Genomic DNA, 56,858 nt, shown 5'->3' on the forward strand with positions numbered 1-56,858 from the left:
CTGCGTGCGCGCGACGGCTTCCGCCGCCGCGCGCGCCGCGGCATCGCTCATTCCCGGGGTGGCGGCGGCAGGACCGGGCGGAGCTCGACCGCGCCCCCCGGGAAGACCGGGCAGCGCGACGCCCAGTCGAGCGCGGTGTCGAGGTCCGGCACCTCCAACACGAAGTACCCGCCGAGCTGTTCGCGCGTGTCGGCATAGGGCCCGTCCTGCACCTGGCGGCCATCGGCGCCGATGCGCAGCGTCGTGGCGGCCGAGGGCAGTTCGAGCCCGTTGCCGCCGACCATCAGGCCCGACTGCGCGACGGCGGCGGCATAGGCGGTCCAGGCGCCCCAGTAGGCGGGGGCCTCGGCGGGATCGTTGCGGCGCGCGGCGGCGGCGGGCGGCTCGTAGATCAGCACGCAGACCTGCATGGGTCGGCTCCTTGGTGCCGGGCGGACCCATCTCCGCCCTGTCACCCTGAGCCCCGAGCCTGCCCGATTCCGACAGGCGCGCCGGAAAAATCGCGTCAGCCGAAGCGCAGCGGCTGCGTGGCGCCGGCCGGCGCGAAATAGCGGTACCGGTACGCCTCGGTCATGCCGAGCCCGGCATTCAGCGCGAGTGAGGCCGCATTGGCCGCCGCCACCTGGCAGAACAGCCAGTCCGCCCCCTGCCCGGCTGCCCAGTGCGCGGCGGCGCGGACGGTACGGGCGGCGAGGCCCCGGCGCCGGTGCTCCGGCCGCACGGCGAGGTCGAAGAAGCCGGCGATCGGGCCCGCCGCGACGACCGAGACGACCGCGGCAGGAACGCCTGCGTCATGCAGCGTGATCCAGGCGCCAGGGACCATGAGCAGGTCGGGCGTCGCCTCCTTCTCGCGTCGCCGGGCGGGGGTCTGGTGCTCGGCGGTCGCGGTCACGGCCATCCAGTCCGCATCCGGCGCGGGCAGCGCGCGGGCGGCCGCGTCGGGCACAGCGAGGGCGCCGAGGGGGGCGATCAGGATGACCGTCTCGTCCTTCTCGACATGGCCGCGCGCGGCGAGGTGCTCCGCCAGGCCCGGCGGGTCGAGCGGCGTGGCGCGGAAGCGCGGCGGCAGGCCGAGCGCGGCATAGAACGCCTCGATCCGCAGGACGCGCTCCGCGAGGCCCGCATCCGGCGCGGGGTCGAGGCAGGAGGCCGCGTTGGCGCGCCCCGTGCCGCCGGCATGGGCACGCACCACGAAGGCGCCATCGAAGGCGACGCGCGGCGCCGGCACCGCGGTGAGCGTCGCGCGCTCGAGCGCGAGGACGTCCGGCGGCGTCACGGCTGCAGGCCGAGCCGCCCGATCAGCATCTCCTCCGCGCGCGCCTGTTGCGCGAGGAAGGCGCCATAGGCGGCGCCGTCGCGGTAGTCCTCGGTCATGTCGTGCTCCGCCAGCACGGCGCGGAAGGCCTCGGTCGCCATGGCGGCGCGGAAGGCGTCGTGCAGGGCGGCGCCCGTGGCGGCCGGCAGGCCGGGGGGGGCGACGATGCCGAAGGGCGCCGTCACGGTCAGCCGGTATCCAAGCTCGCGCAGCGTGGGCGCCGCGGGCCAGCGCGCCAGCCGCGTCGCGGTCCAGACATGAAGCCATTCCGCCTGGCCGGCCTCGACCAGCGCGCCGATCCGGATGGGGCCGGCCGTCACCTCGACGTCGCCGGCGGCCAGCGCCTGGACGGCGAGCGCGGCGCCCCGGAACGGCACGTGCACGGCCCGAACCCCCTCGCGCAGCAGCAGGCGCGCCATGGTCAGGTGCCCGGTCGAGTTCAACCCGGCGCTGCCGTAGGAGAGCGTGCCCGGCTTCTCCCGCGCTTCCGCCAGGAACCCGGCCCAGCCGCCGGGAAAGCGCCCGGCCGCCGCGATCGCGCCGAAGGCGCCGCCCGCCACGCCGAGGATGGGCGTGACGTCCCGCGGCACCTCGAAGGGCAGTTGCGCCAGCAGCGCCATGCGCAGCGCCGCGACCGGCAGCTGCGCGATCAGCCGCCCGTCCGGTGGCGCGGAGGCGAGGCCGGCGATGGCGCGGACGCCGTGGCGCCCGGGCAGGTTCTCGACCTCGATCGGCCGCCCGAGGTGCCGAGAGGCCGCCTCGGCCAGCACGCGCATCACCTCGTCGTTCGTGCCGCCGGCGGCGAAGGGGACGACGAGGCGGACCTTGTCCTGCGTCGCGGTGGCGAGCGCGGGCAAGGGCAGCGCCAGCGCGCCGAGCAGGGCGGCGCGGCGCGTGGCCACGGTCGTTTCGCGGGCAGGGCCCGCCGGATTCCTCACCTCGAGGACCTCGTGTGCTCGGCGGCCGGCGGCCGCCCGGTCGATTGACGGCAACCCCATGCCACGGTGGCGGGCGATGCCGCCATCGTGATCGCACGGCCACCGCCCCGGCGGAAGATGCCGCTTGCGGCTACCAGGGCCGCGCGTGCCGGCGTTCATCGTGCCGGCGCCAGCCGCCGTCGCGGCGTTCGTCGTGCCAGCCATGGCCGCGATGGCGCCAGTCCCGCCGGTCGTAGCGCGGCGGCGCGAAGCGGTACGGGTGGTGCCAGGCCGGCGCGGGCTGCCAGCCCTGCCCGTAGCCGTATCCGGGGGCAGGCCGGTGCCAGTCGCCGGCCGCGGCGGGCGCGGCGGCAAGGGCCGTGAGCAGCAGCAGGGCGGTGGCGGTCCAGCGGCGCATGGCGGTGTCTCCTCTCCAGCCCGCACAGGACAGCGCGCGCGCAAGGCGGCGCGACGGCGCAAGCATGGCGGCGCGGCGGCGCGGCGTGACGCGACGTGACGGGCGCCGCGCCGTGCTGCACCGCGGTGAATTCTTGCGCTCGCGCAAGGTCCCGCCGTGCCGCGGCGCCTAATCAACCCGGAGCAGTCCCACCAGGCCGGATGCATCCCGTGATGTCCTTCCGCATCTCCGTCCGGGCCGTGCTTCTCGTGGCGCTGGCCCTTGCCGCCGCCGCGGTGGCCTATCTCGCCTGGCAGGCAACGCGGCCGGCGCCGCTGCCGGCCGGCATCGCGCGCGGCAACGGCCGCATCGAGGCGGTCGAGATCGACATCGCCGCCAAGGTCCCCGGCCGGATCGCGGCGGTGCTGGTGGAGGAGGGCGAGTTGGTGGCCGAGGGGCAGGTGCTCGCCCGGATGGACACCGCCGTGCTCGAGGCGCAGCTGCGCGAGGCCGAGGCGCAGCTCCGTCGCGCGCTGATCGGCATCGACACCGCGCGCAGCCAGGTCGTGCAGCGCGAAGCCGAGAAGACGGCGGCGGAGGCCGTCGTTGCGCAGCGCGAGGCGCAGCGCGACGCGGCGCGCCGGCGCCTCGCGCGGACCGAGGAACTGGCCGCCCGCGGCAATGCGCCGCTGCAGACCCTGGACGACGACCGCGCCGGCTTCGAGGGCATGCGCGCCGCGCACAGCGCCGCCCTGGCGCAGGTCGCGGCGGCCGAGGCGGCGGCCGGCGCGGCGCGCGGGCAGGTCGTGGCGGCCGAGGCGGCGGCCGAGGCGGCGCGCGCGACGATCCAGCGCATCCAGGCGGACATCGACGACAGCGCGCTGCGCGCGCCGCGCGCCGGGCGCGTGCAGTACCGTGTGGCGCAGCCGGGGGAGGTCGTGGCGGCCGGCGGGCGCGTGCTCAACCTCGTCGACCTCGCCGACGTCTACATGACCTTCTTCCTGCCCACGGCGGATGCCGGGCGGCTGGCGCTCGGCGCCGAGGCGCGGCTCGTGCTCGACGCCGCGCCGGACTTCGTCATCCCGGCACGCATCTCCTTCGTCGCCGACGTCGCGCAGTTCACGCCACGCACGGTCGAGACCGCGGAGGAACGGCTCAAGCTGATGTTCCGCATCCGCGCACGGGTCAGCCCCGAGCTGCTCCGGGACTACGTCCACCGCGTCAAGACCGGCCTGCCGGGCGTCGCCTATGTTCGGGTGGACGCCGCGGTGCCCTGGCCCCCGCATCTCGCGGTGCGGCTGCCGCCATGACGGCGCCGGTCGCGCGGCTCGCGGGCGTCGGCCTCCGCTACGGGCGCACCGTCGCGCTCGATGCGGTCGACCTCGACCTGCCGGCCGGCTGCATGGCGGGGCTGATCGGGCCGGACGGGGTCGGCAAGTCGAGCCTGCTGGCGCTGGTCGCCGGCGCGCGGGCGGTGCAGGCGGGGCGGGTCGAGGTGCTGGGCGGCGACATGGCCGATGCCCGCCACCGCACCGCCATCGGCCCGCGCATCGCCTACATGCCGCAGGGGCTCGGGCGGAATCTCTACCCGACGCTCTCGGTGTTCGAGAACATCGACTTCTTCGGCCGCCTCTTTGGCCATGCCCGTGCGGAGCGCGAGCGCCGCATCGGCCAGCTGGTCGAGAGCACCGGCCTCGCGCCCTTCGCGGACCGGCCCGCGGCGAAGCTGTCGGGCGGCATGCGGCAGAAGCTCAGCCTCTGCTGCGCGCTGATCCACGACCCGGACCTGCTTGTCCTCGACGAGCCGACGACCGGCGTCGATCCGCTGTCGCGCCGCCAGTTCTGGGACCTGGTCGGCCGCATCCGCGCCGGTAGGCCGGGCATGAGCGTCCTGGTCGCCACCGCCTACATGGAGGAGGCGGCGCGCTTCGACTGGCTCGCTGCCATGGATGCGGGCCGCGTGCTGGCCGCAGGCACGCCGGCCGAGTTGCTGGCGCGGAGCGGCACGGCCTCGCTCGAGGCCGCCTTCATCGCGCTGCTGCCGGCGGCGCGACGGGCCGGCCACCGTGCGGTCGAGATCCCGCCCCGTGCGCCCGATGCGGATGGCGAGGCGGCGATCGAGGCGCGCGGCCTGACCATGCGCTTCGGCGACTTCACCGCCGTGGACCGGGTCAGCTTCCGCATCGGCCGCGGCGAGATCTTCGGCTTCCTCGGCTCTAACGGCTGCGGCAAGACGACGACGATGAAGATGCTGACCGGCCTGCTGCCCGCCAGCGAGGGGCAGGCCTGGCTGTTCGGCCGCGCGGTCGATGCGCGCGACATCGAGACCCGGCGGCGCGTCGGCTACATGTCGCAGGGCTTCTCGCTCTATGGCGAGCTGACGGTGCGGCAGAACCTCGCGCTGCATGCGCGGCTCTTTGGCCTGCCGCGGGACGAGATCCCGGCGCGGATCGCCATGATGGCGGATCGCTTCGACCTCGCGGGCATCATGGACGCCCTGCCGGGCGCACTGCCGCTCGGGCAGCGCCAGCGGCTCTCACTCGCGGTCGCGATGATCCACGGGCCCGAGATGCTGATCCTCGACGAGCCGACCTCGGGCGTCGACCCGGTGGCGCGCGACGCCTTCTGGCGCATCCTGATCGAACTCGCGCGCCGCGACCGCGTGACGATCTTCATCTCCACCCACCTGATGCACGAGGCGGAGCGCTGCGACCGCGTCTCCCTCATGCATGCCGGGCGCGTGCTGGTGAGCGGCGCGCCGGCAGCGCTGGCGGCCGAGCGCGGCGTCGCGACGCTCGAGGAAGCCTTCATCGGCTGGCTCGAGGACGCCACCGGCGCCGGCCCGGGCGCAGGCGCGGCGCAGGCGACGCCGTCCGTACCATCCGCCGCCACACCGCGCCGCCGCCGCTTCGACCCGCGGCGCATGGCGACCTATTCGTGGCGGGAGGCGCTGGAACTGCGCCGCGACCCGATCCGCGCGACGCTCGCCTTCGTCGGCACGGTGCTGCTGATGGTGATCATGGGCTACGGCATCACGATGGACGTGGAGGACATGACCTTCGCGGTGCTCGACCGCGACCGCACCTCCGCAAGCCGCGACTATGCGCTCGACATCGCGGGCTCGCGCTACTTCATCGAACGCCCGCCGATCGCCGATCATGACGAACTCGACCGGCGGATGCGGTCGGGGGAGGTGACGCTCGCGATCGAGATTCCGCCGGGCTTCGGGCGCGACCTGGCGCGCGGCCGGCCGGTGGAGGTGGGCGCCTGGATCGACGGCGCCATGCCGTCCCGCGCGCAGACCATCCGCGGCTACGTGCAGGGGATGCACGCGCATTGGCTGGAGCGCCGCGCCGCGCGGGGCCCTGGCGCACCGGCCCCCGCGTTCACGATCGAGACGCGCTTCCGCTACAACCCGGACCTGCGCAGCCTGGTGGCGATGGTGCCTGCCGTCATCCCGATCCTGCTGATGATGATCCCGGCCATGCTGACCGCGGTCAGCGTCGTGCGGGAGAAGGAGCTGGGCTCGATCGTCAACCTCTACGTCACGCCGGTGACGCGGCTGGAGTTCCTGCTCGGCAAGCAGCTGCCCTACGTCGCGATCGGGATGCTGAACTTCCTCCTGATGGCGGCGATCGCCGTTACGCTGTTCCGGGTTCCGCTGAAGGGGAGCTTCCCGACGCTGGCGGCGGCGACGCTGCTCTATCTCGGCGCCGCGACGGCGCTCGGGCTGCTCGCCTCGACCTTCCTGCGCAGCCAGGTCGCGGCGATCTTCGCGACCGCGGTGATGACCATCCTGCCCGCCGTGCAGTTCTCGGGTGTCATCGATCCGGTGGACACGCTGGAGGGCGTCGGCGCCTGGATCGGCCGTGTCTATCCCACGACCTACTACGTCATGGTCTCGCGCGGCACCTTCTCGAAGGCGCTCGGCTTCGCCGACCTCGGCTGGACGCTGCTGCCGCTGCTGCTGGCGGGGCCGGTCCTGATCGGCCTCAGCGCGGCATTGCTCCGCAAGCAGGAGCGCTGAGGATGCGCGCGACGAACATCCTGCACCTCGGCGTGAAGGAACTGCGCAGCCTCCTGCGCGACCCGATCATGCTGGTGCTGATCGTCTATTCCTTCACGATCGCCATCCACGCCGCCGCGACGGCGATGCCCGAGACGCTGAGCCGCGCCGCCATCGCGATCGTGGACGAGGACAGCTCGCCGGTTTCCTCGCGCATCGCCGGCGCCTTCTACCCGCCCTGGTTCCTGCCGCCGGCGTACATCACGCAGCAGGAGATGGACGCCCGGATGGATGCCGGGCGCGACACCTTCGCGCTCGACATCCCGCCGGATTTCCAGCGCGACCTGCTGGCCGGGCGCCGGCCCGCCATCCAGTTGAACGTTGATGCGACGCGGATGAGCCAGGCCTTCACCGGCAGCGGCTACATCCAGGCGATCGTGGCCGGCGAGGTCGCCGCCTTCCTGGGCGGCGGCCGAGCCGCGGAGGCGCCCCCGGCGGAGCTCGTCCTGCGCGCGCGCTACAACCCGCAGCTGGACACGGCCTGGCTCGGCGCGGTCATGGAGGTGGTCAACCACGTCACGCTGCTCTCGATCCTGCTTTCGGGCGCGGCGCTGATCCGCGAGCGCGAGCACGGCACGGTCGAGCACCTTCTCGCGATGCCCGTCACCCCCTTCGAGATCATGACTGCCAAGATCTGGTCCACCGGCCTCGTGGTGCTGGCGGCGACCGCGCTGGCCATGACGGTGGTGGTCCAGGGGGTGCTGCGGGTGCCGATCCAGGGGTCGCTCGGGCTGTTCCTGGCGGGCGCGGCGCTGCATGTCTTCGCGACCGCGTCGATGGGCATCTTCCTCGGCACCGTCGCGCGGACGATGCCGCAATTCGCGCTGCTGGTGATCCTGGTGCTGCTGCCGCTCGAGATGCTCTCGGGCGGCACCTCTCCGCGGGAGAGCATGCCCCATGCGGTGCAGGTGGTCATGCTGGCGGCGCCCACGACGCACTTCGTCATGCTGTCGCAGGGCGTGCTGTTCCGCGGCGCGGGGCTTGCCGTGGTGTGGCCGCAGCTGGTCGCCCTCGGCGCGATCGGCGCCGCGCTGTTCGGCTATGCCCTGGCGCGGTTCCGGTCCAGCATCGGCGCGATGGCCTAGCGGCGGCTGTGAGACGCCGCGGCGGCCGGGAACCCGGAGGACGGACATGACGGACACCCTCGGCTGGCGCAGGACCTTCGGCGTCATCGCGCCATCGACCAACACCTCCGTCCAGCCGGAATTCGACGCCATGCGGCCGCCGGGGGTGACCAACCACTTCTCCCGCATCCGCATCCCCAACATGGACATCCGAAGCGACGCCGACTTCGAGGCGCTGATGGACGCGATCCGCGGCACCATCATGGAGGCGGTCGACAGCGTGATGTCCGCCGACTGCGACTACCTCGTCATGGGCATGTCGGCCGAGACCTTCTGGGACGGGCTCGAAGGCAGCCTCGAACTGCAGCAGCGGATCGAGGCGCGCGCCGGGGTGGGGGTCGCGATGGGCTCGGACGCCTGCCAGGCGGCGCTGCGCGCGCTGGACCCGGGCATCCGGCGCATCGCCGTCATCACGCCGTACCAGCCGGTCGGCGACCGCCAGGTCGTGCGCTTCTTCACCGATTGCGGCTTCGAGGTTGCGGCGCTGAAGGGCCTGCGCTGCGAGAGCCCGGTCGCGATCGCGCGCGTGTCCGAGGAGACGCTGCGCGACACGATCAAGGAACTGGACGGGGAGGGCGTGCAGGCCATCGTTCAGGTCGGCACGAACCTCGCCATGGCGCGCGTCGCGGCGGTCGCCGAATTCTGGCTCGGCAAGCCGGTGCTCGCGATCAACACCGCGACCTATTGGTGGGCGCTGCGGCAGAACGGCATCCAGGACCGCGTGCAGGGCTTCGGGCGGCTGCCGGCCGAGCATTGACGCGGCCGCGAAAGCGCGGCCTCATGTCCGTACAAGCGGCCTTGGGGGGCGGATGGCGGGCTTCGAGTGGCCGGGCGGTGCGCGCCTGGCGCTGTCCATTGTCGTGAATGTCGAGGAAGGCGCCGAGATGTCGGTGCGCGACGGCGACAAGGGCCCCGAGCCCGTGGACGAGCTCGGCGTCGCGTTGAAGGCGCCGATCCGCAACTTCGGCAACGAGAGCAACTACGATTACGGCATCCGCGCCGGCGCGCCGCGCATCCTCGGCCTGCTGGACCGCCACGGCGTCCGCGCCACCTTCACCGCCGCCGCCGTCGCGCTGGAGCGCGCACCCGCCATCGCCGCGGCGATCCGCGAAGGCGGCCACGAGGCCTGCAGCCACGGCTGGCGCTGGATCCACCAGTTCCGCCTGGACGAGGCCGGCGAGCGCGACTTCGTCCGCAAGGCCGTGGACAGCATCCGCGCCACGACCGGCCAGCGCCCGGTCGGCTGGCTGTCGCGCTACCTGCATTCGCCGCGGCTGCGCACGACGCTCGCCGAGGAAGGCTTTCTCTACCACATGGACGACTACTCTGACGACGTGCCGCGCTGGGACGTGGTGGAGACCGCCGCCGGCCCGCGCGCCATCGTCGTCCTGCCCTACGCGATCGACAGCAACGACATGAAGATGTGGGTGGCCCCGTCCTACACGCCGCAGCACTGGCTCGACTACGCGGTCGCGACCTTCGACTGCCTGCACGCGGAAGGGGCGGAGGCGCCGCGGATGATGTCGCTCGGCCTGCATCTGCGCATCATCGGGCGTCCCGGTCGGATCTGGGCCTTCGAACGCTTCCTGCAGCATGCCGCCACGCGCGCAGGCGTCTGGACCGCGACTCGGGCGGAGATCGCGCGCGCCTTTGCCGCGCAGGTCGCGCCGCCCACGGAACCGGCGGCGGCGTGATCGCGCTGCTCGCCAGCGTGTCGCGCCTGCTGGCCCGGGTGGGCGGCGCGCTGATGGCGCTGGCGGCGCTGCTGATCGGGCTCGACGTCGTGCTTCGCAACGCCGCCAACGTTGCGCCGTTCCATTCCTTCGAGCTGTCGCGCTATGCCTTCGGGGCCTCGCTCGCGCTCGGCCTCGCCTTCGCGGTGACGGAACGCGCGCATATCCGGCTCGACATCCTCCACCGCCTGCTGCCGGGACGCGCGCATGGCGTGCTGGACGTGCTGGCGCTGGCCGCGCTGACGCCGGTCGCCGCCGCCTTCGCCTGGTATGCTTGGGACGTGACGCGGGAAAGCCTGCGCCTCGGCGCGGTCTCCAACACGCCGCTCGCGCTGCCGATGGTGGTGCCACAGTCGGTCTTCGCGCTCGGGCTCACGTGGTTCGGCTTCGTCGCGGGGATGAGCACGCTGGCCGCGCTCGTGGCGCTGCTGCGCGGCGACGCGGCGCAGGTGGACCGGATCGGTGGCATTCCCGGTCTTTCGGCCGAGGCCGGGGATCTCGGCCGATGACCGGGGTCGCCACCGCGCTTCTGCTGCTGCTGGTCGGCATCGGCATACCCATCGCCGCGGCGCTGTTCTACCTCGGGCTTGCGCTCGGGGAGCTCTATGCCTTCCTGCCGCCGCTGCCCTCGCTCGGCGACATCGCCTGGTCCACCTCGACCGAGTTCCTGTTCGTCTCCATCCCGCTCTTCATCCTGATGGGGGAGGTGCTGCTGCGCGCGGGCCTGGCCGAGGAGATGTACCGCGCGCTGGCGCCGCGCCTCGCGCGCGTGCCGGGCGGGCTGATGCACACCAACATCGCGTCCTGCGCGCTGTTCGCCGCGACCTCGGGCTCCTCGGTCGCGACGGCGGCGACGATCGGCACCATCGCCATGCCGAACATGGACCGCTTCGGCTATTCGCGGCCGCTGTTCCTGGGCTCGCTGGCGGCCGGGGGCACGCTCGGCATCCTGATCCCGCCGTCCATCAACATGATCATCTACGGCGTGCTGGCCGACGTATCCGTGGGGGACCTCTACCTCGCGGGCATCATCCCCGGGCTGATGATGGCGGGGCTGTTCATGGTGGCGGTCTGGGCCATCTGCCTCGTGCGGCCCGCCGCTGGCGGGCACGGCACCGAGGTGGAGCGGGCGCCCGGCGCCTGGCGCGGCCTCGTGATGGTCGCCGGGCTGTTCTTCCTGGTGGTCGGCTCGATCTATGCCGGCTTCGCGACGCCGACCGAGGCCGCGGCGCTCGGCGTGCTCGGCGCCTTCGCCCTTGCCGCGGCGCGCAGGCGGCTGAACGCCGGCGTCCTGATGGAAGCCTTCGAGGGCACGATGCGCACCACCTGCATGGTGATGCTGATCGTGCTGGCGGCGTATTTCCTGAACTTCGTGCTGACGAACATCGGGCTGACGCGCACGGTCGTCGCCTGGGTGCAGGGGCTCGACGTCCCGCCGGTCGTGGTCCTGGCGGCGGTGGTGGCGCTCTATTTCCTGCTCGGCTGCTTCATGGACACCCTGTCGCTGATGATCGCGACCACGCCCGTCGTCGTGCCGATCATGGTCGCGGTGGGCTACGACCCGCTGTGGTTCGGCATAGTCTTCATCATCCTCATCGAGGCCGCGCTGATCACGCCGCCCGTGGGCATGAACCTGTTCGTGGTGCAGGCGGCGCGCGGCGGCGGGCCGTTCCGGGACGTGGTGGTGGGCGCGCTGCCCTTCCTCGTCATCATGGTGGCGATGATCGTGCTGCTGGCCCTGGTGCCGGGACTGGCGCTCATGCTGCCGCAGGCCTTCAAGGGCGGCGGTGGATGAGGGGGGCCTTGCCCCGCTCACGCTCCCCCCGCCAAAGGCCGAAGGGCCTTTGGAAACCGGTTTCTGGCGCCCATCCTGCGCTGCCTCCGGCGCTTCCGCCTGTCCCGCAACCCCCAAGGGAGTCCCCCGCATGAAAACCTGGATCGCCGCCGCGGCCATCGGCGTCATGGCCACCTCCGCCGCCGCGCAGACACTGCCCGAGACGCGCGTGACCGTGCTCGGCAACATCGGCATCACGACCCAGAGCCGCACCATCGAGGCGCCGTTCTGGAACACCCAGGTGCGCGAGCTCTCGGGCGGGCGCATCACCTCCAACTTCCGCCCCTGGAGCGAGGCCGGCCTGCGCGGGCCCGAGGTGTTCCGCATACTGGCCCGCGGCCAGGCGAACATCGCGACGGCGCAGCTCGGCCACCATGCCGGCGATGCCGCGATCAACGATGGCAACGACCTCGCGGGCCTCACCGGATCGATGGCCGAGTTCCGGCGCGTGACGGATGCCTTCCGTCCGGCGTTGAACGCCTTCTACGAACGCCAGCTCGGCCTCGTGCCGCTGACCTACCAGTCCTACCAGAGCCAGATCCTGTATTGCCGCACGGCGCTGAGTGGCCTCGCGGACCTGCGCGGCCGGCGCGTGCGGACCTCGGGCACCAGCCAGGGTGACTTCGTGGCCTTCTTCGGCGGCACGCCGGTCGATGTCGCCTTCGGCGAAACGCAGCAGGCCCTGGCGCAAGGCACCATCGACTGCGCCATCACCGGCACGCTCTCGGGCTATGTCGCCAAGTGGTACGAGGCGACGCGCTTCCTCTACACGCTGCCGATCAACTACGGCGCGGGCGCCACGGTCGCGAACGGCGCCTGGTGGCGCGCGCAGCCCCAGCCGGTGCGCGATTTCCTGACCACCGAGCTGAAGAAGCTCGAGGACCGCATGTGGGCGCTGAACGCCGAGGAGGATTCGATCGGGATCGCCTGCAACACCACCGGGCCCTGCCCGCTGGGTGCGGTGGGCGGCATGACGCGCGTCGATCCCTCGCCGGCCGACGTGCAGGCGCGCCGCCAGGCGATGCTGGAGCGCGTGCTGCCGAACTGGGCGCGCCGCTGCGGGGCGGAGTGCGTGGCCGAATGGAACCGCACGGTCGGCCCGGTCGTGAACCTCGAGGCGCGCATCCCGCAGTGACGGGCCGCCCGGGGGCCGGGGACTTCGCCGTGGCGCTCGCCGCCGCGGCGCGGTCCGCCACGGCGGCGACGGATGTCGAGGCTGCGCTGCGCGGCTTCGCCGATGCCGCGCGGGACGCGATCGGCGACCATGGCGCGGCCGCGCGCCCCGGGGCGCTGCAGGAAGGGGAGCTCGACTACCGCGTCGCCGGCGTCTTCCTGGTCACGCCGGACGGCGCCTACAACATGCTGGCGGGCAGCGTCGGCTTCCCGCCGGAGCAGCGGCGGCTGATGATCCCGCTCGCCTGGAACCATCCGGGCCGCGTGGTCGCGGCCGGCCGCTCCATCCTGATCGGCAATACCGACGAGGAGGCCGGGCGCTTCCGGCAGTTCCTGAAGTCGAGCCGCATGGGATCCTCGCTCTACGCGCCGTTCTTCGCCGAAGGGCGCGTCGCGGGGCAGCTGGTCGCCGCGGCGCAGGCGCGCGGCACCTATGATGCGGAGGACCTCGCGCGTATCGAGGCGCTGGCCGCGACGCTCGGCCTCGCCTGGCGCGCGCTGGACGGCGCCGCCTGGCTGGCGCGCGACTACCCGGCGCCCGATGCCTGGCGCGCCGAGGATCATGTGACGGGGGAGAGCATCTCGTGAGCGACTCGGAGCTGGAGGCCGCCTTCGCGGCGCATGCCGCCGCGACACGGTTCGACGACCTGCCGCAGGCCGCGCGGGACAAGGCGCGCACCTTCCTGCTCGACACGCTCGGCGTGGCGGCCGCCGGCACCTCGGGCGCGCGTGTCGCCGAGGTCGCGCGGCTCGCGGCCGCCTGGGGGCCGGCGCCGGAGGCGACCTCCTGGCTCGACGGCGCGCGCATGGGCGCGGGCTCGGCCGCCATCGTCAACGCCTACCTGATCCACTGCCTGGAATTCGACTGCGTGCACGAGGGCGCGGTGGTGCACCCGATGGCCACCATCCTGTCCGCCGTGCTCGCCTGGTCGGAACGGGAGGCGGCGCGCGGCCGTCCGGTGGATGGCGCGCGGCTGGTGGCGGCGCTGTGCGTCGGCGTGGACGTGGCCGGGCTGATCGGCGTTGCGACCGACGCGCCGGTGCGCTTCTTCCGCCCTGCGACCGCCGGCGGCTTCGGTGCTGTCGCCGCGATCGGCAACCTCGCGGGGCTCGAGGCCGAGCAGATCCGCCAGGCCTTCGGCCACATGTACGGCCAGACCTGCGGCACGCTGCAGCCGCACACCGAAGGATCGCCGCTGCTCGGCCTGCAGATCGGCTTCAACGCGCGCGGCGCGATCGCCGCGATCGACCTCGTGCAGGCGGGCTTCCCCGGGCCGCGTCACGCCTTCACGGGCGTCTATGGCTATTTCGCGCTGATGGAACAGGGCAACCTGCACGCCGCCCGCGTGACCGGGGCGCTCGGCCGCGACTGGCAGATCACGCAGCTGGCGCACAAGCCCTTCCCGTCCGGCCGGCTGACGCATGGCGTCGTCCACGGCCTGCGCGACCTGATGCAGGCGCATGGCTTCGCCGCCGACGACGTGGCGGAGGTGGTCGCGCGCGTGCCGCCGCTGGTGCGCAGGCTGGTGGGCCGGCCGCTGGTGACCGACCCGGCCTCGAACTATGCGAAGCTCTGCCTGCCCTTCGTCGCCGGCGTGTTCATGGCGAAGGGGCGCTGCGACGTGCCGGATTTCCTGGGCGATGCGCTGCGCGACCCGGCCGTGCACCGCCACGCGGCCAAGGTGCGGATCGAGCCCGACGACAACACCGACGAGAACGCGCTCGACCCGCAGGAGATCCGCGTGCGGCTCGTGGACGGCACGGAGCACGTGGCGGCACTGGCGCATGTCTACGGCCACCCCGCGGTGCCACTGACGGCGGCGGAGAACATGGAGAAGTTCACGCGTTGCTGGGGCCATGCCGTGCCCGCCCGCCCCGCCGCCGGTGCCGCGCGCCTGGCGGCGCTGGTCGAGCGGATCGAGCACGTCCCGGACGTCGCCGTCCTGGCCGGGGCCGTGGCCGGGCGCGATTGACCCGGCCACGGCCCGGCGCCACCATGTACGGACATACCGGCCGAGGACCCCCGACCATGGACGCCCTGCCGCAGACCGCGCCCGACGAGGATGCCGAGCTGCTCGCCAGCATCGAGAAGTGGCTGGCGCGCGATGTCCGACCGCATGTGCTGCGTCTCGACCACGCGGACGAATACCCGCACGAGATGGTCGAGCAGATGAAGGCGATGGGCCTGTTCGGCGCGACCGTGCCGGTGGACTACGGCGGCCTCGGGCTGTCCGCGACGACCTACGCGCGCATCATCGAGAAGATCGCCGAGACCTGGATGTCGCTGACCGGCATCCTCAACAGCCACCTCATCATGTCGGCGATCGTGACGCGGCTGGGCACCGAGGAGCAGAAGCGCACCTGGCTGCCGCGCTTCGCCTCGGGCGAGGTGCGCGGCGGGCTCGCGCTCACCGAGCCCGATTGCGGCACCGACCTGCAGGCGATCCGGACCCGCGCGCGGCGCGGCAATGACGGCTACGTCGTGAACGGGACCAAGACCTGGATCAGCAACGGCATCCAGGGGTCCTGCTTCGCGCTGCTGGTCAAGACCGACCCCGAGGCCAGCCCGCGCCACGCCGGCATGTCGATGCTGCTCGCGCCCAAGGGCGAGGGCTTCCGCGTGTCCCGAAAGCTCGAGAAGCTCGGCTACAAGGGCATCGATTCCGCCGAGCTGATCTTCGAGGACTACCGCGTGCCGGCCGAGAACCTGATCGGCGGCGAGGAAGGCAGGGGCCTGCAGGCGGCGCTGTCGGGGCTCGAGCTCGGGCGCATCAACATCGCCGCGCGCGGCTGCGGGCTCGCTTCCGCCGCGCTGATGGATTCCGTCCGCTACAGCCAGATCCGCCGCACCATGGGCAAGCCGATCTGCGAGCACCAGGCGATCCAGCTCAAGCTCGGCGAGATGGCGACGCGCCTGCAGGCGGCGCGGCTGCTGACCTACGACGCGGCGCGCGCATACGACCGCGGGGAACGCTGCGACATGGAGGCCGGCATGGCGAAGTACTTCGCCTCCGAGGCCGCGGTGGACAACGCGCTGGAGGCGATGCGCATCCATGGCGGCTACGGCTATTCCAAGGAATACCACGTGGAGCGCTACTTCCGCGACGCGCCGCTGATGTGCATCGGGGAAGGCACCAACGAGATCCAGCGCATGATCATCGCCAAGCAGCTGATCGCGCGGAACCCGGCGTGACCCTGCCGCTGGCCGGGCTCAGGATCGTCTCGGTCGAGCAGTTCGGCGCCGCGCCCTTCGGGACCATGTACCTCGCCGACCTCGGCGCCGATGTCGTGCGGATCGAGGCGCCGGAGGACGGCTCCGGCATGCCAGGCGACCTCGCGCGCCATACCGGCGAATTCCGCCTGGGCGAGAACGACAGCCATTTCTACCAGACCTTCAACCGCAACAAGCGCGCCATCACGCTGGACCTGACGCACGACCAGGGTCGCGAGGTGCTGCACCGGCTGGCCGCCCGCGCCGATGCGGTGGCGAACAACCTGCGCGGCGACCTGCCGGCGCGCCTCGGCCTCGATCACGCGGCGCTGTCGGCCGTGAAGCCCGGCATCGTCTGCGTGCACATCTCGGGCTACGGGCGGGTGGGCGAGCGCGCGACCTGGCCGGCCTACGACTACCTCGCCCAGGCCGAGGCCGGGATGATGGCGCTGACCGGCGAGCCCGGCGGGCCGCCGACGCGCCTCGGCGTCTCGCTCATCGACATGCTGAGCGGCCTGACGGCCGCGGTTGGGCTGCTCGCGGCCGTGATGGGCGCGCGCGCGACGGGACAGGGGCGCGACGTCGATGTCTCGCTCTACGACGTCGCGCTGCACAACCTGAACTACCCCGCGACCTGGTACCTCAACGAAGGCCACGAGGTGCAGCGCCGCCCGCGCGGCGGCCATCCCTTCGCCGTACTCTGCGAGATGCTGCCGACGGCCGACGGCCACGTCTTCGTCATGTGCATGAAGCCCGCCTTCTGGCGCCGCTTCTGCGAGGCGATTGGCCGGCCCGACCTGCCCGTGGACGCGCGTTTCCTCGGCTACGAGGACCGACTTGCGCAGCGTGACGCGCTGATGGCCGAGATCGACCCGGCGATGCGCGCGCACCCCAACGCGCACTGGGTCGCGGCGCTCGGCGGCAAGGTGCCGGTCGCACCCGTGCTCACGCTCGCCGAGGCGCTGGACAACCCGTATTTCCGCGGCCGCGGCGGCGCGCAGGCGACGCCCCACCCTGCGCGCCAGGACTTCGCGCTGGTGGCGAACCCGATCCGTCTGGACGGCGCCGTGCTGCCCGCGCGCGCCGCGCCGGGCTACGGCGCCGACACCGAGGGCGTGCTGGCCGAGGCCGGCTACGACGCCGCCGCGGTCGCGGCGCTGCGCGCGGCCGGGGTGGTGTGATGAAGCTCGACGGCCTGCGCGTGTTGGACCTCTCGCTGTTCCTGCCGGGGCCGTACCTGACCACGATGATGGCCGACCACGGCGCGGAGGTGATCAAGCTCGAACCCCCGGGCGGCGAGCCGGTGCGCCACATCGGCGCGCGCCAGGGCGGCGAGAGCGTCTGGTTCCGCAATACGCACCGCGGCAAGAAGTCGATCCGACTCGACCTCAAGAAGCCCGAGGACCTTGCGGCTTTCCTCGATCTCGCCGCGACCTGCGACGTGCTGCTGGAGGCCTTCCGCCCCGGCGTCGTCGACCGCCTCGGCATCGGCTACGCCGCGATCGCGGCGCGCAATCCGGGGATCGTCTATTGCTCGATCTCCGCCTTCGGCCAGGACGGGCCGGACCGCGACCGCCCGGCGCACGACCTGGCGGTGGAGGCGCTGGCCGGGACGCTCTCGCTCAACCTCGGGCGCGACGGGCAGCCGACGCACCCGCATGTGCCGATCGCCGACGCGACGGCCTCGCTGCTGGCACTCTCCGGCATCCTGATGGCGCTGCTCCGGCGGGCGACGACGGGACGCGGCGACCACCTCGACGTCGCGATGCTCGATGCCACGCTTTCCTGGCTGCCGAATGCGACCGGCACGCTGTTCGGGGAGGGCGCGGCACCGCGCGTCAAGCAGGAACGCCAATGGGGCGGCGGCGCCTTCTACGAGATCTATGCCACGCGCGACGGCCGCCACGTCGTGCTCGGCGGGTCGGAGCACAAATTCGTCGAGACGCTGCTGCACGCCCTCGGCCGGCCCGACCTGGTGGAGGCCGCCTCTGGCCCGCCCGGCCCCGGCCACGAGCCCGCCAAGGCCTTCCTGCGCGAGGTCTTCGCGACGCGCAGCCGCGACGAATGGGAAGCCTGGTTCGCCGGACGCGACGTCTGCTTCGCGCCGCTGCTCGACCTGCGCGAAGCCGTGGCCCGGCCGCAGGTCGCGGCCCGCGGCATGGTCTGGCGCGACGCGGAGGGCAACCTCCATCTCGGCAACCCGATCCGCTTCGCCGAGGAGCCCGCGCGGCCCGACCCCCGCCTGCCGCGCCTCGGCGAGCACACCGCCGAGGTCATCGCCGCCGCGAGGCGCCGTTGACGCTGACCGAGGGCCTCGTCGCGCTGCTCGCGCGCCCCGTCGCGGCGGCGGACCGCGCGCGCGCGGCGCTGCACGTGCTCGACTGGATCGGCTGCGCCGCGGCCGGCGCGGCGGAGGAGGCCGGCCCGGTCTTCCGCGCCCATGCCGCGACGGAGCCCGGCCCCGCGCGCATCCTGCTCGGCGGTGGCGCCACCGCACGCATGGCGGCGCTGGCGAACGGCGCCCTCGGCAACGTGCTGGAGATGGACGACGTGCACCGGGAGGCGATCCTGCACGCCGGCCCGGTCGTCGTGCCCGCGGCGCTCGCGCTGGCCGCCGCGCACGACGCGCCGGGAGAGGCGCTGCTCGATGCCGTGCTGCGCGGCTACGAGGCCGAGATCCGGCTCGGCCGCGCGCTCGGCCCGGCGCACTACGCCCGCTTCCACCCCAGTGCGACCTGCGGGCCGTTCGGCGCCGCGGCCGCCTGCGCCTCGCTGCTCGGCCTCGATGCCGCGCGCATGGCCGATGCACTCGGCAATGCCGCGTCCGTCGCGGGCGGGCTCTGGCGCTGCCGGCACGAGCCGGGCCTCACGAAGCAGTGGCACACGGCCCATGCCGCGGCGGCCGGCCTGGAGGCGGCGCTGCTCGCTGCCCAGGGCATGACGGGCCCGCGCGCGATCCTGGAGGGCGCGCAGGGCCTATTCGAGGGCTTCTCCCCCGACGCGCGGCCCGGGCGCGTGCTCGACGGCGCCGATGCGCCGTGGCTGATCCACGAGACCTCCTTCAAGCCCTGGCCCGCCTGCCGCCACGCCCATCCCGCGATCGACGCCGCGCTCCTGCTGCGCGACGGCCTGGCAGGGCAGATGCCGGAGCGGGTCGAAGTCGCCGCCTATGCCGACGCCATCACCTTTTGCGATCGCGCCGAGCCGCGCAGCACCATCGAGGCCAAGTTCTCGCTGCAGCACGCCGTGGCGGTCGCGCTGCTCGACGGCCCGCCGCCGCTTGCGGCCTTCGCGCCGCAGGGGATCGCGCGCGCCGACATCGCGGCGCTGCGCGCGCGCATCTCGGTGCGGGCCGACGCGGCGCTGAGCGCCGCCTATCCGGCGCATTTCGGCGCTGGCGTCGCGATCCTGCTGCCCGATGGCCAGCGACTCGAGGCGCGTGTCGCCGATGCGCTCGGCGACCCCGAGAATCCGCTCGCGCCCGAGGCGGTCATCGGCAAGGCGCGCGCGCTGATGGCCCATGCCGGCGTCGCGCCCGCGCGGTCCGAGGCCGCCATCGCCGCGGCGCTCGCCCTTGCCGAAGGCGGCGCCGCGCGCGCCTGCAACGACGCCCTGCCCTGACCGGGAGCCCCTCGATGGCCTACGACTACTTCCAGGCGATGGACCATCCGGGCCTGGTGCGCGACCACCCGATCGGCCCCGACTTCCCGCGCGCCTTCGCGCAACTGAGCCGCGACGAGCTCCGCGCGCGGCAGGAAGCGGCGCTGCGGCGTGTCCTCGGCTTCGCCTGGCAGGTGCCGTTCTACCGGCGGCTCTGGTCGGCCGCCGGCGCGAAGCCGGGCGACATCGGCGGCCTCGACGACCTCGCGTGCCTGCCGGCCTACGACAAGGCGGACCTGATGCGCTCGGTCGCCGAGCACCCGCCGATCGGCGACTTCCACGGCCGCGACGTCCATCCGCCCGGACAGCGCCCCCCCATCATCATGCATACGACAAGCGGCACGACCGGCACGCCGCAGCCGCTGCTCTTCGGCCCGCGCTCGCGGGAGGCGCAGAACCGGCTGCTCGCGCGAATGTACCTGCTGGCCGGCATGACGGAGGAGGACGTCGTCCACTCCGTCTACGGCCACGGCATGGTCAATGGCGGGCATTATGTGCGCGAGGCCGTGCTGCATTTCGTCGGCGCGCGCTTCATGTCGGCCGGCACGGGCGTGGAGACGCGCACGGCGCAGCAGGTTTTCCTGATGCGGGAATTCGGCGCCACCTGCATCGTCGGCTTCGCCGACTACATCCGCCGCCTGGCGGATGCGGCGCGGGAGGCGGGGCTCGAGCCCGGCCGCGACCTGCCGATCCGCCTGATCTGCGCGCATCTCGGCAGCGAGTCGCAGGCGAGCCTTGGCGCCGCCTGGGGCGGGGCGCAGGTGTTCGACTGGTACGGCGTCGGCGACACCGGGATCATCGCGGGCGAGGGCCCCGACCGCACCGGCATGCATGTGTACGAGGACGCGCACATCCTCGAGATCGTCGACCCCGACACCGGCGCGGCGGTTCCGGAAGGCCGCCTCGGCGACATGGTCTGCACCTGCCTCTTCAAGGACGACATCTTCCCGATCATCCGCTTCAACACCCATGACGTGACCGAGGAGGTGGCGGGGCCGAACCCGCTCGGCATCCCGTTCCGGCGCATCCGCGGCTTCCTGGGGCGGTCGGACAACATGGTGAAGCTGCGCGGCATCAACCTGTTCCCGACCGGCATCGGCGCGCTGCTGGTCGAGGCGGCGCCCGGCGCGACCGGCGAATTCCTCTGCCGCGTCACGCGCACCGACGGCCGCGACGCCATGCGCGTTCACCTGGAGGTCCAGGGCATGCCGCAGGACACGCTGCGCGCGCGGCTCGAGGACCTGCTCCGCACGCGGCTCGGCGTCGAGGTCGCGGTCGCGCTGGAGGCGCCGGGCGCGCTCGCGGCGCTGACGCAGGTCGAAGCCCGGCAGAAGGCGATCCGCTTGCTGGACGAGCGGGCGTGACGCGCGACGAATGCCTCGCCGCCATCGCGGCGCGCGACGGCGCGGTGCACGCGGTCTGGCACCTCGACCCGGTGGCGACCGGCGGCGCCGGCCCGCTTGCCGGCGTGCCGGTGCTGGTGAAGGACAACATCGCCGTCGCCGGCATGCCCTGGACGGCCGGCCTTGCCGCCCATCGCGACCGGATCGCGGGGCAGGACGCGCCCTGCGTCGCCGCGCTGCGCACCGCCGGCGCGATCATCCTCGGCAAGGTCGCGTTGCACGAGGGCGCGCTCGGCGCCACGACATCGGCGCCTCGGCGCTGCGACAACCCGCTGGCGCCGGGCTTCACGCCGGGCGGTTCGTCGGGCGGCTCGGGGGCGGCGGTCGCCGCGGGCTTCGCGCCGCTCGCCATCGGCACGGACACCATGGGCTCGGTCCGCATCCCGGCGGCCTATTGCGGCGTCGTCGGCTTCAAGCCCACGGCCGGGCTGGTCGGCCGCAGCCTCGTCACGCCGCTCTCGTCCACGCTCGACACGGTGGGCATGGTCGCGCGCACGCTCCGCGAGGCGGCGCTCGGCCTCGCGGCCATGGTGACGCCGGACGCGGCGGATCCCGGCTGGATCCCGGCGCCGGCCGGCTGGACCGCGCGGCCCGGGGCCGCGGCCGACCTCCGCATGCTGCGCCTCGGCCTGCCGGCCCCGGCCTGGGATGCGCCGATGGAGGTGGGCCTGCGCGATTCGGTCGAGGCGGTCCTCGACCGCCTGCGCGCGTCCGGCGCGACGCTCGAACGCATCGCGATGCCGGGCTGGCTGCCGCGCGCCGCACGTCGCGCCGGGCTTCTCGTGACCGAGGCCGAGGCCGCGCTCGACCACGCCGCGATAATCGACGATCCGGCAGCGGCAAGCGAGGGCTTCCGCGCCGCGCTCCGCTACGGCCGCGATGCCGGCGCGATCCGCCTGGCACGCGCCTTCCGCGTGCTGGCGGAGGCGCGCTCCGCCGCGCTGCGCGCGCTGGCGACATGCGACGTGCTGCTGATGCCGACGGCGCCGCAGCGCGCCTTCGCGCATGGCGCGCCGGTGCCCGACGACCAGGCGGACTTCACCGCGCTGGCCAATATCGCGGGCCTGCCGGCGATCTCGTTTCCCTGCGCGGCGCCGGATGGCGGGCTGCCGGGGTCGCTGCAACTGGTCGGGCCGGCCTGGTCGGAGGCGCGCCTCGTCGCGATCGCCGAGGCGATCAGCGCGCCCTGAAGCGCGGCGGGCGCTTCTCCAGGAACGCTGCGTAGCCCTCGCGGAAATCCTCGCCGGCGAAGCCGTCGGCAAAGAGCGCGGCGAGGTCCGGCGTCTCCTGCAGCGCGCCGTCGGCGATCGCGCCCACCATGCGCTTGATGTCGCGCAGCGCAGGGCGCGACAGCGCGGCCAGGCCGGCGGCGGTGTCCGAGACCGTGGCCTCCAGCGCCTCCGGCGGGACCACGCGCTGCACGAGCCCGATCCGCTCCGCTTCCTCCGCGCCCACCATGCGGGCGGAGAACAGCATGTCCTTGGCCCGCGCCGCGCCCACGGCGCGCACCAGGCGCAGCGTGTCGCCATGGCTGTAGATGAGGCCGAGCCGCGCCGGCGTGACGGCGAAGCGCGCATCGGAGGCCGCGACGCGGAGGTCGCAGGCCAACGCCAGCGCGACGCCGCCGCCGACGCAGGCGCCGCGGATCGCGGCGATCGCGGGCTTGGGGAAGGCGGCCAGCGCCTCGACCGCGTCGCGGATCGCGGCATTGGTCGCGGCGACGGCGGCGGCGTCGCGATAGGCGTCCTCGAACTCCGCGATGTCGGCGCCGGCGCAGAAATGCCCGCCCGTGCCGGTCACGACAAGCAATGCGACCGCGTCGTCCGCGGCGACGCGCGCCAGCAGCGCCGGCATCGCCGTCCACATCGCGCGGCTCATGGCGTTGCGCCGGTCGGCGCGATCGAGCAGCAGCGTCGCCACAGGACCCTCGCGCAGCAGGCGGATGGGGGCGTCCCCGATGCTCATGTCCGTACAAAGCCCTTGCCGGTCTGGGGGACCCATGCTGCACTCCCGCGCAACGAACCCTGGGGGATGACCATGAAGCGTCGCGATGTGCTCACCGCCGCGGGGGCGCTCGGCGCCGGGATCGCGGCCCGCCCGGCCTCGGCGCAGCAGCTGCGCTGGGATGTCTCGCTGCCCTGGGGGCCGAACGAGTTCCACACCCTGAACGCCCAGCGCTTCGGGCGCGAGGTGGCGCAGCTCACGAACAACGCGCTGCAGCTCACGGTCCATCCCGGCGGTTCGCTCGGCGTGCGCGCCAACGAGACGGTGCGCGCCGTCGGCGACGGCGTCGTGCCCATGGCCGAATTCGCGGCCTTCCAGAACGTGGGCGACCTGCCGCTGCTCGGCATCGAGAGCATCCCCTTCCTCATCGCCGACTACGACCAGCTCAAGATCATGCACGAGCTGGTGCGGCCGGCCTGGGAGCGCGAGCTCGAGCGGCGCAACCAGATCGTCCTGTATATCGTGCCCTGGCCGACGCAGAACTTCTACTTCAAGCGCCCGATCCAGGCGGCGGCCGATCTGCGCGGCATCCGGATGCGCACCTACGACCGCGTGACGGCCGAGATGGTAAGCCGCCTTGGCATGGTGCCGCAGCAGCTGACCAGCCCGGACGTGGTGCCGGCGCTGGCCTCGGGGCGCGTCGATGCCGTGATGACGTCCGGCACTACGGCGGTCGCGCAACGCTACTGGGAATTCCTCAAGCACGCCTACACGACCAACCACCTCTGGGCGAGCAACCTCATGGTGGTCGGCACAGACTCCTGGCGCCGCCTGCCGGAGGCGCAGCGCAACGCCGTGCGCGACCTCGCGAAGCGGCTCGAGCCCGAGTTCTGGACCGTCTCCAAGGGCGAGCACGAGGCCCGCATGGCCGACCTGCGCGGCCATGGCATGACGGTCGAGGCACCCTCGGCCGGGCTGGTGCGCGCCATGCGCGAGGCGACGGCCGGCATGACCGACGACTTCGTCCGCGCCAACCCTGCCGCCGGGCCTATCATCGCCGAGTTCCGCCGCCGCGTCGGCTCGTGATCCGCGCGGCGCTGCGCGCCACCGACGCGGCCTGCTTTGCCGGCGCTGCCGTGGCCGCCGTCGCGGCCGCGGCGCTGGCGGCGATGCTGATCGCCGAGGTGGTGCTGACCTATTTCTTCGCGACCTCCCAGCCCTGGGTGATCGAATACGCGATCTACCTGCAGGCCATGATCCTGTTCTGCGGCTCCGGCTGGGCGCTGCGCCAGGGCGGACATATCCGCGTGGCCGTGCTGCTGCATGCCCTGCCGCCGCGGCTCGCGCGCGCGCTCGACATGCTCGGCACCGCCTTCGCCATCGGCACGCTCGGCTTCCTGACGCGGGTGATGTGGCTGCAATGGTGGCGCAGCGTGGAGCTCGGCTCGATCTCCTTCTATCCCATGGGCACACCGGTCTGGGTGCCGCAGGGGCTGCTGACGCTCGGCATCACGCTGCTGCTGCTGGCCTTCGTCGCGCGGCTGGTCCGGCTGCTGGCGCATGAGGCGCCGGACCTCGGCGCCGGCCTTGCCGGGGGCGGCCACGAATGACCGGGCCGGTCGCGCTCGTGCTCGGCATGCTGGTCGCGACGCTGGCCGGCGGCGTCTGGGTCGGGCCGGCGCTGATGTCGATCGGCATCGTCGCGCTCGAGGTCTATCGCGACATGCGCGTGGACCGCTTCCTGGCCGGCGACGTCTGGTCCAGCGCCACCTCGGTCGAGCTGATCACCCTGCCGCTGTTCATCCTGATGGGCGAGATCCTGTTCCACACCCGCCTGTCGGAGAACCTGTTCCGCGGCCTGTCGCCCTGGACGCGGCGGCTCCCCGGGCGGCTCGTGCATGTGAACGTGATGGGCTGCACGCTGTTCGCCGCCGTGTCTGGCTCCTCGGCCGCGACGACCGCGACGGTCGGGCGCATCACGCTGGCTGAATTGCTTTCGCGCGGCTACGACCGGCGCCTGGCCGTCGGCTCGCTGGCCGGCGCGGGGACGCTGGGCTTCCTGATCCCGCCCTCCATCCCGATGATCGTCTACGGCGTGGTGGCCGATGTCCCGATCCTGCAGCTCTTCATCGCGGGCATCGTGCCGGGGCTCGGCCTCGCGCTGATGTTCATGGGCTATATCGGCTGGCGTGCCTGGCGGGACCCGTCCCTCGTGCCGCAGAAGGAGGCACCCGTCCCGCTGCGCCAAGGGCTGGCCGCGCTCGGGCAGCTTGTGCCGGTCGTCTTCCTCATCGCCTTCGTCATGGGCAGCCTCTATTTCGGGCTGGCCAGCATCACGGAGGCGGCGGCGATGGGCGTGCTCGGCGCGCTGGTCGTGGCGATCGTGCAGCGCACGCTCACGCTCGCGGGGCTGTGGCAGGCGCTGCTCGGCACGGTGCGCACCTGCTCCATGATCGGGCTGATCCTGGTCGGCGCGCTGTTCCTGTCGAAGGCCATGGCGCGGCTCGGCCTGCCGGCCGAGGTGGCCGGCGCGATCGATGCCTGGGGCCTGCATCCCTTCGCGCTGATCGGCGTGCTGATGCTGTTCTACCTTGTGCTGGGCTGCGTGCTGGACGGGCTTTCGGCCATCGTCATGACGCTGCCGGTGACCTTGCCTCTGGCCGTCGGCGCCGGCTTCGACCCGATCTGGTTCGGCGTCTTCCTGATCGTGACGATCGAGATGGCGCAGATCACGCCGCCGGTCGGCTTCAACCTGTTCGTCATCCAGGGCCTGACGCAGGAAGGCATCTTCCGCATCGCGCGCTACGCCTGGCCCTTCTGCGTCATCATGATGGCGTTCACCGTGATGATGACGCTGTTCCCCGAGATCGTGATGGCATTGCCGCGATCCGTGCGGGGATGAGCCTTGCGGCGGCGATCCGGCGCCGTGGCAACCTGCTGATCGCGGGCGGCGCGCTGGTCGGGATCGCGCTGCCGCCATTGGCGGAGGCGACGCGCCCGCTGCTGCTGCCGCTGTCGGCCGCGACCATGCTGCTCGCGCTGCTGCGGGTGGAGCCCGCGGCGCTCGGCGGCGTGCTGCGCCGGCCCCTGCTGGCGCTGCTGGTGCTCGGCTGGGTGACGGCGGCGGTGCCGCTGCTGGTCTACGTGGTGCTCTCGGCCGCGCTGCCGCCGGACCACGCCTGGCTGCGCGGCGGCGTGCTGATCGCGGCCGCGCCATCCGTCATGTCGGCCGCGGCCTTCGCGTTGCTGCTCGGCGCCGATGCGGCGCTGCTGACGGTCGTCGCGCTCCCCTCCAATGCGCTGGCGCCGCTCGTGCTGCCGGCGGCGGCCGCGCTGCTCGGAATCGGCGCCAGCCTTGATCCGGCGGCGATGGCGCTGCGGCTCGCGCTGCTGGTGGGCACGGCCTTCGGCGGCGCGGCGCTGGTTGCCGCCGCGGTCGGGCGGCCGCGGCTGCGCGCGGCGGGGCCCGGGCTCGACACGACCCTGGTGGTGTTCGTCGCCGTCTCGGCGCTGCCCTGCATGGCCGATGTCGGGCCGGCGCTGGCCGAAGCGCCGGGGGAGTTCGCGGCGGCGCTCGGCTTTGCGCTCGGGCTGAACCTCGCCCTCCAGGCGATCGGTGCCGTGGTGTTCTGGCGCGCGCCCGTGCGGGCGGCGCTGTCTGCAGGGCTTGTCACCGGCTCGCGCAACAACGTGCTGCTGCTGGCCGCCATCGCGGGCGGCGCGGATGCCGGGCTCGGCCTCGTGGTTGCATGCGCACAGCTCACGCTCTTCATCGCGCCGGCCATCGTGGCGCCGGTCTACCGCTGCCTGCTGGCGCGGCGCGGGCAGGCTTGACGGCCCGTGCGCATGTACGGACAAGCATGGGGCAAATGCCCCGGGAGGACATGGTGACGGACACGGCATCGGGCGCGGCGGCGGGCCGCATCATCCGCGCGCGGGACCTCTCGCGCTACCTCGACGACTTCGAGGTCGGCGACCGCTACGAGCACTGGCCCGGGCGCACCATCACCGACGCCGACAACATCCAGTTCTCGCTGCTGACCATGAACCGCCACCCGGCGCATTGCGACGCGCACTACGCGGCCGGCACCGAGTTCGGCAAGCCGCTGGTCAACAGCGCGCTCACCCTCGCGATCGTGGTGGGCATGACGGTGGACGACGTCTCGGCCAACGCCATCGCGAACCTGGGGTGGGAGGAGATCAAGCTGACCGCGCCGGTCTTCCCGGGCGACACCGTCTATGCGCGATCCGAGGTGCTGGCGGTGCGCGAGAGCCGGTCCCGCCCCGGCCAGGGCATCGTCACGACGCGCACCGAGGGCTTCAAGGCCGACGGCACCGTCTTCCTCACTTTCGTGCGGCACAGCCTGGTGCCGCGCCGGCCGGCGTGATGCGCGGGTGAACGCCCTGACCCCCGGCCTGCCGCGCTGGGCGGCCCTCGCGGCCGCGCTGCGTGGCGCGATCCAGCGCGGCGAATACGACGTCGGCGCGCTGCTGCCGACCGAAATGGCTCTGGCCGCTGCCTTCGGTGTCAGCCGCCAGACGGTGCGCCAGGCGATCGGCGCGCTGCGCCGGGAAGGGCTGGTCTCGGCGCGCAAGGGCGTCGGCACGCGCGTCGAGGCGACGAGCGCCGAGGCCGGCTTCACGCATACGCTGAACGACCTCGCCGACGTGTTCCAGTTTGCCGCGCGATCCGTGTTCCGCGTGCTCTCCACAGAACGCCGGGTGCCGCGCGGGCGGATGGCGCAGCGCCTCGGCACGCGCGCGGGCGATGCGTGGCTGCACCTGCGCGGACTCAGGGAGACGGCCGACGGCGCGCGCGTGCTCGGCCTGACCGAGGTCTGGGTGGACGGCGCCTATGCCGCGGCCGCCGAAGCCGCCCCGGCCCGGCGGGAAGCGATCTTCGCTGCCATCGAGGCGGCGCATGGCCTGACCATCGGCACCGTGCGGCAGGAGATCGAGGCGACCGTGCTCGGCGCGGCGGATGCGGCCGTACTCGGCATGCGGCGCGGCGCGCCGGCGCTCAGGATCACGCGCAACTACCTGACGACCGACGGCCGGCTCGTGGAACTCACCAGCACGCTTCACCCCGAACCCGGCTTCCGCTACGCCATCACGCTCAGGCGGGCGGCCGGCTGACGCGCGCCGAAGGGGACGCTTCATGGGCGAATGGACCGCGCGGCGCATCGGCCTGATCATCCGGCCCGGCATGGACGCGCGGATGGGGGCCAACGTGCAGGGCCCCTCCATGATCCGCGTGCCGGACTGGGTCGAGGGCGCGCTCGGGCGCTACTACCTCTATTTCGCCGACCACAAGGGGTCCTACATCCGCCTCGCCTACGCGGATGCGCCGGAAGGGCCGTGGCGCATGCATGAGGCAGGCAGCCTCGACCTGCGCGACAGCCTGTTCCCGACCACGCCCGCGCGGCGTCCCGCGACGGAGCGGGGCGGCGAAGCCTTCGACCGGCTGCCCGGCGGGGCGATGGAAGCGGCCCCCGGGCTGCTCTCCGCCGAGGCGGAAGCCTCCCATCCGCACATCGCATCGCCTGACGTTCACGTCGACCACGCCAACCGGCGCATCGTGATGTACGTGCACGGCCTCGTGGCCTGGAAAACGCAGCGCACGCGGGCGGCGATCTCGGTGGACGGCATCGCCTTCGCGGCGCGGCCCGAGCTGTTCGGGCCGTCCTACTTTCGCGTCTTCCGCCACGGCGGCGCGCACTACGCGCTGGCGATGCCGGGCATCCTGTTCCGCTCGGCCGACGGGCTTTCGGGTTTCGAGCGCGGCCCCGACCTGTTCAACCCGATGCAGCGCCACACCGCGGTGCTGGTGCGCGACAACGTGCTGCACGTGTTCTGGACGCAGGTCGGCGACGTGCCGGAGCGCATCCTGCATTCGCGCATCCCGCTCCTCGGCGATTGGCGCGCCTGGCGCGTCGAGGGCGAGCCGAACGAGGTGCTCCGCCCCGAGGAAGCCTGGGAGGGCGCCGGCCTGCCGCTGGCACCGTCCGTCCGCGGCGCGGTGAACCTGCCGGTGAACCAGCTCCGCGATCCGGCGGTGTTCGAGGAGGGCGGCAGGCTCTACTTGCTCTACGCCGTGCAGGGGGAAGCCGGCATCGCCATCGCGGAGCTGCGCGCGGCGCGTGGCTGACCGCGGCGCGCGTTCAGCGCCCGCGCAGCACGGCAAGCCGCGCCCGCCGGACCGCCAGCAGGTGCCGGCGCATCGCCGCGCGCGCGGCGGCGGCATCGGCGGCGACGATCGCCTCGGCAATGGCGCGATGCTCGCCGAGGTTCTCGCGCCGCCGCGCGGGGGTGACGGCCAGGTCCTCGAGCCGGTCGGACACCGGGCTCGCCTGGTCCTGCCACAGCCCGGCGACGATGCGCGCCAGCACGGCATTTCCCGAGGCTTCCGCGATCGCGACGTGGAAGGCGCGGTCGGCCTCGTGGTCGGCGCGGCGGGCGGCGCGGTCGGCGCGCAGCCGGGCCAGTGCGCCGGACACGGCCGCCCGCCCCGCGGGGCCGGCATGGCGCGCGGCGAGGGCCGCGCATTCGGGCTCGACCGCCAGCCGCGCGGCAAGGATGTCGAAGGGGCCGGGCGCGTCCTGCGGCGCGGGCGCGGTGCGCGCGCGGCGCCCGCGGACATAGATGCCGGATCCGCCGCGCACCTCGACCAGGCCCTCGATCTCGAGCGCGATCAGCGCCTCGCGCAGGGAAGGACGGCTGACCTGCAGGCGGTGGGCGAGGTCGCGCTCGGCCGGCAGGCGGCTTCCGGGCGGCAGTTCGCCGGCTGCGATCATGGCGGCGATCTGTTCGGCGATGCGGCGGAACAGGCGGCGGGGCGGAATGGGCTCGAAGGGCATGGCGGTCGTTGACTCGCCATAACGGTCGTCGCTAGCGTTGGTCAACTGGTCAGGCCAATTCCAGGACCAGGCATGGGAGGAAGGCGATGTCGCAGGAACCCGGAACGGGTCTGGCGCGTCCTCTGTCGCGCCGCGCGATCCTGGGCGGCGCCGTCGCCCTTGCCGCGCCCGGCATCGCGTCGGCGCAGGGAGACTGGCCGAGCAAGCCCATCCGCATCGTCGTGCCCTTCGCCCCGGGCGGCACCACGGACATCAGCGCGAGGCTGCTCGCCGCGCATCTCGGGGCGCGCCTCGGCGGCACGGTGGTCGTCGAGAACAAGGCCGGCGCAACGACGACGATCGGCGCGGCCGAGGTTGCGCGCGCCGCACCGGACGGCCACACCTTCCTGATGGCGCCGCCGCCCTTCGTGATCGTGCAGTTCGCCTTCCCGAACCTTCCCTACGACCCGGAGAAGGACTTCCGCCCGGTCGCGATGGTGCTCCGCTCCCCGTTCATCCTGGCGGTGCGGGCGGACCTGCCCGTGAGGTCCGTAGCCGAACTCGTCGCACTGGCGAAGTCGCGGCCCGGCGCCCTGACCTACGGCTCGCCCGGCCCCGGGTCGCTGCCGCATGTCGCAACCGAGTTGTTCAGGCTGCGCACCGGCATCGACATCCTGCACGTGCCCTATCGCGGCGGCGGGCCGGCGTTGCTCGACCTCGCGGGCGGGCGGCTCGACCTCTATTTCTCGACGCCGCCGGAGACCGCGCCGCATGTGCAGTCCGGCCGCGTCCGGGTGCTGGCGGTCGCGACGCCGCAGCCGAGCCCGCTCGCGCCCGGCCTGCCGACCATCGCGAGCACGGTGCCCGGCCTGCATGTCGAATACTGGTCGGGGCTCATGGCGCCGGCCGCGACGCCGGACGCCATCGTCGCGCGCGTCAACCGCGAGACCCAGGCCGTGCTGGCCATGCCGGAGGTGGGCGAGCGCCTCGCGGCCCTCGGCAGCGCGCCGGCGCCGGGCAGTGTCGAGGATTTCGCGCGGATGCTGGCGGCCGAGCGCGTGCAGTTCCGCGAGGCCGTCGCGGCCGCCGGTATCCGGGTGCAGTGAGGATGGCGCCGCGCCGCCCCAACATCCTCTGGTTCTGTTCCGACCAGCAGCGCTGGGACACGGTCGGCGCGCTGGGCAATCCGCATATCCGGACGCCGGCGATGGACGTCCTGGCGGGTCAGGGCACCGCCTTCCGCCGCGCCTACACGCAGTCCCCGATCTGCACGCCGTCGCGCGCATCCTTCCTCACGGGGCGCTATCCCGCCACGCACCAGGTCTATCGGAACGGCAACGCCGTCTTTCCCGCGCATGAGAAGCTGGTGACGCGGATCTTCGCCGATGCCGGCTACGATTGCGGGCTGATCGGCAAGCTGCACCTGTCGGCCGCCAAGCATCACGAGAAGCGCGCCGACGACGGCTACCGATACTTCCAGTACAACCATCACCCGACGCCCGACGCGCGCCACGCCGACGCCTACGAGCACTGGCTGCGCCACGAGAAGAAGGTGGACCCGCAGGCACTGTTTCGCGGCCTCGGTGCCTTCTGCGGGCCGGGCGTGCCGGCGGAGTTCCACCAGAGCACCTGGTGCGCCGAGATGGCGGTCCGCTTCATCACCGACCGCCGCGACGGGCCATGGCTGCTGAGCGTCAATCCCTTCGACCCGCACGCGCCCTTCGACGCGCCGCCCGAGGCGCTGGCGCAGGTCGACCCGGACAGCCTGCCGCTCCCGCTCTGGCGACCCTCGGACGCGGAGCGGTGGCGCGACTTCGCGCGCGTCGACCAGCAGCAGGTCGCGGCGCTGGATCCCACCATCCGCCGCCCGCCGACCCCGGCGCCCACGGTGCGCGACCACGACAAGGTCGCCTCCCACGTGCCGGGCGACTACGACGCGCTGCTGGTCAAGGCGAACTATTACGCCATGATCCAGCACCTGGACGCGCAGTTCGCGCGCATCATGGAGGCGCTGCGCGCAAGCGGCCAGGCGGAGGACACCATCGTCGTCTACATGAGCGACCATGGCGAGCAGCTTGGCGACCATGGCCTGGTGCTGAAGGGATGCCGCTTCTTCGACGGGCTGGTGCGCGTGCCGCTGGTGCTGTCCTGGCCGGGGCGGTTCACGGCCGGGCAGGTCAGCGAGGCGCTCGTCGAGCTGGTCGACGTGGCGCCGACGCTGCTCGACGCGGCGGGCCTCGAGGTGCCGGACTCGATGCAGGGCCGGTCCCTGCTGCCGATCCTGGAAGGGCGGGCGGATCCGCACCGGCACAAGGACGTGGTGGTGACGGAATACAAGGATTCCGTGGGCGGCCACGACGATTCCACGCATGGCTCGATGGTCTTCGACGGCCGCTGGAAGTCGGTCGTCTACCACGACCATCCGAAGGGCGAGATCTTCGACCACGCGACCGACCCGGGCGAGTTCGACAACCTCTGGGACGACGTCGCGCTGCGGGCGGACCGCCTGAAGGTGCATCTCGACGCGCTGGCGGCGACCGTCAGCGCCGGCCCGCCGCGCGCGGCGCTGTACTGATGGAACGGCAGCCGCTGAAGGGGCGCGTCGCCGTCGTCACGGGGGCCGGGCGGGGAATCGGCGCGGCCATCGCGCGCGCCTTCGGGGCGGCGGGCGCCACCGTCTGCTGCAGCGCCCGCAGCGCCGCCGAGGTGGAGGCGACGGCAGCCGTCATCCGCGCCGCGGGCGGCGCGGCCTTCGCCGCGACGGCCGACGTGGCGGAGGCCGACGACATCGCGCGCCTCTATGCATCCGTCGTCGCGGAGGCCGGCGGCCTCGACCTGCTCGTCGTCAATGCGGGCGTCAGCCTCGACCAGAAGCCGGTGGCCGAGAGCGACCCCGCGGCCTTCGCGCGGACCATCGCGGTGAACCTCACCGGCGCCTACCATTGCGCGCGGCTCGCCATTCCTCACATGCGCGCGCGCGGCGGCGGGCGGATGATCATGCTGGGCTCGGGGATGGGGCACAGCAGCCTGCACGGGCATGCCGCCTATTCCTGCTCGAAGGCCGGGCTCTGGATGCTGGTGCGCATCCTGGCCGACGAGTTGCGCGCCGACGGCATCGCGGTGAACGAACTGGTGCCGGGGCCGGTGGACACCTCGATGACGCAGGTGCCGCAGCGCGACGGCTCGGTCGTGCGCAACCCGGTCGAGTGGCTGAAGTCGCCGGAGGATGTCGTGCCGCTCGCGATGTTCCTCGCGGCCCATGCGCCGCCGGGCCCGACCGGCCAGAGCTTCAGCCTGATGCGGCGGACCTTCTGATGGCGGCCGCGCATCTCCTTGACGCATCGAAACGGTGGCGCCTAGCGTTGCCGCGACATCGGGGCGGCGCCCATCGAGGCGGCCGCCATGGGAGGACGCCATGACGCATGCGCGCTTCGATCGCCGGACCCTGCTGGGCGCCGCCGGCGCCCTCGCCGCGACCCCCGCACTCGGGCAGGCGAAGCCCTTCGCCGGGCAGACGCTGAACGGCGCGGCCTTCCAGAGCACCTTCTTCGAATACCTGAAGGCCTTCTTCCCCGAATTCGAGGAGGCGACGGGCGCGCGGGTGAACTTCAACACCCAGGCCTTCCCTGTCTACAACCAGCGCACGGACCTCGAATTGTCCACGCGGGGCAGCGCGCTCGACGTCGTGAACGTGACCTTCATCTACTCGGGCCGCTGGATCGGCGCGGGGTGGCTCACGAACCTCAGCGAGTTCGTCAACGACAGGAACAAGACGGATCCCGCCTGGGACGCGGCGGATTTCGTCTCCGGCGCGCAGTCGGCGATGAGCGACGCGCGGGGCAACGTCTTCGGCTTCGCCTGGGAAGCGGGTGCGATGCTGATGGCGGCGAGCCGCTACGACCTGCTCGAGAAGAACGGCCGGTCCATGCCGACCACCTTCGACGAGTTGCTGGCGACCTGCGACGCGATCCACGGCAAGGAGAACGTCACCGCCTTCGTCGCCGACCGGCTGCACCACTGGAACTGGATCCCGTACCTGATGGGCCTCGGCGGCCAGGTCTTCAAGGATCCGCCGGGCAACCTGACGCCGCGCCTGGCCACGCCCGAGGCGATCCGCGCCGCGCAGTGGTACGGCGACCTGCTGCAGAAATTCGCGCCGCCGGGCGGGTTGTCCTTCTCGGACGACCAGGCGATGCGGGCGCAGATGTCGGGCCGCTCGAACATCCGCACCCAGGCCATCACCTGGCTCGTGCCGCTCGCCAAGCACGAGGAAAGCACGGTGAAGTCCACCGTGCGCTACGCGCTGATGCCGGCGGGGCCGGCGGGGAACTTCCCTGGCTCGAACAGCCATGGCCTCGGCATCCCGGTCGGATCGCGCCGCAAGGAGCTCGCCTGGGAATTCATCAAGTGGGCGCTGTCCAAGCAGATGCTCAACCGCATCGTCGAGACGCGCGGCTACCCGAGCGTCTGCCGCCGCAGTGTCATCACCGGCGATGCCTTCCGGTCCGCGCTCACGCTGAACGGGCAGGACGTCGCCTCGCTCTACCTCCAGGTGCTCGAACTCGGCGGGCGCAGCGGCTACATGAAGTACCGTACCGTTCCCGTCTTCCCGCAGGTCGGCGACACCATCAATCGCGGCATCGAGCGGATCGCGACCCGCCAGCAGCCGGCCGACGCGGCGATGCGCCAGGCGCAGCAGGACGCCGTCCAGGTGCTGGGCCGCGCCGGCGTGCAGGTGGACGCCGACTAGGCGCGTGACCGCGCATCGTCCGCAGGCCGGCTTCGAGCGCGCCAAGGCACGCTTCTTCATGCTGTGCCTCGCGCCGTCGCTGGCGGTGCTGGCGCTCGTCACGCTGGCGCCGGCACTGTTCCTCGTCGTCAGCAGCCTGACGCCGCTCGACCTCACGCGCCCGGACACGGTGGGGGACTTCTCCCGCCCCCTCGAGAACTACCGGCTCATGATGGCCGACGGGCGGCTCGCGAATTCCGTATGGGTGCAGGCGAAGCTGTCCTTCTGGACCGTACTGCTGCAGCTGCTGATCGGCTTCGGCCTGGCGCTGCTGCTCAACAGCCGCACCCGCTTCCTTGAGGCGTTGCGCACCGTCTTCCTCATCCCGATGGTGCTGCCGCCGATCGTCGTCGCCATCATCTGGAAGGTGATCTACACGCCGGACATCAGCCCGATGCACTGGGCGCTGGCGTCGCTCGGCTTCGAGGTCCCGTCGCTCATCACGGATCCCGGCTGGGCGTTGACAGCCATCATCATCGCCGACACCTGGCAGTGGTTTCCCTTCACCATGCTGATGACGCTGGCCGCGCTGCAGATGATGCCGCAGGAACTGATCGACGCGGCCAAGGTTGACGGCGCGACGGCCTGGCAGATGACCTGGCACGTGACGCTGCCTTTCCTCAAGGGCGTGCTGCTGGTCGCCGGCCTGTTCCGCCTGATCGACAGCATCAAGGCCTTCCCGCTGATCTTCATCCTGACCGATGGCGGTCCCGGCAGCGTGACGGAGGTGACGAACTACTATTCCTTCCAGCAGGCCTTCAACTTCTCGCTGCTCGGCTATTCCAGCGCCATCACCACGGTGCTGCTGGCGGCCAGCGTGCTGATCAGCTGGGCCATCATCCGCAGCATCGGCTGGGGGCACCGTGAATAGGGGGCTCGCGCGCGAACGGCGCATCCTCAACATCGCGGCGCTCGTGCTGGCGGCGATGGCGATGGCGCCCTTCCTGTGGCTGCTGCAGATGTCGTTTAAGACGAACGCGCAGATCTTCACCTTCCCGCCGGAGCTGTTCTTCGCGCCGACGCTCGAGAACTATGCCGCGCTATGGGAGACCGACTTCCGCCGGTCCTTCGTCAACAGCCTGGTGGTCAGCACGGCGGCGACGGTGCTGCCCATGCTGCTCGGCGTGCCGGCAGCCTATGCGCTGTCGCGCTGGCAGGCGCGGGCGGCGGGCAGCATCAGCCTCTGGATCCTGGCGTCGCGCATGGCGCCGCCGATCGCCTTCACCATCCCCTACTTCCTCGCCTACCGGCATCTCGGGCTGATCGACACCTGGGCGGGGCTGGTGCTGATCTACCTGACCTTCAATCTCTCACTGGTCATCTGGATGATGCGGCCCTTCTTCGACCAGCTGCCGCAGGCGCTCGAGGAAGCGGCCTGGATCGACGGCGCCACGACCGCCCAGGGCTTCTTCCGCATCGTGCTGCCGCTGGCGGCGCCCGGCCTCGCGGCGACCGCCATCCTCTGTTTCCTGTTCGCCTGGAACGACTTCTTCTTCGCGTTGATCCTGACGCGGACCGAGGCGATGACCGCCCCCGTCGCGGTCGTGAATTTCATGAACTACGAGGGCTGGGAATGGGGCCGCATCGCCGCCGGCGGCACCATGGTCATGCTGCCCGTGCTGGTCTTCTCGCTGCTGGTGCGGAGATACCTGGTGCACGGCCTGACCGGCGGCGCGGTGAAGGGATGAGCATGGACCCGACTGAGAGGCGCCGCCTCGGGCGCACGGGCATCGAGGTTACCGCGCTCGGCTTCGGCGCCGCGCCGATCGGCGGCTTCCGCGCCACCATCCCGGAGGCGGAGGCGCAGTCGCTCCTCGAGGCCGCCTGGGACGGGGGCGTGCGCTACTTCGACACCTCGCCCTTCTACGGCTACGGGCGCAGCGAACTTCGCGTCGGCCATGCGCTGCGCCAGCGCCCGCGCCAGGACTTCGTCGTCTCGACCAAGATCGGCCGCCTCATGCACCCGCTGCGCCCCGGCGAGACGCCGCCGGCCGGGCTGCGCCAGGGCGGCTTGCCCGGCTTCGTGCCGGAATTCGACTATTCCTATGACGGCGTGATGCGCTCGCTCGAGCAGTCCTGCCTGCGCATGGGCCTCTCGCGCATCGACATCCTGCTGATCCACGACATCGACTTCTGGACGATCCGCAACCACGCGGTGCTCGAGGACCGCTTCCGGACGGTGATGGAGGGCGGCTACCGCGCGCTGCACGAACTGCGCGCCGCCGGCGTGATCGGCGCCATCGGCTGCGGACTGAACGAAGCGGACATGTGCCTGCGCTTCGCGAAGGCGGGCGATTTCGACTGCATGCTGCTGGCTGGGCGCTACACCCTGCTCGAGCAGGGCGCGCTCGCGGAATTCCTGCCCTATTGCGCGACGCGCGGCATGAGCGTGATCCTGGGCGGCCCCTTCAACTCCGGCATCCTGGCCGGCGAGGTGAAGGAGGGCGCGCCCTACGACTACGCCGCGGCGCCGCCGGAGATCGTCGCGAAGGCGCGGCGCATCGAGGCCACCTGCCGCCGCCATGCGGTGCCGCTGCCCGCCGCCGCGCTGCAATTCGTGCTGGCGCATCCCGTGGTGTGTTCCGTCATCCCCGGCGCGCTGTCCCGGTCCGAGGTCGAGCAGAACCTCGCCCATCTGCGCCGCGCGCTCCCGGCGGCACTGTGGCGGGACCTTGTGGCCGAGGGACTGCTCGACCCCGCCGCCCCCGTGCCGGGCTGAAGGAGGCGACCATGCGCAACAGCACGCTCGACATCCGCCGGAGCGCCGGCGCCGTCGGCGCCGAGATCCGCGGCGTCGACCTGCGCGACCCGCTCGACGACGCCACCTTCGGCGAGATCCGCCAGGCCTTCCACGATCACGGCGTGGTCTTCTTCCGCGACCAGCACATCACGCCCGAGCAGCACGTCGCCTTCGCCGAGCGCTTCGGCCCGATCAACGTGAACCGCTTCTTCACGCCGGTGCCGGGGCATCCCCGGATCGCCGAGGTGCGCAAGGAGCCCGACCAGAAGAAGAACATCGGAGAGGTCTGGCACGCCGACCATTCCTACGACCAGGTCCCCGCACTGGGTTCCATGCTGCTGGCGCGCGAGGTGCCCGAGTACGGCGGGGACACCATGTTCGCCAGCATGGCCGCGGCCTACGCGGCGCTGTCGGACGGCCTGAAGCGCACGCTGGATGGCCTGCGCGCCGTGCATTCCAGCCGCCACGTCTTCGGCGCGAAAGCCGAATCCCGCGGCGCCGAGCTCAGCACCCGCCTGCACAACCCCGAACTCGCGACGCAGGATGCGGTGCATCCCGTCGTGATCCGGCACCCGGAGACGGGGCAGCGCTGCCTCTACGTGAACCGCAGCTTCACCACGCATATCGAGGGCTGGACGCAGGAGGAGAGCGCGCCGCTGCTCGACTTCCTCTACCGCCACGGCGAGCGCCCCGAATTCACCTGCCGCTTCCGCTGGGAGAACGGGTCGATCGCGCTCTGGGACAATCGATCGACCTGGCATTTCGCCGTCAACGACTACCACGGCCAGCGGCGCCTCATGCACCGCATCACCATCGAGGGCGTGGCGCTAGGCTAGGGAGTACGGGACATGGGCGATATCCGCGGCCCCGGCGTCATGCTGAGCCAGTTCATGGGCGATGCCGCACCCTTCGACAGCCTGGACGGCGTGGTCGGCTGGCTCGCCGGCCACGGCTACAAGGGCGTGCAGGTCCCAGTGCACGACCCGCGCCTGATCGACCTGGCGCGCGCGGCGGAGGACGATGCCTATTGCCGCGACTACCGCGCGCGGCTCGCGGGCCTCGGCGTCGAGATCAGCGAACTCGCGGCGCATCGCGCCGGGCAGCTCATGGCGGTGAACCCGGCCTTCGCCGAGATCAACGACGTCTTCGCCGCCCCCGAGGCGCGCGGCAATCCGGCCGCGCGCAGCGCCTGGGCGGAAGCGCAACTGCATCTCGCGATCGAGGCCGCCGCGCGGCTCGGCGTGCGGCGGCTCTGCACCTTCTCGGGCGCCTTCGCCTGGCCCTACATCTATCCCTGGCCCCCGGCGCCGCCCGGCCTCATCGACGCCGCCTTCATCGAGCTCGCGCGCCGCTGGCGGCCCATCCTCGACCACGCGGAGAGCGCCGGCATCGACCTCTGCTACGAACTCCACCCCGGCGAGGACCTGCACGACGGCGCCACCTTCGAGCGTTTCCTCGCGCTGGTGGACGGGCACCGGCGCGCGCGGATCCTGTACGACCCGAGCCACATGCTGCTGCAGCACATGGACTATCTCGGCTTCATCACCCGCTACGCCGACCGCATCGGGGCCTTCCACGTCAAGGACGCGGAATTCGTGAAGTCCGATCGTAGCGGCGTCTATGGCGGCTTCCAGGACTGGCGCGACCGCCCGGCGCGCTTCCGCTCGCTTGGCGACGGGCAGGTGGACTTCGCCGGCGTGTTCTCGCGCATGGCGCATATCGGCTACGAGGGCTGGGCGACCCTGGAATGGGAGTGCTGCTACAAGCGCAAGGAGGACGGCGCCGCCGAGGGCGCGCCCTTCATCGCGCGCCACATGATCCGCGTGACCGGCGCGCCCTTCGACGCCGCGCTGCGCCGGCCGGTGGACACGGCGACGGCGCGGCGGATCCTCGGCCTCGGGGCGTGAGCGCGCTCGCGGCGCTTGGCCGGCCACTCCGGCTCGGATTCGTGGGCGGCGCGGCCCCCTCCATGATCGGCCAGGTGCACCGCCGCGGCGCGACGCTGGACAACGCCTTCGCGGTCGTGGCCGGTGCGCTGTCCCGCGATGCTGCGCGCGGCCGCGCGGCGGCGGCCGAGTACGGCATCGCGCCCGACCGCGCCTATGCGACGCCGGAGGAAATGATCGCGCGCGAGGCCGCGCGCCCCGACGGCATCGAGGCCGTCGCCATCGTCACGCCGAACGACCTGCACCACGCCCAGGCGCTGGCCGCCATCGCCGCCGGGCTCGACGTCATGCTGGACAAGCCGATGGCGAACAGCGTGGCGGAGGCCGAGGACATCGCCCGCGCTGCGGCCGCGCGGGGCGTCGCGCTCGGGATCGCGCATGCCTATTCCGGCTATCCCATGCTGCGGGAGGCGCGCGCGCTGGTCGCCGCCGGCCGGATCGGCGCGCTCCGCATGATGCAGGTCGAGTATTTCGGCTCCGGTCTCGCCGCGCGCGTGGAGGATGCGCCGGATGCCTCCCGGCGCTGGCGGCTCGATCCCGCGCGCAGCGGTCCCTCCCTCGTGCTCGGCGACATCGGCACCCATGCGCACCACCTCGCCTGCTTCGTCGCCGGCGAGCCCTTCGCCGCGATCGGCGCCGAGGTCGGCACGCTGATGCCGGGCCGCCAGGTGCAGGACTACGCGCAGGCGCGCTTCCGCCTGGCCGGCGGCGCGCGCGGCTCCATGGTGTTGTGCCAGGGCGCCGCGGGGGCCGAGAACCACATCCTGCTGCGCGCCTTCGGCGCCGAGGGCCACCTCGAATGGCGGCACGCCGCGCACAACGAGTTGCGCCTGGCGCCGCTGGAGGGCTTCCCGATGATCCTCTCGCGCGGGCATCCGGGGCTCTCGCCGGCCGCGACGCGCGCCACGCGCTTCCGCCGCACGGGCCATCCCGAGGGGCTGCACGAGGCCTTCGCCACCCTCTACCTCGACCTGGCGGAACACGCGGCGGCGCGGCGGCTCGGCATCCCGCCGGATCCGCTGTCGCGTGACCTGCCGGACGCGACAGCGGGCCTCCAGGGCATGCGCTTCGTCGAGGCCGTGCTTCGCTCCTCGGCGCGCGATGGCGCATGGGAATCCTGCGCGGGCTGAAGGCCGCGACGATCCGCGGGCCTTCACAGGCCGCGACCTGACCGGCATGCTCCGGCGGCGCGCCCGGCTGTCGCCATCCGGGCGGATCGACGCCGTCGCCACGTCCCGGGACCCTTCGCATGACCGACGCCATCCTGTTCGAGAACGCCGCGATCCTTGACGGTTCGGCCGAGGGCGCGGTGCCCGGCCATGTGCTGGTCGAGGACGGCACGATCCGGGAGGTGGCCGACCGGCCCATCGCGACCGCCGCCGCGCGCCGGGTGGACCTGCGCGGCCGCACGCTCATGCCCGGGCTCATCGACGCGCATGTCCACGTCGTCGCGGGCGTCGTGAACCTCGGGCAGAACGCCATGCTGCCCGACGCGCTCGTGGCCTTCCGCGCCGCGCGGATCATGCAGGGCATGCTGATGCGCGGCTTCACCACCGTGCGTGACCTCGGCGGCTGCACGCACGGACTGCGGATGGCGCGCGACGAAGGGCTGTTCGAGGGCCCGCGCCTCAACATCGCCGGCAAGGCGCTGTCGCAGACCGGCGGGCATTGCGACTTCCGCGGCCGGCACGACACGCGCGACACCGCCTTCTTCGCCGCGCGGCTCGGCAGCCTCGGCCGCCTGGTGGACGGCGTGGCCGATGTGCGCCGCGCCTGCCGGGAGGAGATCAAGGCCGGCGCCGACTACATCAAGATCATGGCCAATGGCGGCGTCGCCTCGCCGACCGACCCCATCGCCTTCGTCGGCTTCTCGCGCGAGGAGGTGCTGGCCGCGGTCGAGGAAGCGGAGAACGCCGAGACCTATGTCGCCGCGCACCTCTATACCGACAGCGCGATCCGCCGCGCGGTGGAATGCGGCGTCCGCAGCCTCGAGCACTGCAACCTGATCGAGGCCGAGACCGCCCGCTTCGCGGCGAAGTCGGGCGCCATCGCCTGCCCGACGCTGGTGACCTACCAGGCGCTGAAGGACGAGGGCGCCGCGATGGGCTTCCCGGCCGAATCCGTCGCCAAGATCGACGACGTGCGGACCGCCGGCCTGCGCTCGCTCGAGATCATGCGCGAGGCGGGGCTGATGATGGCCTTCGGCACCGACCTGCTGGGCGAGCTGCACCGCCACCAGTCGGAGGAATTCGTCATCCGCGGCCGCGTGCTGCCGGCCATCGAGGTGATCCGCAGCGCAACCCTCAACGCCGCGAAGCTGCTGATGTCCGAGGGCCGCATCGGCTGCGTCGCGCCAGGCGCGCTGGCCGACCTCATCGTGGTCGAGGGCGACCCGCTGCGCGACCTCGCCCTGCTGACCGGCCAGGGCCGGCATCTCTCCGCCATCATGCTCGGCGGCCGCTTCGTCAAGGACCAGCTGGCGGCGTGAGCCGCCCAACAGGGAGACCACCAGGATGACCACCACCCGCCGCACCGTCCTCGCCGCCACGTCCGGGCTGCTCGCCATGCCGAACGTCGTGCGCGCGCAGGGGGAGACCTTCCGCATCGGCGCGCTCAACCCCGTCACCGGCGCCGGCTCGCCCTATGGGTCCGGCATGCAGCGCATGATCGGTGCGGCGGTCGAGGCCATCAATGCGGCCGGCGGCGTGAACGGCAGGCGCATCGAGGTGTTTTCCGAGGATACGCAGACCAACCCGCAGGCGGCCGTGCTGGCGGCGAAGAAGCTGATCGAGGTGAACCGGGTGCGCGCCATTCTCGGCACCTGGTCCTCCGGCGTCTCGCTGGCGGTGATCCCGCTGGTGAACGAGGCCGAGATCATCCTGATGAACACCTCCGGCGCGCCGGCGCTGTCCGTGCCGCCGGCGAACGCGAAGGGGCTGTCCTACCGCTTCCAGGCGACCAACGACCGCTTCGGCCGCGCCTTCGCCGAGATCGCGGTGCGCGAGGGCTTCCGCCGCCCGGCCACCATGGCCTTCAACAACGCGTCGGGCCTCGGCAACACGGAAGGCTTCCGCCGCGCCTGGGCAGCCAAGGGCAACCAGAACGGCGAGCATGTCGTCTACGAGCCGAACCAGCCGTCCTATCGCGCCGAGCTGCTGCGCGTGCTGGCGACGCGGCCGGACGTGATCGTCATGGGATCCTTCCTGCCCGACACCACGATCATCCTGCGCGAATGGTTCCAGACTGGCACGCCGATGAAGTGGATCATCCCCGGCTGGGCCGCCAACCCGCAGCTCGTGCAGGCGCTGGGGCCGGCGGTGACGCAGGGGATCATCGCGGTCGAATCCGTCTCGAACGAGGGCGCGCCCGCCTTCGCCGAATTCGACGCCGCGCATCGCCGCGCCATGGGCAACCAGCCCGGCACCGCCAACGCCTACGCCGCCATGACCTGGGACATGGCGCATACCCTGGCGCTCGCGATCGAGCAGGCGAAGTCCTTCGAGACCGCCGCGATCAACGCCGCGATCCGCCAGGTGGCGAACCCGCCGGGCGAGGCGGTCGCGACCTTCGCCGCGGGCAAGGCGGCGATCGCCGCGGGCCGCAAGATCAACTTCGAGGGTGCGTCCTCCGTGCTCGACTTCGACCAGCATGGCGACGTGACGCCCGACTTCGGCGTCTTCTTCATCGAGCAGGGACAGATCAACCGGCGCTATGTCGTGAAGATCTGACGCCTTGTTCGGCGCGCTCCTCGTCGCCGGCATCGTCCACGGGCTGATCATCGGCCTGGCCGCGATGGCGGTGACGCTGGTCTTCGGCATCGCCCGCTTCCCGAACGCGGCGGCGGGCGACACCATGACCGCCGGGGCCTATGCGGGCTTCCTCGCGCACCGGGCGACGGGCTCGCTCGCGCTCGCGGGCGGCGCGGCGGTGGTGGCGGCGGGCGCGGTCTCCCTGCTAGGGTACCTGCTGGTGTTCCGGCCGCTGGCACGCCGGCCGGTCGCGTCCCTCCTGGTGGCCGCGATCGGCGTGGCCTTCCTCATCCGCGCGGTGCTCGGACTGATGTTCGGCCATCAGCAGCAGGTCTTCCAGGTGCCGCTCGCCTGGCCGATCGAGGTGATGGGGCTGCGCATCCCGCCGATGGACATCACGCTTGCGGCGGTGGCGGGCGTCTCCCTCGCGGCGGCCTTCGGCGTGCTCTATCTGACCTCGATCGGGCGTCAGATGCGCGCGGTGGCGGACGACCCGGACCTCGCGCGCGTCTCGGGCATCCGGCCTGTGCGGGTCATGGTCGCGCTTTGGCTGCTGGCCGGGGCCGCGGCGGGCATCGCCGGGCTGATGCTCGGCGTCAAGACCGTCGTCTCGCCGGAAATGGGGTGGGAGGGGCTGCTCTCGGCCTTCGCGGCGGCGATCCTGGGCGGCATCGGCTCGCCCGTCGGCGCGGTGCTGGCGGGGCTGCTGCTCGGCGTCGCGCAGGAGGTCTCCACGCCCTATGTCGGCTTCACCTACAAGATCGCGCTCGCCTTCGCCGTGATGCTCGCGGTGCTGCTGTTGCGGCCGCGCGGGCTGCTCGGCCGGGTCGAGGAGGTGCGCTGATGGAGGCCTACCTCGTCGCCATCGCCATCGTGGGCGCGATCTACGTGCTGCTGACGCTCGGCCTGACGGTGCAGTACGGGCTGACGGGGCTGGTGAACTTCGGCCATGTCGGCTTCTTCGCGATCGGCGCCTATGCCTCGGCGCTACTGTCGCTGGAGGGCGTGCCGCTGGTCGCGTCCTTTGCCTGCGCGGCGCTGGCGGCGGCACTCGCCGCATGGCCGATCGGCCTGGTCGCGCTGCGGCTGCGCGACGACTACTTCGCCGTCGTCACGCTCGGCTTCAGCGAGACGGTACGCCTCGTCATCACCTCCGAACGCTGGCTGACCAACGGCGTGCAGGGCGTGCCCGGCATCCCGCGGAGCTTCGCCGGGCTCGGCGTGGGCATGGCGGGGTCGCTCGCGACGCTCGCCGCCATCGCGCTGGTGTGCCTGGCGGTGGCGCTGGCGCTGCGCCGGATCGCCAGATCCCCCTTCGGCCGCGTGATCGAGGCGATCCGCGACAACGAGGACGCGCTCAGGGCGCTCGGCAAGGATCCCGCGCGCTTCAAGATGCAAGTGCTGGCGCTGGGCGCCGCGCTGGCCGGTGTGGCGGGCGCCTTCTACGCGCACTACATCACCTATGTCTCCCCCGACCAGTTCATCCCCCTGGTCACCTTCTACGTCTGGATGGCGATGATCATGGGCGGCGTCGGCCGCGTGTCGGGCGCGGTGGTGGGCGCGCTGCTGCTGATGCTGTTCCTGGAAGGCACGCGCTTCCTGCGCGACGTCGCCCCCGATCTGATCTCGGCGGTGGACATGGCGAGCGTGCGGATCGGCGCGGTCGGCCTCGCGCTCATCCTCTTCACGCTGTACCGCCCGCAGGGGCTGGTCGGCGACTACACGCGCCGATGAGCCTCGTCGTCCGCGACGTCACGAAATCCTTCGGCGGCTTTCGCGCGCTCGACGCCGTGTCCTTCGCGATGGACGGCGCGGCCATGCTCGGCATCATCGGGCCGAACGGGGCGGGGAAGTCGACGCTGTTCTCCGTCGTATCGGGCTTCATGGCCGCGGACCGGGGGACGGTCGCGCTGGATGGCCGGCCGCTCGACCGCCTCGGCGCCGCGGCGCGCGCGCGCGCGGGCATGGTGCGGACCTTCCAGGTGCCGCGCGAATTCCACCACCTGACGGTGCGCGAGAACCTGATGGCCGCCGCCCCGGGGCAGAGCGGGGAGGGGCTGCTCGGCCTGTTCCTGCGCCCCGGCCGTGTCCGTGCGGAGGAGGAGGCGATCGGCGCCGAGGCCGATGCGACCATCGCGTTCCTGCGCCTCACCGCGGTGGCCGGGACGCCGGCGGGGCGGCTGTCGGGCGGGCAGAAGAAGCTGCTGGAACTCGGCCGCGCGCTGATGGCGAAGCCGCGGCTGATCCTGCTCGACGAGCCCTTCGCGGGCGTCAACCCGGTGCTGGTCGCGGAGCTGGGCGAACGCATCGCCGCGCTCAACGCCCGCGGCATCGGCTTCCTGGTGATCGAGCACGACCTCGCGGCCCTGTCCCGCCTGGTGCCGCGCGTGCTGGTGATGGATCGCGGTCGCGTCCTGGCCGAAGGCCCGCCGGGCGAGGTGCTGCGCGACCCCGCGGTGCGCGAGGCCTATCTCGGCGGTGCGGCGGCATGAGCCTGCTCGAGATCGGCGGCCTCGTCGGCGGCTACGGGCCGGTCGACATCCTGGCCGGCATCGACCTGACGGTGGAGGCCGGGGAGATCCTGACCGTCGCCGGCACCAACGGCGCGGGCAAGTCGACGCTCGCCAAGGCGGTGATGGGCCTGCTGCCGCGCGCCGCCGGGCGCATCGCCTTCGAGGGCCGCGACATCCTCGGCGAGCCGGTCGAGGCGCGGCTCGGGCTCGGCATCGCCTACGTGCCGCAGGTGGGGAACGTCTTTCCGTCCCTCAGCGTGGTCGAGAACCTGCAGGTGGTCGCGGGCGTGTCCGACGCGCGCGGGCGCATCGCCGAGTTGCTGGCGGCCTTCCCCGCGCTCGCGGAGCGGCGTCGCGCGCGGGCGGGCAGCCTCTCGGGGGGTGAGCGGCAGCAGCTCGCCTTCGCGCGCGCGCTGATGGCGCGGCCGCGGCTGATGATCCTGGACGAGCCCACGGCGGCGCTGGCGCCGGCGCGCGTGGCGGAATCCTTCGCGCGCATCCGCGGCCTGCCCGCGCTCGGCGTCAGCGTGCTCATGGTCGAGCAACGGGCCCGCCAGGCGCTGGCGATCTCGGACCGCGGCTGCATCCTGGACGGCGGGCGCGTCGCGATGCTGGGGCCCGCGGCCGGCCTGCTGGCGGATGATCGTGCGGCGGCGCTCTATCTCGGGCAGGTGGGGGAAGCCGGCGCCTGACGGCGGTCCTGACGCGGAATCGCGGTCGAATGCCGGGGACGGCGACCTCCCCCGAACCGCCCTCCAATCGCGTCCTTCCTCGAAATCTGGCGCCCACCCCCGGGAGGCGAGGTCCCAAACGACAGAACAGGTCGAGGGGGTCCGTGGTTGGAAGTTCCCTTCTCCTGCCGCCTTGAGTTCCCACCGAGGGCCACGCCCCCCAGCCGTAAGGCATCAGGCCTCGAGCGGCACCATCCGGGCTGGCCGGCAGAGCACCTCCGCGCCTTCCTCATGGGCTGGCGCGGCCGCCTGCGTCACGACGAACAGCAGCCCTGCCGCCGTCTCGACCTCATATTCCCGGGTCTGGCCCAGGAAGGCGGCGCGCCGGACGCGGCCCGGCAGCCCGCCTGCCGCATCGTCGGCGGGCAGCAGGCCGATCGACTCCGGTCGGATCGCGAGCGACAGGGCGCCTGGCCGATGTGCGCGCATCGCGGTCTCGACCGTCACGCCGCCGAGCGCGACCCGCGCCGTGCCGCCCGGCGCGTCGAGCACCTGGCCCGCGACGACATTCGCCTCCCCCATGAAGTCGGCGACGAAGGCGTCCGCCGGCTCGTCGTACAACTGCTGCGGCGTGCCCATCTGCGCGATGCGCCCGTCGCGCATCACCACCACGAGGTCGGAGACCGCCAGCGCCTCCTGCTGGTCGTGCGTGACATAGACCACCGACAGGCCGAGGCGCTTCTGCAGGTCGCGGATGTCCTCCCGCACGCGGCGTCGCAGGCGGGCGTCGAGGTTCGACAGAGGTTCGTCGAACAGCAGCACCTTGGGGCGCAGGACCAGCGCGCGCGCGACCGCGACGCGCTGCTGCTGCCCGCCCGAGAGTTCCGCCGGCAGCCGCCCGCCGAGCCCTTCGAGGCCAAGCTGCGCGAGCATGGCGCGGGCCTCGGACTCGGCCGCGGCGCGCCGCGCGCCGCCCACCACCAGGCCGTAGGACACGTTCTCCAGCACGTTCATGTGCGGGAACAGGGCGTAGGACTGGAACACCATCGCGATCCGCCGCTCGGCGGCCGACAGGCGCGAGACGTCGCGCCCCTCGATCTCGATCCGCCCCGCGGTCGCGAGGTCGAGCCCCGCGACCAGCCTGAGCGTCGTGGTCTTGCCGCATCCCGACGGCCCGAGCAGCGTCACCAGCGCGCCGGCCGGCAGCGCGAAGGACACGTCGTCCACCGCGCGGACCGCGCCGAACGCCTTGGTCACGCCGGTGAACCGGACGGCGGCATCGCTCATGGGCTCAGGCTCCGGCGCGCATGGGGGTGGCGGGCACCGCGCGGCGGCCGATCTGCGCGCGGCCGACCAGGCGCTCGATCCCGAGGACGACCGCCAGCATGATGAGGATCAGCACGGTCGAATAGGCGATGGCCAGCGCCATCTCGCCCGCCTCCACGCGCCCGACGATGTAGACGGTCGCAAGGTTGTGCCGCGCCGAGACCAGGAAGATCACCGCCGAGACCGCGGTCATCGCATGCACGAAGGAGAAGGCGAGCGCGGCCACGATCGCCGGGCGGAGCAGCGGCAGGATCACGCGCCGGAGCGTCTGCACCGCGCCGCCGCCCATGGTGGCCGAGGCCTCGTCGAGCGACCGGTCGATCTGCGCCAGCGCCGCGATACCGCCCCTGACGCCGACCGGCAGGTTCCGGAAGACGAAGCAGATCACGAGGATCAGCGCCGTGCCGGTCAGTTCCACCGGCGGCACGTTGAAGGCCAGGATGTAGGAGACGCCGACCACCGTGCCCGGGATGGCGAAGGACAGCATGGTCATGAATTCCAGGCTGCGCCGCCCCGGGAAGGACTGCCGCGCCAGCAGCCACGCGAGCAGGATGCCGAGCCCGGCCGTGAGCGGGGCCGAGACCGCCGCGACCTGGATGGTGGTGAACAGGCTGTCCCAGGCGGAGCCGCGGAAGGCCATGCCGTCCAGCCACTCGACCTCGAAGCCCGTCAGGAAGTGGCGCCAGGTGAAGGCCATGTCGCCGCGGCCGATGTCGTGGACGAAGCCGCCGACCAGGATGATGCCGTAGACCGCGGCGGTGAAGGCCATCCAGGGCCAGGCCACGGCGCCGCAGACGAATTTCAGGCCGCGCGGCAGCGGCGCCGGCACGCCGGAATCGCCCTTGCCCGTGACCGTCGTGTAGCGCCGCTTCCCGATCCAGAGCGCCTGCAGCGCGAAGGCGCCGAAGGTCAGCATCAGCAGCAGCAGCGCCAGCGCCGCCGCCTGTCCCGGGTCGTGCCGCGCGCCTGCGATGGCGAAGAAGATGCGCGTCGAGAGCACGTCGAAATCACCGCCGAGCACCAACGGGTTGCCGAAATCCGCCAGGCTCTCGACGAAGCCGAGCAGGAAGGCGGCGGCCAGCGCCGGGCGCAGCAGCGGCCAGGTCACGGTGCGGAACACGGTGAAGCGCCGCGCCCCCATGGTGGAGGCGGCTTCCTCGAGGCTCGGCCCGATCGCGCGCACGGCGCCTTCCAGCAGCACGAAGGCGATCGGCGCCTGGGCCAGCACCTGCGCGAGCAGCACGCCGGGCAGGCCGTAGATCCAGCGCGTGCGCGGTATGCCGAACCATTCCCACATCCAGCCCGTGACGAGCCCGGTGCGCCCGAACAGCACGATCAGCGACAGCGAGACGACGAAGGGCGGCGTGATCAGCGGCAGGATCGTCATGGCGCGGAAGGCGGGCATCGCCCGCACGTTGCCGCGCGCCGCGAGCAGCGCGAAGGCGAGCCCGAGCAGCGTCGAGAGCACCCCGGTCAGGCTCGCCAGCGCCAGCGTGTTCCACACGACGCCGCAGCCCTGTCGGTCCGCGAGGCAGGCGAGGCTCCACGCCTCGGGCGTCGTGACGCGCGCGGCCAGCGCCGCGGGCGCGAGGCGGCCATCCTCCACCACGGCGGCCGACAGGATGGTCAGCAGCGGCACGAACACGAACAGCAGAAGCAGGCCCGCGCTGCCGACCACGAGGAAGGCGATGAAGGCGTCGCCGCCGAACCGCCCGCGCGCCGCGAGCCCCGTCGCGACCAGCCCGGCGGCGCCGGCCAGGACGGCTGCCGCGCCCCAGCCGAGCGACGTCTGCCGGACCTCGCCGAGCCACGGCTCCAGCACCGGCCAGGCGACGCCGCGCAGGCCGATCGCGTGGCCCTGCAGGAACACCCAGGCGATGGCGCCCGCGCCGCAGGCGGCCAGCAGGCGGCCCGGCACGCGCCCGGCGGCGAGCGCCGGCAGCGGCGCGACCAGCAGCGGCACGAGCGGCCAGAGCCACCAGCGCTCCCCGCCTGGCAGCAGCGCGACGAGCGGCGCCGCGGCGCCGCCGGGCCAGGAAGCGATGTCCGCGACGCCGCCCTCGAGCCCGTGCCAGGGCAGCAGCAGCAGGCCGAGCCCCGCGACGGCCAGCGCCAGTCGCGCCAGGCTCAGCGCCCCCACGGGCCGGGCCCGCCCGCCGCGATCAGCGCGCGGCCGCCCTCACCTCGCGCTGCCAGCGGTCGAGCAGGCGCGTCCGTTCCTGCGAGGATCCCCAGCGGGCGAAGTCGTAGTCGATCAGGCGGACATCCTCGAAGCGCGGTGCCTGCGGCGGGATCGGCGCGTTGCGGTTGGACGGCAGCTGGTAGGACCGCGCCTCGGCGCCGAGCGCCTGCGCCTCGGCCGTGAGCGCCCAGTCGAAGAAGCGCCGCGCGTTCTCCATGTTGCGCGCGCCGCGGATGATGGACATCGAGCCGATCTCGTAGCCCGTGCCCTCGCAGGGCGCGACCAGCTCGACCGGCGCGCCGCCCACCTTCTGCGTCACCGCGTCATGCAGGAAGGTGATGCCGACCAGCGTCTCCCCGGTCGCGGCCGCCCGCGCGGGCGCGGCGCCCGACCGCGTGTACTGGTTGACGTTCTGGTGCAGCGCGCGGAGGTAGGTGAAGGCCGGCTCCTCCCCCATGATCTGCACGAGCGTCGCGAGCATCGTGTAGGCGGTGCCCGAGGTGTTAGGGTCGGCGACCTGCACCTCGCCGCGGAATTCCGGCCGCGCGAGGTCCGCCCAGCAGCGCGGCGCGGTGATGCGGCGGCGGGCGAGCTCGGTCGCGTTGTAGGAATAGCCGAGCGCGCCGGCATAGATGCCGACGGTGCGGAAGCCGGTCTGCTCGGCCTGGCGCACGGCCCAGGGCTGCAGCTCCGACAGGCGGGGGGACCGGTACTCGACCGTCAGGTTCTCCTGCGCCGCCTGCATGTGCGGGTCGCCCGTGCCGCCCCACCAGACGTCGCCGCGCGGGTTCGCGGCCTCGGCGCGGATCTGCGTCATGGTCTCGCCGGAGCTCCGGCGCGTCATCGCGACACGCACGCCGGTCGCGCGCTCGAAGGCCGCCATCATCGGGCGGCACCATTCCTCCTGGACGGAGCAGTAGACCGTGAGCTGGCCCTGCGCGCGGGCCACGCCCGGCAGGGCGGCGGCCAGCGCGCCGGCGACGGCAGCGGCGGCAAGGGTGCGGCGTGAAACCATGCGATCGGTCCTCCCTGATGGCGGGCTTGCGCGCCCGTTTCCCGACTGTGACGTCCCAGTAAACGCCGCGCGCGACGCGGCCTCAAGCGGCAAGGAAGGCAGCGAGGCGGCCGCCGAGCGCCGGCGCGCCGAACCCGATCGGGTTGCCGCGCGCCAGCCAGTCGCCGCTGTCGAAGGCGCTGGTCCAGCAGCCGGCCTCCCGCGCGATGGCGAGCGCGGCCGCGGCGTCCCAGGCATTGATGTGCAACTCGAGATAGCCGTCGAGGCGGCCCGCCGCGGTCTCGACCAGGCCGAGCGCGCCGGACCCGCCGCATCGCATCCCCGCCCCTGCGGCCATCACGCGTTCCGACAGGCGGTGGAAGCCCGCGATGGGCGTGCGCAGCGACCAGCCGACCTCGATGATGGCGCGGCCGATGTCCGTCGTCGGTGCCGCGCGGATCGGCGCGCCGTTCAGCGTCGCGCCGCAGCCCTCGGCGCCGGCGAAGACCTCGGCCGGCGCGTGGCGCGCGATGGCGCCCGCGACCGCGCGCCCGGCGACCACCAGGCCGACCGAGACGCACCAGCGGTCCCCGCCGCGCGCGAAGTTCGAGGTTCCGTCGATCGGGTCGAGCACCCAGAGCGGGCCGGCGCCGGAGACCGCGCCGCCCATCTCCTCGCCCAGCACCTCCTCGCCCGGGAACAGCGTGGCGAGGCGCTCGCGCAGGAACCGCTCGGTCGCGCCGTCGGCCTCGGTGATGAAGTCCTGCGTCCCCTTGAGGCTGGCGACGCCGCCGCCCTCGGCGCGCAGCCGCGCGGCGAGCGCCGCGGCCTCGGCGGCGATGGCGGCGGCGGCGTCGCGCCGGCGCAGCAGGTCGGCGCGGTCCATCACCCGTAGGCTCCCATCACGTTCTGGTCGAAGTCGATCAGCGCGCCCGTCATCATCGCGGCCGCGTCGGACAGCAGGTATACGGCCAGGCCCGCGACATCCGCGGGGCGGATCAGGCGGCCGAAGGGCTGCGCGGCCTCGGCCGCCGCCAGCCAGTCGGCGGGCCGCCCGTCGCGCGCCTGGATGGCGTGCTCGCCCGGCGTGTCCGCCCAGCCGATATTGATGCCGTTCACGCGGATGCGCGCGTCGCGCAGCGCATGCGCCGTGTTCTTCGTCAGCGTCGCCAGCGCGCCCTTCGACGCCGCATAGGCGGTCAGGAAAGGCTGCCCGCCATGGCTCGACATGGTGATGATGTTGACGATGGAGCCGGGCCGCCGCGATGGCTTGAGCCGGCGCACGACCTCCTGCGTCAGGATGAAGGGCGCGCGGGCGTTGACGGCGAACAGCCGGTCCCAGAGTTCGACCGGCGTGTCCTCGATGGTGCCGCGGTCGGTCAGGCCGGCGGCGTTGACCAGCGCGTCCACCGTCCCGAGCGCGGCCTCGGCCTCGGCGACGATGCGCCGGCAGGCCTCCGCGTCGCCGAGGTCGGCGACGGCCGCGTGGGCCGCGGTGCCGGCCGTGCGCAGCCCGGCCGCCACGGCCTCGGCGCGCGCGGCATCGCGCCCGGCGACGCAGATGCCGGCGGCGCCCGCAGCGGCCGCGGCGCGGGCGATGCCCTCTCCCATCCCCTGCGTCGCGCCGGTGACGAGCACCACCCGGCCCGCGAGCGAGACGGGCGGCAGCGCGGTCATGCGATCTCGCCGACGCGCACGGGCCGCCTCTCGCGCAGGGACAGCAGCGCGGCATCCGCCAGGACCAGGGCCTGCCGCCCATCCGCGGCGCCGACCGGCATCGGCACGCCCGCCGCGACCGCCGCCACGAAGGCGGCGAGCTCGATCCGGTAGGCCTCGGCATAGCGTTCCAGGAAGAAGTGCAGCGGCGTGTCGGTCGAGACCGCCGCGGTATTCGCAAGCTCCACCGTCGTCGGCGTCCGGTTGCCGGCCATCAGCCGCCCGAGGCTGCCATGCACCTCGATCCGCTGGTCGTAGCCATAGGCGGCGCGGCGGCTGTTGTTGATGTGCGCCATGCGGCCCGAGGCGGTGCGCAGCAGCACCATGCAGGAATCGATGTCGCCGACGGCGGCCACGGCCGGATCGACCAGCGCCGCGCCATAGGCGAAGACCTCCACCGGTTCCTCGTCCAACAGCCAGCGCGCCATGTCGAAGTCGTGGATCGTCATGTCGCGGAACTGGCCGCCCGAGACCTTCAGGTAGTCGATCGGCGGCAGGCCGGGATCGCGGCTGGTGACGACGACCTGCTCGACCGTGCCGATGGCGCCTTCCGCGATGCGGCGGCGGAGTGCCGCGAAATCCGGGTCGAAGCGACGGTTGAAACCGACCAGCATCGGCACGCCGGCGGCCTCGACCGCGGCGATGGCGGCATCGACGCGGGCGAGCGAGAGGTCGATCGGCTTCTCGCAGAAGATCGCCTTGCCGGCCTCGGCCGCCGCGATGACCAGCGCCGCATGCGTGTCGGTGGAGGAGGCGATGATCACCGCGCCGACCTCCGGGTCCGTCAGCGCCTCCTCGGTCGTCGAGACCCTGGCGCCGTGGCGGGCGGCCAGCCCCGCCGCAGCCGCCGCGTTCACGTCGACGACATGGCGCAGCGCCGCCTGCCCGCTCGCCGCCAGGTTGGCGGCGTGGATGGCGCCGATGCGGCCGGCGCCGAACTGGGCGAACTGGAGCATGGACGGTCCTGCGGCGCCGCCGCTTGTGGGGGACATCATCAATCCGTAACACTTGCTCGCCGTCAACACGGCGACGCGCAGCAGGGGGCAGGCCCCCCGGGGAAACACCTGGCCATGCCGACCATCCGGCTGAGCGCCGCCGAAGCCACCGTGCGGTTCCTCGCGGCCCAGGCGACCGAGATCGACGGCCGCCGCGTGCCCTTGTTCGGCGGCGTCTTCGCCATTTTCGGGCACGGCAACGTGGCTGGACTGGGGCCGGCGCTGCACGCCGTGCGCCGCCGCCTGCCGACCTTCCGCGCCCACAACGAGCAGGCCATGGCGCATGCCGCCATCGCCTACGCCAAGACGCATGCGCGGCGGCGGATGATGGCGTGCACGACCTCGATCGGCCCGGGCGCCACCAACATGGTGACCGCGGCCGCCGTGGCGCATGTCAACCGGCTGCCGGTGCTGTTCCTGCCGGGCGACGTCTTCGCCAGCCGCCGCCCCGACCCCGTGCTGCAGCAGGTGGAGCAGTTCGGCGACCCGGGCGCCTCCGCCAATGACTGTTTCCGCCCAGTGTCGCGCTTCTTCGACCGCATCACCCGCGCCGAGCAATTGCTGGTCAGCCTGCCGGCGGCGCTCCGCGTCCTGACCGATCCGGCCGAATGCGGCCCGGCGACCATCGCCTTCCCGCAGGACGTCCAGGCCGAGAGCCTCGACTGGCCGACGGCATTCTTCCGCCCGCGCCTACACCTTCCGCGCGCGCCGGAGCCCGATGCGGCGGAGACCCTCGCCGCCGCGGCCCTGATCCGACGCGCGAAGCGACCGCTGCTGATCGCCGGCGGCGGCGTGAAGTATGCCGGCGCCGAGGCTGCCCTGGCGGCCTTCGCCACCCGCCACGGCGTGCCCGTGGCCGAGACCCAGGCGGGCAAGGGCGCCCTGGCCTGGGACCATCCGCGCAATGCCGGCGCCATCGGCGTGACCGGCACGGCCTCGGCCAATGCGTTGGCGGCGTGCGCGGACCTTGTGCTCGCGGTTGGCACGCGCCTGGCCGACTTCACCACGGGGTCGCGCGCGCTGTTCGGGGGCGCGCGGCTGGTGGCGCTCAACGTCGCCGGCTTCGATGCGGCGAAGCATGGCGCGCTGCCGCTGGTGGCGGATGCGGCCAAGGGCCTGGCCGCGCTCGGCGCCGCGCTCGAGGGGTGGGCCGCGCCCGCCGCCTGGCAGGATCGCGCGGCGGCCGGCACGGCGCGCTGGCACCGGACGGTCGAGCGCGTCACCGCCGCGCCGAAGCGGGCGGGCGCGCCGCCGACCGACGCGCAGGTGCTGGGCGCCGTCAACCGCGCCATGCCCAAGGCCGGCATCGTCGTCTGCGCCGCCGGCGGCCTGCCGGGAGAACTGCACCGGCTCTGGCGTGCGCCCGACGCGGCCGCCTACCACGTCGAATACGGCTTTTCCTGCATGGGCTACGAGATCGCCGGCGGCCTCGGCGCCAAGATGGCCGCGCCGGCGCGCGAGGTGGTCGTGCTGGTCGGCGACGGCAGCTATCTGATGATGAACAGCGAGATCGCCACGGCGGTCGCCATGGGCGCGAAGCTCACGATCGTGGTGCTCGACAACCGCGGCTTCGGCTGCATCTCCCGCCTGCAGCGGGCGACCGGCGGCGCGCCCTTCAACAACCTGCTGGACGCCGACGCGCCCGCGGTCGACTTCGTCGCCCATGCTGCGGCGCTGGGCGCTCAGGCGCAGCGCTTGGACGGCATCGCGGCGCTCGAGGCCGCGCTGCCGGCCGCGCTGCGCAGCCGGCGCACGACGGTGCTGGTCATCGGCACCGACCCCGCGACCGGCACCGCCGAGGGCGGCGCCTGGTGGGACGTACCGGTCACCGAGGCGCCGCGGGACCCGGCCCAGAAGCGGGCGCGCGCCGCCTACGAACAGGCCCGCCGCCGGCAGCGGGCAGGAGGATGACATGGGCGTGCGGCTCGGCATCAACCCGCTGACCTGGACCAATGACGACATGCCCGAGCTCGGCGCGGAGACGCCGCTCGAGACCTGCCTCGCGGAGGCGCGGCTCGCGGGGTTCGAGGGCGTGGAGCTCGGCAACAAGTTTCCCCGCACGGCCGGCACGCTGCGCCCCGTCCTGGAGCGGCACGGCCTCGCGCTCGTCTCGGGCTGGCACGGGTCCAGCCTTCTCGAACGCGACGTCGATGCTGAGATGGCGGCGGCGGAGCCGCATGTCGCGCTGCTCTCGGCGCTCGGCTGCCGCGTGATGGTGCATGCGGAGGTGACGGGCAGCGTCCATGGCCTGCGCGACGTGGCGCTGTCGCGTCGCCCGGTGCTGGACGGCGCGGCCTGGGCCCTGCTGGCGTCGCGCCTGTCGGAGATGGGCCGGCGGCTGGCGGCGCGCGGAATCGCGCTCGCCTACCACCACCACATGGGTACGGTGGTCGAGACGGCGGACGAGGTCGACCGGCTGATGGCCGCCACCGGACCCGAGGTCGGGCTGCTGCTCGACACGGGGCACCTGACCTTCGCGGGCGGGGATGCGGCGGCGGCGGCGGCGCGTCACGCGGCGCGGATCGTCCATGTCCATTGCAAGGACATCCGGCCGGCGGCGATGGTGGCCGCGCGGCGCGACGACCGCAGCTTCCTCGATGCGGTGCTCGACGGCGTGTTCACGGTGCCGGGCGATGGCTGCGTCGACTACGCCGCGGTGCTGCGACCGCTCGCGCAGGCGGGATATGGTGGCTGGCTGGTGGTCGAGGCCGAGCAGGATCCGGCCAGGGCGCATCCTCTCACCTATGCGCGCATGGGGCACCACCACCTGGCCGCGGTCGCGCGCGACGCCTTCGGGACGTCCGGGCCGGGAGCCGCTGGCGGCGGGTGAGGGCCGGGCAGGGCGACAGTATCCGCCGCGCCGGCACCCTCATCCGAACGGCCGAGGGTTTCACCTTCGGCCGTCAGGCAATGAGGATCTTCTGCCGGCGGCATCACTCCAGGCGCGCCGCGCGCAGCCGCAGCGCGTTGCCGACGACGCTCACCGACGACATCGCCATCGCCGCCGCCGCGATCACCGGGGAGAGCAGGATGCCGAAGACCGGATAGAGCACCCCGGCCGCCACCGGCACGCCCGCGGCGTTGTAGGCGAAGGCGAAGACCAGGTTCTGCCGGATGTTGCGCATCACCGCGATGGACAGGCGCCGCGCGCGCAGGATGCCGGCCAGGTCCCCGCCCAGGAGCGTGACCCCCGCGCTCTCGATCGCGACATCCGTGCCGGTGCCCATGGCGATGCCGATCTCGGCCGCGGCCAGCGCCGGCGCGTCGTTCACCCCGTCGCCCGCCATCGCGACGTGGCGGCCCTCGGCCTTCAGTCGCTCGACGATGCGCTGCTTGTCCTGCGGCAGAACCTCGGCCTGGACCTCGGCGATGCCGAGGCGCCGCGCGACCGCCTCGGCCGTGGTCCGGTTGTCGCCGGTCAGCATCACCACCCGGATGCCGGCGCGCTGCAGCGCGGAGACCGTGGATCGCGTGCTCTCCTTGATCGGGTCCGCCACCGCCACCAGCCCGGCGACAGCCCCGTCGCGCGCCACGAAGAAGACGGTCGCGCCGTCGCCGCGCAGGCGTTCGGCCTCGGCCTCCAGCGCGGCGACCTCGACGCCTTCCTCCTGCATCAGCCCCGCA

General features: G+C 73.0%; 55 protein-coding genes (2 of these 55 cut by a window edge). 41 read left to right on the forward strand and 14 right to left on the reverse strand.

Features of this window, described 5'->3' with window-relative positions; translation table 11 throughout:
- The 5 genes from E8M80_RS12625 to E8M80_RS12645 form a co-directional block, all read right to left on the reverse strand.
- A protein-coding gene (locus E8M80_RS12625) for an RNA polymerase sigma factor (protein ID WP_137126055.1) crosses the window boundary here: on the reverse strand, positions 1-51 show its beginning. Its footprint begins 1,179 nt before the window's first position; the window shows 51 of its 1,230 coding nt (coding positions 1-51); it begins with the start codon at positions 49-51; the stop codon falls past the left edge of the window.
- Positions 48-410: a YciI family protein gene (locus E8M80_RS12630; protein WP_137126056.1), complete on the reverse strand. Its 363-nt coding sequence runs from the start codon at positions 408-410 to the stop codon at positions 48-50. The genes E8M80_RS12625 and E8M80_RS12630 overlap by 4 nt, the downstream gene beginning before the upstream one ends.
- A 95-nt stretch (positions 411-505) precedes the next feature.
- Positions 506-1,276, reverse strand: coding sequence for a GNAT family N-acetyltransferase (locus tag E8M80_RS12635; protein ID WP_137126057.1), 771 nt, complete (start codon positions 1,274-1,276; stop codon positions 506-508).
- Positions 1,273-2,217, reverse strand: a complete 945-nt coding sequence (locus E8M80_RS12640; RefSeq protein ID WP_137126058.1) for a tripartite tricarboxylate transporter substrate binding protein — start codon at positions 2,215-2,217, stop codon at positions 1,273-1,275. The genes E8M80_RS12635 and E8M80_RS12640 overlap by 4 nt, the downstream gene beginning before the upstream one ends.
- A 166-nt stretch (positions 2,218-2,383) precedes the next feature.
- Complete coding sequence (locus tag E8M80_RS12645) at positions 2,384-2,650, reverse strand: hypothetical protein (RefSeq protein ID WP_137126059.1); 267 nt, start codon at positions 2,648-2,650, stop codon at positions 2,384-2,386.
- 212 nt (positions 2,651-2,862) lie between these two features.
- Between E8M80_RS12645 and E8M80_RS12650 the strand changes: the two genes are divergently transcribed.
- The 16 genes from E8M80_RS12650 (at position 2,863) to E8M80_RS12725 (ending at position 22,023) form a co-directional block, all read left to right on the forward strand.
- Positions 2,863-3,939, forward strand: coding sequence for an HlyD family secretion protein (locus E8M80_RS12650; RefSeq protein WP_137126060.1), 1,077 nt, complete (start codon positions 2,863-2,865; stop codon positions 3,937-3,939).
- Positions 3,936-6,656, forward strand: coding sequence for a ribosome-associated ATPase/putative transporter RbbA (gene rbbA, locus E8M80_RS12655; protein WP_137126061.1), 2,721 nt, complete (start codon positions 3,936-3,938; stop codon positions 6,654-6,656). The genes E8M80_RS12650 and rbbA overlap by 4 nt, the downstream gene beginning before the upstream one ends.
- Positions 6,657-6,658: 2 nt before the next feature.
- On the forward strand, positions 6,659-7,780 hold the full coding sequence (locus E8M80_RS12660) for an ABC transporter permease (protein WP_137126062.1): 1,122 nt from the start codon (positions 6,659-6,661) through the stop codon (positions 7,778-7,780).
- Positions 7,781-7,826: 46 nt separating this feature from the next.
- Positions 7,827-8,576 (forward strand): arylmalonate decarboxylase, encoded by a 750-nt coding sequence (locus tag E8M80_RS12665; RefSeq protein WP_137126063.1) that lies wholly within the window; start codon positions 7,827-7,829, stop codon positions 8,574-8,576.
- 52 nt (positions 8,577-8,628) lie between these two features.
- Positions 8,629-9,513, forward strand: coding sequence for a polysaccharide deacetylase family protein (locus E8M80_RS12670; RefSeq protein WP_137126064.1), 885 nt, complete (start codon positions 8,629-8,631; stop codon positions 9,511-9,513).
- Positions 9,510-10,061, forward strand: coding sequence for a TRAP transporter small permease subunit (locus E8M80_RS12675; protein ID WP_137126065.1), 552 nt, complete (start codon positions 9,510-9,512; stop codon positions 10,059-10,061). The genes E8M80_RS12670 and E8M80_RS12675 overlap by 4 nt, the downstream gene beginning before the upstream one ends.
- Positions 10,058-11,347, forward strand: a complete 1,290-nt coding sequence (locus tag E8M80_RS12680; protein WP_137126066.1) for a TRAP transporter large permease — start codon at positions 10,058-10,060, stop codon at positions 11,345-11,347. Before E8M80_RS12675 ends, E8M80_RS12680 begins: the two co-directional genes overlap by 4 nt.
- Before the next feature lie 130 nt (positions 11,348-11,477).
- Entirely contained in the window at positions 11,478-12,521 is a 1,044-nt protein-coding gene (locus E8M80_RS12685; RefSeq protein WP_137126067.1) for a TRAP transporter substrate-binding protein, read from the forward strand.
- A complete protein-coding gene (locus E8M80_RS12690) occupies positions 12,518-13,147 on the forward strand; it encodes a GAF domain-containing protein (RefSeq protein ID WP_170979374.1) in 630 nt (209 codons plus the stop codon). Before E8M80_RS12685 ends, E8M80_RS12690 begins: the two co-directional genes overlap by 4 nt.
- Entirely contained in the window at positions 13,144-14,532 is a 1,389-nt protein-coding gene (locus E8M80_RS12695) for an MmgE/PrpD family protein (RefSeq protein WP_137126069.1), read from the forward strand. Before E8M80_RS12690 ends, E8M80_RS12695 begins: the two co-directional genes overlap by 4 nt.
- Before the next feature lie 56 nt (positions 14,533-14,588).
- Positions 14,589-15,752, forward strand: coding sequence for an acyl-CoA dehydrogenase family protein (locus tag E8M80_RS12700; protein WP_137126070.1), 1,164 nt, complete (start codon positions 14,589-14,591; stop codon positions 15,750-15,752).
- Positions 15,749-16,951, forward strand: a complete 1,203-nt coding sequence (locus tag E8M80_RS12705) for a CaiB/BaiF CoA-transferase family protein (RefSeq protein ID WP_137126071.1) — start codon at positions 15,749-15,751, stop codon at positions 16,949-16,951. Before E8M80_RS12700 ends, E8M80_RS12705 begins: the two co-directional genes overlap by 4 nt.
- A complete protein-coding gene (locus tag E8M80_RS12710) occupies positions 16,951-18,069 on the forward strand; it encodes a CaiB/BaiF CoA-transferase family protein (protein ID WP_137126072.1) in 1,119 nt (372 codons plus the stop codon). Before E8M80_RS12705 ends, E8M80_RS12710 begins: the two co-directional genes overlap by 1 nt.
- On the forward strand, positions 18,066-19,391 hold the full coding sequence (locus tag E8M80_RS12715; RefSeq protein ID WP_137126073.1) for an MmgE/PrpD family protein: 1,326 nt from the start codon (positions 18,066-18,068) through the stop codon (positions 19,389-19,391). Before E8M80_RS12710 ends, E8M80_RS12715 begins: the two co-directional genes overlap by 4 nt.
- A 14-nt stretch (positions 19,392-19,405) precedes the next feature.
- Positions 19,406-20,794 carry a phenylacetate--CoA ligase family protein gene (locus E8M80_RS12720; protein WP_137126074.1) on the forward strand — a complete coding sequence of 463 codons (1,389 nt, stop codon included), beginning with the start codon at positions 19,406-19,408 and terminating at the stop codon, positions 20,792-20,794.
- On the forward strand, positions 20,791-22,023 hold the full coding sequence (locus E8M80_RS12725; RefSeq protein ID WP_137126075.1) for an amidase: 1,233 nt from the start codon (positions 20,791-20,793) through the stop codon (positions 22,021-22,023). The genes E8M80_RS12720 and E8M80_RS12725 overlap by 4 nt, the downstream gene beginning before the upstream one ends.
- Here E8M80_RS12725 and E8M80_RS12730 read toward each other — a convergent pair.
- Positions 22,010-22,798, reverse strand: coding sequence for an enoyl-CoA hydratase/isomerase family protein (locus E8M80_RS12730; RefSeq protein ID WP_137126076.1), 789 nt, complete (start codon positions 22,796-22,798; stop codon positions 22,010-22,012). The genes E8M80_RS12725 and E8M80_RS12730 overlap by 14 nt on opposite strands.
- A 72-nt stretch (positions 22,799-22,870) precedes the next feature.
- On the opposite strand from E8M80_RS12730, the gene E8M80_RS12735 reads away from it, so the two are divergent.
- The 7 genes from E8M80_RS12735 to E8M80_RS12765 are packed head-to-tail and all read left to right on the forward strand — an operon-like array spanning position 22,871 to position 28,925.
- Entirely contained in the window at positions 22,871-23,863 is a 993-nt protein-coding gene (locus tag E8M80_RS12735; protein WP_240790011.1) for a TRAP transporter substrate-binding protein, read from the forward strand.
- The gene (locus E8M80_RS12740) at positions 23,860-24,387 is read left to right on the forward strand and encodes a TRAP transporter small permease subunit (RefSeq protein WP_240790012.1); all 528 of its coding nucleotides are present in this window, start codon (positions 23,860-23,862) and stop codon (positions 24,385-24,387) included. Before E8M80_RS12735 ends, E8M80_RS12740 begins: the two co-directional genes overlap by 4 nt.
- The gene (locus E8M80_RS12745) at positions 24,384-25,679 is read left to right on the forward strand and encodes a TRAP transporter large permease (protein ID WP_137126078.1); all 1,296 of its coding nucleotides are present in this window, start codon (positions 24,384-24,386) and stop codon (positions 25,677-25,679) included. Before E8M80_RS12740 ends, E8M80_RS12745 begins: the two co-directional genes overlap by 4 nt.
- Positions 25,676-26,611, forward strand: a complete 936-nt coding sequence (locus E8M80_RS12750; protein WP_137126079.1) for a hypothetical protein — start codon at positions 25,676-25,678, stop codon at positions 26,609-26,611. Before E8M80_RS12745 ends, E8M80_RS12750 begins: the two co-directional genes overlap by 4 nt.
- A gap of 35 nt (positions 26,612-26,646) precedes the next feature.
- The gene (locus tag E8M80_RS12755) at positions 26,647-27,165 is read left to right on the forward strand and encodes a MaoC family dehydratase (RefSeq protein ID WP_240790013.1); all 519 of its coding nucleotides are present in this window, start codon (positions 26,647-26,649) and stop codon (positions 27,163-27,165) included.
- 7 nt (positions 27,166-27,172) lie between these two features.
- Positions 27,173-27,913, forward strand: a complete 741-nt coding sequence (locus E8M80_RS12760) for a GntR family transcriptional regulator (RefSeq protein ID WP_137126080.1) — start codon at positions 27,173-27,175, stop codon at positions 27,911-27,913.
- 22 nt (positions 27,914-27,935) lie between these two features.
- On the forward strand, positions 27,936-28,925 hold the full coding sequence (locus E8M80_RS12765) for a hypothetical protein (RefSeq protein WP_137126081.1): 990 nt from the start codon (positions 27,936-27,938) through the stop codon (positions 28,923-28,925).
- 13 nt (positions 28,926-28,938) lie between these two features.
- Here the strand turns inward: E8M80_RS12765 and E8M80_RS12770 are convergent, their stop codons facing one another.
- A complete protein-coding gene (locus E8M80_RS12770; RefSeq protein WP_137126082.1) occupies positions 28,939-29,634 on the reverse strand; it encodes a FadR/GntR family transcriptional regulator in 696 nt (231 codons plus the stop codon).
- Between the two features lie 86 nt (positions 29,635-29,720).
- Between E8M80_RS12770 and E8M80_RS12775 the strand changes: the two genes are divergently transcribed.
- The 16 genes from E8M80_RS12775 (at position 29,721) to E8M80_RS12850 (ending at position 46,042) form a co-directional block, all read left to right on the forward strand.
- Positions 29,721-30,719 carry a tripartite tricarboxylate transporter substrate binding protein gene (locus E8M80_RS12775; protein WP_137126083.1) on the forward strand — a complete coding sequence of 333 codons (999 nt, stop codon included), beginning with the start codon at positions 29,721-29,723 and terminating at the stop codon, positions 30,717-30,719.
- Between the two features lie 2 nt (positions 30,720-30,721).
- Entirely contained in the window at positions 30,722-32,188 is a 1,467-nt protein-coding gene (locus E8M80_RS12780) for a sulfatase (protein ID WP_137126084.1), read from the forward strand.
- Positions 32,188-32,928, forward strand: a complete 741-nt coding sequence (locus E8M80_RS12785; protein ID WP_137126085.1) for an SDR family NAD(P)-dependent oxidoreductase — start codon at positions 32,188-32,190, stop codon at positions 32,926-32,928. Before E8M80_RS12780 ends, E8M80_RS12785 begins: the two co-directional genes overlap by 1 nt.
- A gap of 100 nt (positions 32,929-33,028) precedes the next feature.
- The gene (locus E8M80_RS12790; protein ID WP_137126086.1) at positions 33,029-34,363 is read left to right on the forward strand and encodes an ABC transporter substrate-binding protein; all 1,335 of its coding nucleotides are present in this window, start codon (positions 33,029-33,031) and stop codon (positions 34,361-34,363) included.
- A 4-nt stretch (positions 34,364-34,367) separates the two neighbouring features.
- Positions 34,368-35,273 (forward strand): carbohydrate ABC transporter permease, encoded by a 906-nt coding sequence (locus E8M80_RS12795; RefSeq protein ID WP_240790014.1) that lies wholly within the window; start codon positions 34,368-34,370, stop codon positions 35,271-35,273.
- Positions 35,266-36,090 (forward strand): carbohydrate ABC transporter permease, encoded by an 825-nt coding sequence (locus E8M80_RS12800; RefSeq protein WP_240790015.1) that lies wholly within the window; start codon positions 35,266-35,268, stop codon positions 36,088-36,090. Before E8M80_RS12795 ends, E8M80_RS12800 begins: the two co-directional genes overlap by 8 nt.
- 2 nt (positions 36,091-36,092) lie before the next feature.
- Positions 36,093-37,121 carry an aldo/keto reductase gene (locus E8M80_RS12805; RefSeq protein ID WP_137126087.1) on the forward strand — a complete coding sequence of 343 codons (1,029 nt, stop codon included), beginning with the start codon at positions 36,093-36,095 and terminating at the stop codon, positions 37,119-37,121.
- A gap of 11 nt (positions 37,122-37,132) precedes the next feature.
- A complete protein-coding gene (locus tag E8M80_RS12810; RefSeq protein WP_137126088.1) occupies positions 37,133-37,978 on the forward strand; it encodes a TauD/TfdA family dioxygenase in 846 nt (281 codons plus the stop codon).
- Between the two features lie 12 nt (positions 37,979-37,990).
- Complete coding sequence (locus E8M80_RS12815) at positions 37,991-39,049, forward strand: sugar phosphate isomerase/epimerase (RefSeq protein WP_137126089.1); 1,059 nt, start codon at positions 37,991-37,993, stop codon at positions 39,047-39,049.
- Positions 39,046-40,218 carry a Gfo/Idh/MocA family protein gene (locus E8M80_RS12820; RefSeq protein ID WP_170979361.1) on the forward strand — a complete coding sequence of 391 codons (1,173 nt, stop codon included), beginning with the start codon at positions 39,046-39,048 and terminating at the stop codon, positions 40,216-40,218. The genes E8M80_RS12815 and E8M80_RS12820 overlap by 4 nt, the downstream gene beginning before the upstream one ends.
- Positions 40,219-40,337: 119 nt before the next feature.
- The gene (locus E8M80_RS12825) at positions 40,338-41,576 is read left to right on the forward strand and encodes an amidohydrolase family protein (protein WP_137126091.1); all 1,239 of its coding nucleotides are present in this window, start codon (positions 40,338-40,340) and stop codon (positions 41,574-41,576) included.
- A 25-nt stretch (positions 41,577-41,601) separates the two neighbouring features.
- The gene (locus E8M80_RS12830) at positions 41,602-42,816 is read left to right on the forward strand and encodes an ABC transporter substrate-binding protein (protein ID WP_137126092.1); all 1,215 of its coding nucleotides are present in this window, start codon (positions 41,602-41,604) and stop codon (positions 42,814-42,816) included.
- Positions 42,817-42,820: 4 nt separating this feature from the next.
- Positions 42,821-43,681 carry a branched-chain amino acid ABC transporter permease gene (locus tag E8M80_RS12835; RefSeq protein ID WP_240790016.1) on the forward strand — a complete coding sequence of 287 codons (861 nt, stop codon included), beginning with the start codon at positions 42,821-42,823 and terminating at the stop codon, positions 43,679-43,681.
- A complete protein-coding gene (locus E8M80_RS12840; RefSeq protein ID WP_137126093.1) occupies positions 43,681-44,571 on the forward strand; it encodes a branched-chain amino acid ABC transporter permease in 891 nt (296 codons plus the stop codon). Before E8M80_RS12835 ends, E8M80_RS12840 begins: the two co-directional genes overlap by 1 nt.
- Positions 44,568-45,329, forward strand: a complete 762-nt coding sequence (locus E8M80_RS12845; protein ID WP_137126094.1) for an ABC transporter ATP-binding protein — start codon at positions 44,568-44,570, stop codon at positions 45,327-45,329. The genes E8M80_RS12840 and E8M80_RS12845 overlap by 4 nt, the downstream gene beginning before the upstream one ends.
- Positions 45,326-46,042: an ABC transporter ATP-binding protein gene (locus tag E8M80_RS12850; protein ID WP_137126095.1), complete on the forward strand. Its 717-nt coding sequence runs from the start codon at positions 45,326-45,328 to the stop codon at positions 46,040-46,042. Before E8M80_RS12845 ends, E8M80_RS12850 begins: the two co-directional genes overlap by 4 nt.
- A 213-nt stretch (positions 46,043-46,255) precedes the next feature.
- Here the strand turns inward: E8M80_RS12850 and E8M80_RS12855 are convergent, their stop codons facing one another.
- The 6 genes from E8M80_RS12855 to iolG all read right to left on the reverse strand — a co-directional run bounded on the left by E8M80_RS12855 (position 46,256) and on the right by iolG (position 53,195).
- Positions 46,256-47,308, reverse strand: coding sequence for an ABC transporter ATP-binding protein (locus tag E8M80_RS12855; protein ID WP_137126096.1), 1,053 nt, complete (start codon positions 47,306-47,308; stop codon positions 46,256-46,258).
- A 4-nt stretch (positions 47,309-47,312) separates the two neighbouring features.
- Positions 47,313-49,487 (reverse strand): iron ABC transporter permease, encoded by a 2,175-nt coding sequence (locus E8M80_RS12860; RefSeq protein WP_137126097.1) that lies wholly within the window; start codon positions 49,485-49,487, stop codon positions 47,313-47,315.
- Positions 49,488-49,509: 22 nt separating this feature from the next.
- Positions 49,510-50,544: an ABC transporter substrate-binding protein gene (locus tag E8M80_RS12865; RefSeq protein ID WP_137126098.1), complete on the reverse strand. Its 1,035-nt coding sequence runs from the start codon at positions 50,542-50,544 to the stop codon at positions 49,510-49,512.
- Between the two features lie 82 nt (positions 50,545-50,626).
- Positions 50,627-51,409 (reverse strand): inositol monophosphatase, encoded by a 783-nt coding sequence (locus E8M80_RS12870; protein ID WP_137126099.1) that lies wholly within the window; start codon positions 51,407-51,409, stop codon positions 50,627-50,629.
- Positions 51,409-52,200 (reverse strand): SDR family oxidoreductase, encoded by a 792-nt coding sequence (locus tag E8M80_RS12875; RefSeq protein WP_137126100.1) that lies wholly within the window; start codon positions 52,198-52,200, stop codon positions 51,409-51,411. The genes E8M80_RS12870 and E8M80_RS12875 overlap by 1 nt, the downstream gene beginning before the upstream one ends.
- On the reverse strand, positions 52,197-53,195 hold the full coding sequence (gene iolG, locus E8M80_RS12880; RefSeq protein ID WP_137126101.1) for an inositol 2-dehydrogenase: 999 nt from the start codon (positions 53,193-53,195) through the stop codon (positions 52,197-52,199). Before iolG ends, E8M80_RS12875 begins: the two co-directional genes overlap by 4 nt.
- 114 nt (positions 53,196-53,309) lie before the next feature.
- Here iolG and iolD point away from each other — a divergent pair, with 114 nt between their 5' ends.
- Positions 53,310-55,145 carry a 3D-(3,5/4)-trihydroxycyclohexane-1,2-dione acylhydrolase (decyclizing) gene (gene iolD, locus E8M80_RS12885; protein WP_137126102.1) on the forward strand — a complete coding sequence of 612 codons (1,836 nt, stop codon included), beginning with the start codon at positions 53,310-53,312 and terminating at the stop codon, positions 55,143-55,145.
- Between the two features lies 1 nt (position 55,146).
- Complete coding sequence (gene iolE / locus E8M80_RS12890; RefSeq protein WP_137126103.1) at positions 55,147-56,064, forward strand: myo-inosose-2 dehydratase; 918 nt, start codon at positions 55,147-55,149, stop codon at positions 56,062-56,064.
- A 103-nt stretch (positions 56,065-56,167) separates the two neighbouring features.
- Here the strand turns inward: iolE and E8M80_RS12895 are convergent, their stop codons facing one another.
- On the reverse strand, positions 56,168-56,858 hold the 3' portion of the coding sequence (locus E8M80_RS12895; RefSeq protein WP_137126104.1) for a heavy metal translocating P-type ATPase. Its footprint extends 1,661 nt past the window's final position; 691 of the gene's 2,352 nt are visible here — the last part of the coding sequence; the start codon falls outside the window, past its right edge — the gene reads right to left on this strand; the stop codon is at positions 56,168-56,170.

It is taken from the genome of Roseomonas sp. HF4 (assembly GCF_005222755.1).
Lineage (GTDB): Bacteria > Pseudomonadota > Alphaproteobacteria > Acetobacterales > Acetobacteraceae > Neoroseomonas.

Coding starts and splice junctions, on each gene's coding strand:
- E8M80_RS12630 (WP_137126056.1), bottom strand. CDS start 410: ATGCAGGTCTGCGTGCTGATCTACGAGCCGCCCGCCGCCGCCGCGCGC.
- E8M80_RS12645 (WP_137126059.1), bottom strand. CDS start 2,650: ATGCGCCGCTGGACCGCCACCGCCCTGCTGCTGCTCACGGCCCTTGCC.
- E8M80_RS12650 (WP_137126060.1), top strand. CDS start 2,863: ATGTCCTTCCGCATCTCCGTCCGGGCCGTGCTTCTCGTGGCGCTGGCC.
- rbbA (WP_137126061.1), top strand. CDS start 3,936: ATGACGGCGCCGGTCGCGCGGCTCGCGGGCGTCGGCCTCCGCTACGGG.
- E8M80_RS12660 (WP_137126062.1), top strand. CDS start 6,659: ATGCGCGCGACGAACATCCTGCACCTCGGCGTGAAGGAACTGCGCAGC.
- E8M80_RS12665 (WP_137126063.1), top strand. CDS start 7,827: ATGACGGACACCCTCGGCTGGCGCAGGACCTTCGGCGTCATCGCGCCA.
- E8M80_RS12670 (WP_137126064.1), top strand. CDS start 8,629: ATGGCGGGCTTCGAGTGGCCGGGCGGTGCGCGCCTGGCGCTGTCCATT.
- E8M80_RS12680 (WP_137126066.1), top strand. CDS start 10,058: ATGACCGGGGTCGCCACCGCGCTTCTGCTGCTGCTGGTCGGCATCGGC.
- E8M80_RS12685 (WP_137126067.1), top strand. CDS start 11,478: ATGAAAACCTGGATCGCCGCCGCGGCCATCGGCGTCATGGCCACCTCC.
- E8M80_RS12700 (WP_137126070.1), top strand. CDS start 14,589: ATGGACGCCCTGCCGCAGACCGCGCCCGACGAGGATGCCGAGCTGCTC.
- E8M80_RS12710 (WP_137126072.1), top strand. CDS start 16,951: ATGAAGCTCGACGGCCTGCGCGTGTTGGACCTCTCGCTGTTCCTGCCG.
- E8M80_RS12720 (WP_137126074.1), top strand. CDS start 19,406: ATGGCCTACGACTACTTCCAGGCGATGGACCATCCGGGCCTGGTGCGC.
- E8M80_RS12730 (WP_137126076.1), bottom strand. CDS start 22,798: ATGAGCATCGGGGACGCCCCCATCCGCCTGCTGCGCGAGGGTCCTGTG.
- E8M80_RS12735 (WP_240790011.1), top strand. CDS start 22,871: ATGAAGCGTCGCGATGTGCTCACCGCCGCGGGGGCGCTCGGCGCCGGG.
- E8M80_RS12745 (WP_137126078.1), top strand. CDS start 24,384: ATGACCGGGCCGGTCGCGCTCGTGCTCGGCATGCTGGTCGCGACGCTG.
- E8M80_RS12750 (WP_137126079.1), top strand. CDS start 25,676: ATGAGCCTTGCGGCGGCGATCCGGCGCCGTGGCAACCTGCTGATCGCG.
- E8M80_RS12755 (WP_240790013.1), top strand. CDS start 26,647: ATGCCCCGGGAGGACATGGTGACGGACACGGCATCGGGCGCGGCGGCG.
- E8M80_RS12765 (WP_137126081.1), top strand. CDS start 27,936: ATGGGCGAATGGACCGCGCGGCGCATCGGCCTGATCATCCGGCCCGGC.
- E8M80_RS12770 (WP_137126082.1), bottom strand. CDS start 29,634: ATGCCCTTCGAGCCCATTCCGCCCCGCCGCCTGTTCCGCCGCATCGCC.
- E8M80_RS12775 (WP_137126083.1), top strand. CDS start 29,721: ATGTCGCAGGAACCCGGAACGGGTCTGGCGCGTCCTCTGTCGCGCCGC.
- E8M80_RS12780 (WP_137126084.1), top strand. CDS start 30,722: ATGGCGCCGCGCCGCCCCAACATCCTCTGGTTCTGTTCCGACCAGCAG.
- E8M80_RS12785 (WP_137126085.1), top strand. CDS start 32,188: ATGGAACGGCAGCCGCTGAAGGGGCGCGTCGCCGTCGTCACGGGGGCC.
- E8M80_RS12790 (WP_137126086.1), top strand. CDS start 33,029: ATGACGCATGCGCGCTTCGATCGCCGGACCCTGCTGGGCGCCGCCGGC.
- E8M80_RS12805 (WP_137126087.1), top strand. CDS start 36,093: ATGGACCCGACTGAGAGGCGCCGCCTCGGGCGCACGGGCATCGAGGTT.
- E8M80_RS12810 (WP_137126088.1), top strand. CDS start 37,133: ATGCGCAACAGCACGCTCGACATCCGCCGGAGCGCCGGCGCCGTCGGC.
- E8M80_RS12815 (WP_137126089.1), top strand. CDS start 37,991: ATGGGCGATATCCGCGGCCCCGGCGTCATGCTGAGCCAGTTCATGGGC.
- E8M80_RS12825 (WP_137126091.1), top strand. CDS start 40,338: ATGACCGACGCCATCCTGTTCGAGAACGCCGCGATCCTTGACGGTTCG.
- E8M80_RS12830 (WP_137126092.1), top strand. CDS start 41,602: ATGACCACCACCCGCCGCACCGTCCTCGCCGCCACGTCCGGGCTGCTC.
- E8M80_RS12840 (WP_137126093.1), top strand. CDS start 43,681: ATGGAGGCCTACCTCGTCGCCATCGCCATCGTGGGCGCGATCTACGTG.
- E8M80_RS12845 (WP_137126094.1), top strand. CDS start 44,568: ATGAGCCTCGTCGTCCGCGACGTCACGAAATCCTTCGGCGGCTTTCGC.
- E8M80_RS12850 (WP_137126095.1), top strand. CDS start 45,326: ATGAGCCTGCTCGAGATCGGCGGCCTCGTCGGCGGCTACGGGCCGGTC.
- E8M80_RS12855 (WP_137126096.1), bottom strand. CDS start 47,308: ATGAGCGATGCCGCCGTCCGGTTCACCGGCGTGACCAAGGCGTTCGGC.
- E8M80_RS12865 (WP_137126098.1), bottom strand. CDS start 50,544: ATGGTTTCACGCCGCACCCTTGCCGCCGCTGCCGTCGCCGGCGCGCTG.
- E8M80_RS12870 (WP_137126099.1), bottom strand. CDS start 51,409: ATGGACCGCGCCGACCTGCTGCGCCGGCGCGACGCCGCCGCCGCCATC.
- E8M80_RS12875 (WP_137126100.1), bottom strand. CDS start 52,200: ATGACCGCGCTGCCGCCCGTCTCGCTCGCGGGCCGGGTGGTGCTCGTC.
- iolG (WP_137126101.1), bottom strand. CDS start 53,195: ATGCTCCAGTTCGCCCAGTTCGGCGCCGGCCGCATCGGCGCCATCCAC.
- iolD (WP_137126102.1), top strand. CDS start 53,310: ATGCCGACCATCCGGCTGAGCGCCGCCGAAGCCACCGTGCGGTTCCTC.
- iolE (WP_137126103.1), top strand. CDS start 55,147: ATGGGCGTGCGGCTCGGCATCAACCCGCTGACCTGGACCAATGACGAC.